Genomic DNA, 57,671 nt, shown 5'->3' with positions numbered 1-57,671 from the left:
TCTATTGTGTAGCTGAGCGTTTGAAAGGTGTAAAATGATATACCTATAGGAAGAATCAAATTCAGCTGTGTTGGAGAATCAGACACCCCTGGCCACCCAATCAAGAGGTGGATGTTTTCTAGAATAAAGTCAGTGTATTTGAAGAAAAATAGTAAGCCAAGATTAATGCATAGGCTAAGAAGAAGAAATTTCTTTTTTCGCGAGTGGTCTCTCGATTGGTAGATTTGAAGCCCTGCATAATAATCCACCAATGTAGAGGCAATGATTAGTAGAACATATTCTACCTTCCAATACATATAGAAAAAATAGCTTGCTAGAAGTAATAGAATCCATCGCCTTTTGTGGGGGATCAAATAAAATAAGGCAATGACAAATGGGAAAAAGAGGAAATATTCAATAGAGTTAAAAAGCATTAGTCAATGTTGTATAATTTCCTCGCGATTATATAATTTACATGCTTATTCCAACCGGCATTCTAAGCGAAATAAAAGCAACTAACAAGTTTTAAAGGCAATTTTTAAGATGATTTTCGACTTCCGCCGAAACAAAAAAATATACACTTCATTATTCATTCTTGTCTTAATCGCTGGCATTTTTTGGTCTGGATCCAGGTATCCTCAGCTCAATGAAAAAGCTCTAATGGGAGGAGAAGCGCCTACCTCTGGGCTAAGCTTTGATATGCCCTTTAGCATAGAAGGAACAGATTCCAATTTGGTGAGAATCCTCTACAATACATTGAACTGGATTGATACCAATAAGAAGGGAATGGCGTTTGGGATTCTTTTTGCCTCTGCATTAATGCTGATATTTTCACTTATCGATCAATCCAAGGTCAAAAGCAGAATGGGGAATTCAATTTTGGGTTTATTGATTGGGGCTCCTCTTGGAGTTTGTACTAACTGTGCGGCACCCATCGCTAAGGGTTTGTTTGATGCTGGAGGAAGACGAGAAACCGCTTTGGCAACAATGACAAGTTCGCCCACTCTCAATCTTGTTGTTCTGGGTATGCTATTTTCACTATTCCCATTGTATATGGTGGTGATAAAGATTGTTTTTAGCCTTGTATTTATAATTTTCGGTATTCCACTGCTTACTTATTTTATCAAACCTAACGAGTCGGCAGAATTGGATTGTCCCATTGAGAAGCCTGCAGCCTTCAACAACAACCTGTTTGAAGAACATCAAGTATTGGATAGTCATGAATCATGGTTATCCGCCGGCTTATGGTCACTTAGAAATTTCGTCAAGTCACTATGGCATATTGTAAAAACAACCGTACCATTGATGCTATTGGCAGGTTTTCTCGGAAGCGTTTTTATTACTATTATCCCTTGGGATAAGTTTTATACCTTGTTTCCAATTGGTGGAGTGATTACCACACTTTCAATAATGGTTATCCTGGCAATAATCGGAACCTTTCTTCCCGTCCCAATTGCGTTTGATGTCATAATAGTCGCAGTATTGCTTAACGGTGGTTTTCCAATTACTTATGCAATGGTTTTACTATTTACACTTGGTATATACAGCGTGTATTCTTTTTTTATAACCAGACAAACCATGGGACTAAAATTGGCACTTGGTGCATACTCCATGATTGCCATATTGGGTATATGCGCAGGGGTAGTAAGCCATAAGCTGAAGATTCAGAACGATAAAGAATTGATGTTGGCTTTTCAAAACTTTAGAGTTGGAGACTCTCGACCGTTTCAAATGACATTCCAGGCTTCAGTAGAAACAAAAAATAATAATGAGACAAAAGCGGTTGTTTCAAACTATTCCGCAGCTGAACAAACCCCATTAGGGGGCGACCTGTCGATTATTCAGCATCCATTTATTAAGAAAGACCAATTGTCGTCTGAAACACTCTTTCAAACCATAGAAGGAAGAGAGATGGGCTTTGAAAACACATACCATATTCAATCAAGAAAACTGCTTGAGCCATTTGTACATGGAAATGCAATATCCAGCGGAGATTTCAACAAGGATGGCTGGCAAGATGTAGCGTTTACCTCAGACATGAAAGTAGCCTTATATAGCAATATGCAAGGCTCGCATTTCAAAAATGAATATTTGAATATCTTCGAAGACTTCAATGTGTACGAAGTGGCCTTGATTGATTTGAATAATGATACCTGGCTCGATCTTGTGGTGACAACCTATAACGAGGGCAACTATGTAGCGTATAACGAGCAGGGTACCTATTCGTCTCAAAGGATCAAGAAATTACCGCAGCCAGAAGGAATGGTACTGACTACCGCTATAGCTTTTGCTGATGTAGATAGAGATGGTGATCTCGATATATACTTAGGCAACTGGTCGTCTGGTTGGTTTACAAAATTTGTTCTACCGACGAAAAACACCACTCATTTATACTCAAAGAATTATTTATTGATCAATGAAGAAGGAGAATTTAAAGGACAGTTTCTTTCTCACAGTATTGAAGGAGAGACTTTATCTTCCTTAATGACAGATATCGACAACGATGGCCATGTGGATATTGTCTCCGGGAATGACTTTGAGGTCTCGGATCAATACTTCCTTGGCAATGGTAAGGGTCAGTTTAAGCCCGTCAAGAAAAATGAAAAAATTGTTCCGGAGACAACGTTCAGTACTATGAATGTATCTCTGTCTGATGTAAATAACGATTTGATTCCGGAAATTTTTTTGAGTGCCTCCTTTTCCAGGGACAATTATTTAACGCAGACTAAAGAGGAAATTTGTTCTTGCATGACCGACGATGAGGAGAGAGATTTTTGCATGGAATATATTCAAATACAACAATTATTGCATAATGTTAGATTCAAAGGAGATTTTCGTGAATGCCCGGATTCTCTCTTAGCTGATTGTATCGCATACAAATTAGTATTTGAAGATGGTAAAGCTTCTGAAAACGAAACTTTACACGAGGAGAGATGTGATTTTATACCAGACTTATGGGATGATCATAATCTAATCTGTAATATTTCAGCTAAGGATTATTTGTCTGTTCCCACAGAGGAAAATTGGAACCTTCAGATAGATCAGGTTAAAGGAAGCGTACTATTGACTCATCAACAGAATGGAGAATTTATTAACCAAGTGGAGGACTACGGGCTCAAGGATGTAGGATGGTCTTGGAATGCGAAGTTCATGGACATGGATAATGATGGATGGCAGGATTTGTTTGTAGCCAATGGCTTTTTATGGAAAAAAAGCCAGGAGTCTAATTTCTTTTTTAAAAATATCGAGGGATCTCATTTTGAGAATATTACTGAGCGCGCGGGAGTTACGAATTATTTACCGAGTCATGCTTATACCTATCTGGATTTTGATAATGATGGAGATCAAGATATACTTATGATCCCCGCTTTCGGTCCTCTTTTTCTTTATGAAAATAGGAACCCCTCTGGGCAGTCTATTCAATTTAAAGTCGAAGACGAAATCGGAAACTATTCAGGTATAGGAAGTAGAATTACTATTCACTATGGGCCAAATGGTGAAGAACATCAAATGCGGGAGATTATGGCTAGCGGAGGGTTTAAATCCTTCGATACGCAGGAAGTTCACTTTGGATTGGGTGACTATAAGAAAATTCAAAGAATTGAAATACATTGGTCTACCGGAGAAAAGGACAAGTTTGATATTGAATTGAACGCCGGGTTCAAATACACAATCAAAAGAAGCAACCAAAAAGGGATAGTTTCTAACATAGCATATGGTACCTGATTTCTTATGTATTGGAGCTCAAAAAGCAGGTACAAGTTGGCTGCAGTATCATTTACGAGAGCATCCACAAATTTGGCTGCCACCATTCAAGGAGATTCATTATTTCGATGACTTGGATCGAAGTTCTCACTTAAGAAACCTGATCCTTAGACGAGGTCAATACCTTCGAAGTTTGCATAAATTAGGACAGATTCCATTAGAAAGAGGCCTAATTCGTGACCTGTTTTGGTTTATGAAATACTTTGTCATGCCCAGAACAAATCGGTGGTATCAATCATTGTTTCAACCTAAAGCGGGGCAAATAGCAGGAGAACTTACTCCGGCCTATGCGCGACTAACTCCTGAGTTGATTAGTGAAGTTTATAAATTCAACCCCGAACTCAAACTCATATACGTTCTTCGCAACCCAATTGACCGAACCATCTCTCAATTAAAGATGCAAATGAGCCGAAAATCTGTATTTGATGAGGATAGGGATTTGCCTGATAAAGAAAGGTTGGAAGCGTATATGAAAATACCTCAGTTATTTGCTAACGGTGATTATTTGACAAATTTGAGCAATTGGCAAACAGTATTTCCTGAAAACCAGATATTGGTTTTGTTTTTTGAAGAAATGAGTGCTTCGCCTACTGAATACCTTAAGAAGATTCTCGATTTTTTGGAAGTCAATTCATCATTTCGATTTGATGGATCTGATCTATCGACAAAAATGAATGGTTATGATTATTTAATACCGGATGAAGTTGTGCGCAGAGTCAATATTCACTGGCATGATAAGATTATTGAAATGCATACACAATTCAATAATAAGTACACCGCACAATGGTTAGAGGACGTAAATATGTCCCTTGCTAATACCAGTCAAAATAATAATGAAAGATAAAAGCAAGTTTATCATACTGGCGTTGCCCAGAACCGGATCGACACATCTGGTCGAATTGCTGGACTCTCATCCAGAGATCTCTTGCTTTAGAGAAATCTTCAAACCTCATCCAAATGGTACTAATGTTTTTGCGCCAGAGACCTATCAATACTATTTGCACCAATCGTGGAAGAGACTAGTGAGAAGTAAAGTGGGAGGCCAATCTTCCATTCGCAATTACCTAGATTCATTGACTCTGAAAGTATCAGGTTCATTTGGATTCAAAATAATGGCAAGACATCTGGAAGCTAATCGTCACCTTAGAAAGTATTTGCGACATCAAAAATACAAAGTGATCTTACTTCGGAGGAAAAATCTATTAAAGCAAGTGGTGTCTCTGAAGCACTCGATGACTTACGATATTTGGAATTCTGAAAATGAACTTGAAGCTAATCGGATCAGGTTAGAAAAGGAAGATCTACTTTGGCACCTGAAGGACTTTACTCAGTATAGCCAAAAAATGATTAATTACTTTCCGGAAGCAAAATGTCTGGAAGTTTATTATGAAGACATAGTTGGTTTCAAGAAAAATGATGTCTTAGTGCAAATTTGTGAATTTTTGGGCGTTGATTCAGATCAAGAATTAAGCAGTGCTTTGCAGAAGATTCTTGGAGAAAGCATTGAACAATCCGTGGTCAATTATGGTGAAGTATGCGAGTATCTGGCCAATACTGAATATGAGAAATTTCTGGACTAAGCAGCATAGAGGAAAGAATAATTCATTACGCTCAGTAAGTGAACTATGAATAAACTAAGCAGAATTTTGCATAGCATCACTCAAAAGAATTTGTTTCAGAAGCAAATAGATTCTAAGAAGACCCCCTTGCACTTTCTGCACATTGGCAAGACTGGTGGGTCAGCGATCAAATATGCCTTGCAAGAACCAGGTCTGTCAAATACATACGATATTATTCTCCATAACCATGAAATCGCACTTAGTGATATTCCGTTAGGAGAGAAATTCTTTTTCTCAGTAAGAAATCCAATTGACCGTTTTGTGAGTGGTTTTTATTCGAGGCTCAGACAAGGCAGCCCAAAATACAAATCTCCATGGTCAGCCGATGAAAAGAAGGCCTTCAATTTGTTTTCAATCCCAAATGAGCTGGCAGAAGCATTGAGCCATGCCGATACGGATTTAAAGTCTGAAGCCCAAATGGCTATGAAAGCAATTGGACATGTAAATAGCTCATACTGGCAATGGTTTAAAGAAGAGGCCTACTTTATGAGCAGAAGGGAAGATGTTTTTTTTGTGTGCCATCAGAACAATTTAACCAAAGACTTCCATGAGTTTAAGAAGTTGCTGGATCTAAAAAAGGACATAGCGTTACCGGAGTTGGATTCTATCCACGCACATAGTAATCCCGCCGGACTTGATTGTTTTTTATCAGATCAGGCACGACGAAATCTTTCAGAATGGTACAAAATGGACTTACGGTTTTGTGAATTGGTCGATGGTTACTAAGTTATTTTTGGATGGGGCTTTTTTTGTATTTGAGGTTGACCAATTCATTATCACATTATCAAAACTGGCATTTAGTCTATAATTTTTCTCTCCCATCATCATCGATGTATTCAGATTCAAATTTTTTCAGATAAAGATTTTTGTTCTTTTTGTTATAATAAGCCAAAACATAATAGTCTTTAACGTTCATGATTTTGTAAAAAGGAATTACCCTCCCAAAGGATACATTCAACCTTTCATTTTCTTCCTCCATAAAATCTATCATGTCGAAAAAAACACCTTTTTCTTTAAAATTACCATGTACATGTTTGAATTTCTTATCGAATTGCGATTTGAAATAGATGACCTGCTTGGGGCTTGCTACAACATTTGCTGATAGGGAGACGAATACGGCTCCTGCTAGGCCTCCTATTCCTGGAAATGAACCCAGTATTTCTTCTTTAAATGCACCTGTGGTAACCGTAATCGTATCTCTATAAACAGTTGCATACAAACTAAGTGTTGATTCATAAAAACTGTAAAAGGCAGATTTTGTATCAATGACATTACTTTTAGCTCTGTCATACATCGAAGCGTCAGAGGACTCAACAATTGGAGTGTTTCTAAACAGTATTTCACTTCCATTGTTGGTCTTATAAGAGGTCATGGAGTCGGTTTCCATGTTATGTTTAGTGAGCATCATTCCATTCGTACAAACTTTTGCCTGGTAAAGAGAATTCATGAAAATATAAGAGTTTGTCTGATATTTATTGTCTCTACCATATTTCCCGCAATAGAGATTGTCATATTTGTAGAGCTTGACTCCACTTTTATAATTATTCAAGTTAAATGAGATAACCTTGGTTTCATCGGTCTCTGTATCCAATGAAAGATAGAGGTAATCGTTTTCAACATAGACCTTATTTTTCGGGCTTGAATTAGCTAGTGACGGTTGCAATTTTTTATTTATGAAACGAGGTTCATTTTTCGATCCTCTCCTAATTAAGATTTCAAAAAGAGTTACATTATTGCCTGACTTTGAAAAATTTATGTGGTCTAAAAATATATTTTGAATTGTATAGGAGGAATCGTTTTCAAATATCGTGACCTTAAGTTGTGAGGTTTTTTTCTTGACTGAAACTACATAGAACTTATTCTTGTATCCAGAAGCGTGTAGAACATAGTCATCATCATTTAAGTACTTAATTTCTTTCTGAACTGATTTAAAGGTTGAAAAATCTAAAGTCATCACTAGAAGACTAGATTCTTGAGAGCTTCTAATGTTTGATTCATACGCGGGATCTAAGAAGAAAAGAGTTAATTTTTTCTGGTTCAGAATTCCACCCATAAGATTCTCATAGGGATACTTTTCTTTAGGAAACTTTACATTATCGATGGACTGAATATTATCATTCATCAAATGCGCGTAGACAGTATCTTTTCCTATCATTAAATAAGCCCAGTTTGGTCCATTTAAACCTTCTATTATTTGCGTATCGTAGATTTTGTGAACACTTAATGAATCTGCAATTGAAGCCTTTTGGTCATTTTGACCAAAAGCATGTAGGCTGTAAATAATTAATAATATAAGTGATAATTTGAATTTCATGTTGTTAACATTTGTGTTCGCGCAAATCTATTGTTTAAGTCAGTTATTAAGAAATTTCATCAGTCATGTTGGTAAATATATTGACTTGCCCAACTTGATAATGCCTAACTTTGCCCTAATGAAGTACGAAGACTATCACATCAGCGACGAGTTAAAAAAGAATCTGGATACGCAGGGATTCAAAAGACCAACAGATATTCAGTTCAAATCCATTCCAGCCATACTGAAAGGCGAGGATGTGTTGGCCATAGCCCAAACCGGTACAGGTAAGACAGCAGCATTCGCCATACCCGTGATAGATCGACTTCAACGTGCGAAAAAAACCGGTAGAGGTGATGCCATTAGATGCGTTGTGATGGTTCCGACAAGAGAATTGGCCATTCAGATTACCAGATCATTTGAAGAATTGGGCAAGGGTACCAAGGTGCGTACCATGAGTATTTTTGGAGGAGTGGATCAAGACCCTCAAATAGCCAAGCTGGCCAAAGGAGTGGATGTAATTGTGACCACTCCCGGCCGAATGTTTGACCTGGTTAGTCAGGGCCATATTTTATTGGATAAAGTGGAGACTGTGGTACTGGATGAAGCTGATCACATGCTCAATCTTGGTTTTATCAAAGACATAAAAGATCTGGTGAAATTTCTACCGAAGAAAAGACAGACACTATTCTTTTCAGCTACTATCGATGACACCATCAAGAAAATAGCGTATTCGCTCGTGCACAAACCCATCCGCATACAGGTATCTCCTAAGGACCCGGTTTCTAAAAATGTTGAGCACGGAGTTGCCTATATCAAAATGGACGACAAGAGATTTTTTCTTGAGCGACTGATCAATGAAAACCCTGATAAGAAAATATTGATTTTTGTGCGGACTAAAGTTCGAGCAGAAAGAGTGCTGGCTGCTATGCAAAGAGTGAAAATTGAGACTCAGACCATTCATGGAGACAAGGATCAAAGCGAGCGTAATCAAGTCATGAGTGCTTTTCGTTCTGGAAAAAACAAAATTTTGATTGCCACTGACGTGAGTGCCAGGGGTATCGATATCCCGAATGTCGACTTTGTGGTGAACTATGATCTGCCAGACGAACCCGAAAACTATGTGCACCGCGTCGGACGTACGGGTAGAGGTAAGCAAAAAGGGCAAGCCATTTCGTTTTGTAGCCCAGAAGAACGACCACTGCAGTCAGCTATTGAAAAATATACTCAAACACCTATCCAGGTAATGGATATTGAGTGGAACGCTTATCAGGACACTTTAGATTTTACCGAAGACACCACTGACAATTGGAAGCAGCTGATCAATGAAGCTGAAGCCAATCCCATAAAACCGTCGAAAGGAAAAAAACCAAAAAAGAAAAAGCGTTAGTCTATTTCAACCTGATGGTATAATTAAACCATGGGAATGGAAAACCTTCGATTTCGCTATTAGACAGAAATCCAAAATCGAATGAAGATGACCTTCCAATATATCTGGCACCAAGTCCGTATATGCCAACATCACTATCGACTGATGGAATGTTGATATCGAGAAGCAAAGCAAACTTATTGCCTGTTCTATACACGGCTCCTATATTATACAAAGCCGCCTCAAAGGCTATATCATCTCCATCCGCGAAAACCGGAGTCGTATACCCAAAGGATATGTGCCGATCTCTACTGCCATATGCGGCAGAAAATGACATCAAGGAAGTGTTGTCGATGTCTTGATGGAAGATCTGTGCGTACTGTACGGAGACATTGATTTTTGGGGTGACTGGAAAGTTGAATTTTGGGATCAGATAAAACAATTGATTGTTGAATTCGACTCCGGGAAGAATCGATAAACCTCCACCCACGGAGAAGTACTTATTCAGTCCAAACCAGGCTGACATTAGAAATATCTCTGAATTTTGAAGGTTGATTTCTCCCTTTTCTAAGCCATAGGGAGTACTTGGAGCGATCAGATAGTGATTGGCACCCACCATATATCGTTCGCCATCATTTTCTTCCATTGGATTGTAAACGGTGAATGTGCTTACATTAGACAGAGGAAAATCCATTTGCCCAAGGTCGGCATTTGATAGGGTGAGGCTGTCCGAGCTTACCTTAACTACCTCACCAATGATTTTATTTCCACTTTTCGTAACTACTTTATAGAGGAATTTCTCGGTGGTACTGTCATTTTTGATTTTCACCTTGTCTGGGTCAATTCTTGTTTGAGCCGCAGATAGAAAGGAAATAAGACAAAATAGAGATATAAACAGTGCTGGTTTTGAGTAGGACAGTTTCATAGGATTGTGGTTGTTTCCTAATTTGACAAGACAATTGCAGCCATCCCCCAGAAGATAGAAAAATAAATGCGTCACAACCGATTGATAGAAGGGTCATGACGCAAATAAAATATAGGTAATTGATTGTTTGTGATTACTCTAATAGTGCCCAGCTAACTGATCCATTAAAATAATAGAAGGCCGAGAAGGCAAATATCATGGCCATATAGACCATGTCTTTTATTGATAATATTTTCATAGCTGTTGAATTTATTATTAAATATATAAAAAATCTAATAAAAATTTGCACTTATAGAGTAATATTTCAGGTTAAACGAAGTAGGCCAGGATCAATGTGAACACGAAGCCTGAAACGCCAAGTAGTGTTGTCATTACCGTCCATGATTTGAAAGTCTGCTTTACCGAAAGCCCCAAATACCGATTGATCAGCCAGAAACCACTGTCATTGACATGTGATAATACAGTAGCTCCAGAAGCAATTGCAATGACAAGTAAGGCTAGTTGAGCTGGAGAAAGCGAAGCGGAGGAAATTAAGGCCGCTGTCATTCCTGCCGATGTTATCATGGCGACGGTAGCCGATCCTTGTGCCACTCGCATCAAGGCCGCCATGATAAAAGCAAAAATAAAAGGAGAAGAAAGATTTTCTGCAAATGCATCAGCCAGCATTTTCCCAGCTCCAGTATCCATCAGTATTTGCTTGAATACTCCTCCAGCACCGGTCAGTAAGATAATTATTCCTGCAGGAGCGAGCGATTTTGTACTCATTTCGGCAAGCGACTCTTTTGTAAAACCACTTCTGATTCCTAAGAAATACCAAGCCATTAGATTGGCTATTATCAATGATGAAAAGGGGTGGCCAAAAAACTGAAGCCAACTTTTGATCAGCCCATCGTCAAGCCAGGTTTGGGAGAGTGTATTAAGTACAATCAGGACTATGGGTGTAGCAATAATAAAGAGCACAAGAAGGAGATTAGGTTTTAATTTTACCTCTTCCGCATTGTCTTTTAAAGGAGGGGCGGCAATAAACGTCTCCTTCGCCAACCTTTTGGCTAAAAGCGGTCCACTGATGATTACGGCTGGTAGTCCTACAATAAAACCAAACAAAATCACCATTCCCAGATCGGCACCCAGTATATCTGCCACCGCTACAGGTCCCGGAGTGGGAGGAATGAAGCTATGCGTAGCTGCCAAGCCTGCCAGAAGGGGTATGGCGAATAAGTACAAAGACTTGCCTGATTTTCTCTGTAAAGAGTAAATGAGAGGAATAAGTATGATAAATGCCACGTCGAAAAATACTGGGATAGCGATGACGAAGCCTGTCAACGTCATGGCCCATGGTGCTCTTTTCTCTCCCATTTTGGAAAGTAAGACTGTAGCCAAAGATCCTGCTGCACCCGAATGCTCTAAAATAGTCCCAAAAATAGCTCCCAACCCCACTACCGTGGCCACAAATCCTAAGGTATTGCCCATCCCGTTTTTCATGGAATCCATGATCGATACTGGTTCCATACCTGACATCAATCCCACAGCGATACTGGCAATGAGTAAAGCCAGAAAGGCTTGAATTTTGAAATAAAGAATCAAAAACAAGAGGATTGCGATCCCCACCAGTACAGCAGACAGGAGTTGAACGTCAATCATGAGGATATCCATTCAGTGTGAAATGATTCAGATTGAGGTTGATCTACTCTCTTGTAAGTATGCGCCCCGAAGTAGTCTCTCTGGGCCTGTAGTAGATTGGCTGATGAGCGGCCATTCACGTAGCCAAGAAAAAAGGATGCCGCCGATGAAAAAACCGGAGTAGGGTATCCATGGGCTAGCGCCTGACCCACTACCATCGCCAATTGGCTCTGTTGTAGCTTCAGAGTATCCACTATTTTGGGATGAAGCAGCAGGCGATTACACTTCCCAAAGTACGATACGGCATCACTCATCAATTCTGATCGAATGATGCAGCCGTTTGTCCATATTCTTGCAATTTCACTAAGATTTAGTGACCAGTTGTACTGATCTGAGGCTTCGTTGATCATATCAAATCCGATGGCATGGTTGATCACACGTGCCGCGTGATAAGCCTCCTCTAGCGCATTGATAAAATCGTCCGGATCAGTTTCGATTCTTTTTTTGATTTCGCCGTAGCTCTTGTTTGCTGATACCCTCAACGTCTTTTGTGCAGAAAGATTTCTGGCCATTACCGCATCAGCAATAGTATTCAGCGGAGAGCCTAATTTAATAGCAGCCTCGGTTGACCAGCCACCGGTGCCTTTTTGAGAAGCCGCATCCAGAATTTTATCCAACAGCAGCTCACCATCCTCCTGTTTTCTGAGGATATTGATAGTGATCTCTAGTAAGTAGCTGTCGTGTCCCTGATTCTTCCATGATTCCAGTGTTTCAGCGATGGAGTTAGGAGCCATGCTTAGCCCGTTTCTCATGAGCTCGTAGACTTCAGCCAATAATTGCATCTCTGCGTATTCTATTCCATTGTGCACCATTTTGACAAAATGCCCCGAACCTTCAGGACCAACATAAGCGCAACAAGGATTGCCGTTGATGTCCTTGGCGGCTATGCCATCTAATATTGGTGCTATTCGCCGATATGCAGATCTGCTTCCACCGGGCATAATAGAGGGCCCTTTACGTGCGCCTTCTTCGCCACCAGAGATACCAGCTCCGATAAAATTAATATCATGTTTGGCCAGGTGCTGATCACGACGGTTTGTGTCCAGATAATTGCTATTTCCGCCGTCTATTATGAGATCATCCTTTCCCAAAAGAGGGATCAGTTCATCTATTGTGATGTCTACTGCCGACCCAGCTTGTATCATCAGTAGGATATTGCGCGGTGTTGCGATAGAATCAACAAATGCCTTCAGCGCGTCATAGCCCTGAATCGAGAGATGTGATTGTGCGTTGGCAAAATCTGCAGCAATGTTTTCCTCCTTACCGGGAACATGCCTGTTATATACAGAAAGCCTTGTGCCATTACCAGCCATATTTATAGCTAAGTTTTGCCCCATGACTCCCATTCCAATTATTCCAAATGATGTTTTTTGATTCATCTTATTTAGTATTTCTTGTATTATTTCTTCTTGTGATTGATTTACTGAAATCTGGATAGCCAATGTCGGGTCTTCCAAATCTCTATACTGGCTTTTCAATAGCGAAGGATCAAAGAAGTGACTCGTTCTAGCTGCCAGTCTTCCTTTGATCAGCTCAAAATCACCCTTTAAGTGCACGAAGGTAATTTGATCCCCAGGAATGGTGGTGAGCAGCTTGCGATAGCTCTCCTTTAGTGCTGAGCAGGCCAGTACTCCGCCACCTTTAGCCTGCCATTTGATAATATTTGTACCTAACTTTTTTAGCCACGGCTGTCGGTCAAAGTCAGTCAATGCGACACCCTTGCTCAATTTATCTATGTTGCCTGGAGGATGAAAATCATCCGCATCATAGAAGGATAAATCAAGTCTATCTGCCAAAAGTTTCCCAATGGTAGATTTACCTGTCCCCGATACACCCATTAATATTATCACACTTCAAAGGTGCCTACATCTGAGATATTTTCGCCATGTCAATTATTTCAAATGAGAAGGTGAAATATTGCAAGGAGGGAATAAAAAGGTTAGCCCGTTATATTCACAAGAGTTCAGAAATATCGTTTGTAAACGATGAATGGACAAAAGAATTAACCAGGATTGTAAATTACAAATGAATGTGAAGTGGTAACCTTTCCTTAGTTTTAACCAACGGCTTCAGAGCGAAGCCTCAGATAAAGCTGGCTGGATTAAAGCGAAAGAGACGCTTACAGAAAAATTACAGATTATGAAAAGAAACAAAACATTACTCAAATTGACTACCGTATTGCTTATTACACTTGGTTTGACACAGTGTGACTCTGACGAAGACACCGGTGGCACTACAGGGGGGGATGATACCAGCATTTTCGTAGAAGTATTGGCCACCCAGCAAGGCACAGAAGACGGTGATGCCGTCATTTTCACTATCAACCTAATCGATGACAGTGGTGATGCTGTAACTAATGAGACGGGTAGTGCCGTATCTGCCGACGTGACCTTCTCAGGGACATCAGATGCAGATGATTTTGATACAGACTTTGTGTCCACCGTAAGCATTGACGATGGAGAATCCAGCACCACCATTGAGCTGGATGTCACTGACGATGATGAAATAGAAGAGGATGAAACGCTTATTATAACTCTGAGCGATCCTTCGGAAGGCACACTGGAGACTGCTTCAGCATCGGCAACGATCACGGACAACGACGAACTTGCAATTGATATTTCTACGGTGACTACCCAAAACGGAGCTGAAGGCGGTGATGACATCATTTTTACTATCTCGCTTTTGGATCCTGATGGAAATGACTACACCAACGATACTGGTGATGATATTACTGTAGATATTGAGTTCAGCGGTACCGCTACCTATTCCAAAGATATTTATGATGATATGGCCTCGAGTGTTTCTATTGCAGATGGAGCATCTAATACTACGCTTACTCTTTCCGTTCAGGAAGATGGCTTGGTAGAATCTACAGAAGATTTGGTTCTGACGTTGAGCAATCCTAGTGCGGGTTCATTGAAGGATGATGAAGCCACAGCTACGATTACCGATAATGACGAATCAGCGCCGGATATGAGCGTTTTATCAAGTAAATTTTACCATTCCGATGCCATTACCTTCTCCTTTAATGAGACGACGATCACCATCAATTCTGACGGTTTGCCAGATCACAAAAGCATGTACTACAATTCTGATGATGACCTGTATGAAGCGTATGATGAACCCGACAATGACGATTTTAAGAAAAATCCTGGAGAAATTGAATCTCAAGATTTGGTATTTGAAATACCAAGATATCCTGCGGAAGCTTCATCTCATGCAAGTACTCCCATGGGACCGATGGGTGTATCCGTCAATAGTGTGGTGCTTTTCAATCAAAATGCAGCTGGAGACGACGACATCTTTGAGGAACTAAACACTTTCGATCAGTATGAAGGCCACCCAGCCGGTGCTTTGTATCATTATCACATCGACCCGGTATGGCTCACGCAAAGTGAAGACAATGAGGACGCTGATCCCGAAAGATTTATTGGGTTTCTTCTCGACGGATTTCCTGTATATGGGCCAGAGGAAGATGGAATTGTACTCACCAACGACGACCTTGATGACTATCATGGACACAATGGAGCGACGGCCGATTTCCCTAATGGCGTCTATCACTATCATGTTACCGATGATTATCCTTGGATAAATGGAGACGGGTTCTATGGGACGTCAGGTACGGTCTCGCAGTAGTATATGAATAGAACATCAATTTTATTATTAATAATTCTATCAGCTTGTGATTGGTTTGATTCAGATCAATCGCAAGCTGATCTTGTTAAAGACATCCCGGAGCTAACTAAAAATACTCACGATAGCCTTTTTTCTAATACCACTGACGGTAGACTGCTCTATGATAGTGTAGTATTTTCTGGATATGTGATAGCTTATTACACTGATGGGTCTATCAGATCTAAGAAAGGCTATCTGGAAGGTAGGCAGGAGGGGGACGCCCTTATTTATTATTCTGACGGGGCATTACACAGTAGACGCCCTTACTTGAATGGAGCGAAGCACGGGGAGCATATGGGATATTACCCTGATGGACAAGTGAAATTTCAATACTATTTTGAAAATGGATTAAGTCAGGGAGTACATAGAGCCTGGTTTAAAAATGGTGAGCCGAGAAAAGAGATGAATTATAAGGACGGCTTTGAATTTGGTACGCAAAAAGTGTGGAGACCCGATGGTAAGTTACGATCCAACTATGTGATCAGAGAAAATGGCCGACGATATGGGATGCTTGGATTGAAGCGTTGTAGCAAGATTGACAGTGATTCCGGAAATATTGATCCATACACAGGCGAGAATGAAAGGTAAATCCAACGTGAAAATCATGCAATTAGTTTTCATCCGGCTCAAAGATTTTTCCAACTGGTCCAATGATACGATTAATATTATTCAAGACATGAAAAGAAAAACCAGCAATAATTTACTTGTCTTGGCAAGCCTGTTGATTTTGGTCAATTGCCAGCAGAAGCCAAAAGAAAGAATGAATCCTGAGATCGGGCTTCCCTTTTATAGTGAGGTGACCTATACTCCTGAATGGCTCGACGAAGACGATGAAAACTATGCCGATATTCATCAAATAGCTGACTTTAGTTTTGTCAATCAAATGGGCCAGACGGTGGATAATGGGACTTTTAACGGTAAAATTTATGTAGCCAATTTCTTTTTTACCATGTGTCCAGGCGTATGCCCAAAAATGGAAAAGAATCTCTCCCTAGTACAAGAAACTTTTGCGGGCGATGATGAGATAGGCATAATTTCACATACTGTGATGCCTTGGGCAGACTCGGTACAAACTCTGCACGCATATGCCCAACGAAATGATATAGACGCTGAGAAATGGCATCTGGTGACCGGCGATAAGAAGGATATCTACAATCTAGCCCGAAACTCCTATTTTGCGGATGAAGGATTTGGAAAGACCGTGACTGCCGATGAGGACTTCTTACACACAGAGAAAGTAATTCTGATTGATAAAAAAAGACGAATCCGCGGTGTATATAATGGAACCCTTCCCTTGGAAATGAAGAGAATGATTGAAGACATACACACCTTAAAAAAGGAATAATTTACTCCTGCATTAATTTAATTCTTATAGCCTTTTCAGGTGTTGGACTCTACATTCTGTGATGCACCCTCATCCCGAATAAAGAATTCTACTTTATATATTTATAATCGTGACCCTCCTTGAGCTGTAGCAGGTACTGATAGATCAGCTCTATTACATGATTGATATCGTCATAATGAGCTGTTTCTACTGTAGTATGCATATACTTCAATGGTAGCGAAATCAATGCAGAGGCCACACCTTCATTGGAATAGGCAAAAGCATCAGTGTCAGTCCCTGTGGCACGTGAAGTGGCGGCTCTTTGATAAGGAATTTTGTTTTTTTCAGCTGTTTTTATGATATCAGCTAGTAGGTTGTTTTGCACAGCAGGCCCAAAAGTGAGTACCGGCCCTTTTCCAGCTTTTTGGTCACCACTTATTTTTTTGTCGTACATCGGCGAGTGTGTGTCATGGCATACATCGGTCACAACCGCCACATTGGGTTTAATTCGGGCAGCCATCATCTCGGCTCCGCGTAAGCCAATCTCCTCCTGCACAGCATTCACGATATAGAGTCCAAATGGAAGCTCCGTTTTGCTTTCTTTCAGCTTTCTTGCCACCTCAGCAATCATAAAGCCCCCAACGCGATTGTCAAGTGCACGACCACATACAAATTTCTTATTGAGGTCCATTAGCTCGTCATCAAATGTGATCACACATCCAACTTTGACCCCTAACTTCTCTACTTCCTTCTTCGACTCACAGCCCACATCTATAAAGATGTTGTCAATGGCCGGAGCCTTTTCATTGCTATCCTTGCGTACATGAATAGCAGGCCAGCCAAAAATTCCCTTTACGATTCCGTTTTCAGTAAAAATATTGACTCGTTTTGATGGAGCAATTTGATGATCAGATCCGCCATTTCGAATGACATAGATGTACCCATCGTCTGAGATATAGTTCACAAACCAGGAGATTTCGTCAGCGTGAGCTTCTATCACCACTTTGTACTTAGCCTTTGGATTGATAATCGCAGCCACCGAGCCGTAGGTGTCGGTAATGTAATCATCTGTATATGGCTTGACATAATCAAGCCATATCTTTTGTCCGGAAGATTCAAATCCGGTAGGAGAGGCATTGTTTAGATATTGGTATAGAAACTTTTCGCTTTTTTTGTTCATGTTTGATCGATGACTAATCGGTTAGTGAATTTCAATTCTACAGCTTGTTGGGTGCAAGATTCAAAACATTAAATTAGATGGAAATGTAGAATTACAATGGGATATTACCATGCTTTTTTCGTGGCATATAGCCTACTTTATTCTCAAGCATATTAAAAGCTCCTATAAGTTTCGCTCTTGTATTGTGAGGTAGAATAACTTCGTCTACAAAACCACGTGCCGCCGCAATATACGGGTTGGCAAATTTCTCGGTGTATTCCAGCACCTTTTCGTCCAGTTTTGCCTGAGGGTCATCTGCGGCCTTTATTTCACCCTTGAAGATTATTTCGGCGGCACCTTTAGCACCCATTACGGCAATTTCGGCTGTAGGCCACGCATAATTCATGTCTGCCCCGATATGTTTTGAATTCATTACATCATATGCTCCACCATAAGCCTTTCTTGTGATTACCGTGATTCTCGGTACGGTCGCCTCACTAAATGCGTAGAGCAATTTTGCACCATTCATGATGATGGCATTCCATTCCTGGTCGGTGCCCGGCAGGAAGCCAGGCACATCTTCCAATACTAACAGTGGAATATTGAAGCAGTCACAAAATCTTACAAATCGAGCTCCCTTCACACTGGCATCATTATCAAGGACTCCAGCTAAGCTCGCTGGCTGATTCGCTACGATGCCAATACTACGTCCACCTAGTCTGGCGAATCCTACTACAATATTTTCCGCGAAGTTTTTATGCACTTCGAAAAAGTCTCCGCCGTCTACTATGTTTTCTATGACCTCCTTAATATCATAAGGTTGGTTGGGATTGGTAGGGATGATTTCATCCAATTGCTTTCTGATTTCATCACCGCTGTCATACGGTAACATCGCTGGAGATTCTTCACAATTTTGAGGGATGAAGCTTAATAGTCGTTTGATATTTTTGATACATTCCACCTCATTAGCACAAGAGAAATGAGTTACACCACTTTTTGTGCTATGTGTGCTGGCTCCACCAAGCTCCTCCGCAGTGACATCTTCCTGAGTTACCGTTTTGACCACATTAGGGCCCGTCACAAACATGTACGAGGTGTTTTCCACCATCATAATAAAATCGGTAATCGCCGGAGAGTATACTGCGCCGCCAGCACATGGACCCATGATAGCCGACAGCTGTGGTATCACGCCAGAAGCAAGAGTATTTTTGTAAAAAATATCTGCATAGCCACCCAATGACACTACTCCTTCTTGAATTCTCGCTCCTCCCGAATCGTTGAGCCCAATGATAGGCGCCCCATTCTGCATGGCCAGATCCATGATTTTAACAATTTTTTCTGCGTACGTTTCAGACAATGATCCTCCAAATACGGTAAAGTCCTGACTGAAGACATACGTCAAACGGCCGTTGACCTGTCCATATCCTGTCACAACACCATCCCCCAAAATTTTTTGCTTGTCTAGCCCGAAGTCAGTAGCTCGATGAGTCACAAATTTGCCAATCTCCTGAAATGTACCCTCATCTATCAATAGCTCGATTCGTTCTCTGGCCGTCAGTTTGCCTTTTTTATGCTGCGACTCGATTCTTTTTTCTCCACCACCTAATAGTGCTTCTTTGTTGAGTTTTTCGAGGTGTTGAATTTTTTCTTCGGAGGATTTTAGGTTCATCTTGACACGGGTTATTATTTTGGCTCAAATATAGGGACTTGCAGAAATATCCGGCACGTTTTTTTGATCAAGTTCAATTGTCATTTTTATTCATAAATTAGCGGAATTTTTAAAATCAATATGAGAGTAGGTATAATAGACATTGGGACGAATACATTTCACCTGCTAATCGCCGACCGTGCCAGAGATATGAAGATCCTTCATAAAGAAAAGGTCGCCGTACGATTAGGCAAAGGAGGTATTAGCAACAATACTATTTTGCCGGATGCCATGAACAGAGCTGTATCTACGCTGATGGACTTCAAGAGCAAGCTCCAAAGTGAGGTAGTAGATGAAGTCATTGTAACCGCTACCAGCGCAGTGAGAAATGCAGACAATCAAGCTGAGTTTATTGAACTGATCAAAGATAAAGTGGAACTGGATATTCGTGTCTTGTCAGGCGAAGAAGAGGCTGGTCTTATCCATCAAGGGGTTAGTCAGTTCATCGATTTTGAGGATGGCACAGGCTTGATTATGGATATAGGCGGAGGAAGTATAGAATTTATCATTGCTGATAAAGCAGAAGTCAAATGGCTGAAAAGTTATGAACTGGGCGGCCAGCGTTTGATAGATCTGTTTCATCATACAGATCCTATTTCAGCAGACGAAAGATCCAATCTTGCTTCTTTTTTGAAAGAGAATCTGCACGAGGTATTTGAAAAATGCAAGCAACATAATGCAGGGTATTTAATTGGTTCGTCCGGTTCATTCGATACGCTATGGGACATTCATGCTCGTCGTCCGGGTGTGCTACCCATGCAAAAGCCAGTGCTGTACAAAGAATACTTCGACGCCATTCATGAGCAACTCCTAAATAACACCAGAGAAGAAAGACTGGCCATGGCTGGAATGATACCGATGCGCGTGGATATGATAGTTTCTGCCTCAGTGGCTATACAAGTGATCATGGATAATTGTCATTTCAATCAAATCAAAGTATCACCTTATGCTCTAAAAGAAGGGCTTTTATACCACGGTTTGCCAAAAAGAAAATAAATTCGCGACATGCATAGCTATCAGAAATTATTTGAGTTTGCGAAGAAGGTTTTTATGTCCATAGGACATACTGAAAAAATGGCGGATACTGCGGCCACTGTATTGGTGAGTGCAGATATGCGCGGAGTGGATTCACATGGAATAGCCAGACTCAAAGGCTATGTAAGACTTTGGGAGGCAAAAAGAATCAATGCCAAACCTATTTTTCAAATCGAACATGAAACTCCTTCTACAGCTGTACTCAATGCAGATGAATCACTCGGACTGATTTCTGGCCCAGAAGCAATGAAAATTGCCATGATCAAAGCTAAGAGCGTGGGTACAGGATGGGTATCAGTAAAAAACTCTAATCACTACGGAATAGCAGGATACCATGCCATGATGGCTCTGGATCAGGACATGATTGGTATTTCTATGACCAACGCCAGCCCACTTGTAGCCCCTACTTTTTCAAAAGAACGACTGCTAGGTACAAATCCAATAGCAGTTGCTATTCCTGCCGGAAAGCAACCTCCGTTTGTGGCAGATATGGCCACCACTACAGCGGCCAATGGTAAGCTGGAAATACTGCAGCGAAAAAATGAAGATGCTCCACTAGGCTGGGTACAGGATCAGGAAGGCAGCCCCACCACCAATGCCAACGGAGTAAAAGATGGCGGAGCACTCTTGCCTTTGGGTGGCGATAGAGTGCACGCTTCACATAAAGGCTATATCCTGGGATCGATAGTTGACATCTTTTCAGCCGTCTTATCAGGAGCCAATTATGGACCCTGGGTGCCTCCATTCGTCAGCTTTATCGACCCGGTTTCAGATCCGGTAGGTGAAGGACTTGGGCACTTTTTTGGAGCTATGCGAATAGATGCCTTTAGGAAAAAAGAAGATTTTAAGGAGCATATGGATATCTGGATTAATCGATTCCGATCCTCTACACCGGTAGATGCGAAAAATCCTGTGCAGATTCCGGGTGACTACGAACGCAAGATGGAGGCTATTAGATCGAAGGATGGGATACCTCTACTCGACCCTGTCGTACAGGATCTCAACGAGCTGGCCGAAAAATTTGAGCTTAGTTTCTAAAACCCAAGGCCAATATTGGCGCCTATCACCCAAGGACTGGCATATAGATTTTCAACAGGGTCTATAGAATGCAAAACATTGTATAAAGCATATAGGCTCATAAATCCTTTACCACCGATGGATTGATTGACCCCGCCGCCAAATAGCAGTGCATCGAGATTAGTTTTGAAATCATCTTGCCAGATGGTATAGATATCGTATCTGGCCATCAAAAAGAAGGGTTCGTATACGGTGTACTGAGTGAAAAAATTCCAACCTAAACCCTTTCTCGTAAACTCAATAAAGCCGTCATCATAGTCTTGATAGATATAGTTCACGGCGACTCCTGAATTCAGTCGTTCTGTAAATCTATAGCCCGCCATCACGCTCAGGTTTACATAAGTCTGATTGGAAGAGAAGCTTATTCCACCAATACCACCACCAACATAAACCTTATCAAGCCATGCCGGCCGATCTCCTCCAAGTGGATTATATTCTGATTGAGCGTAGGTGAGTGGTCCAATTAGGACACAAAGGAGTAATAGGAAAAATGAATTTTTTGTCATTTGCCGAAAGTTTAATCAACGAAGTTTGATCTATGCTATTCTTCAACAACAACGAACAAATCTTCCCCATCTTTTTTCATGTAATACTTCTCACGAGCAAATCTCTCCAAAAGTTCCATATCTGAAGTTAAGGCTTCGCGATCTGCATTTACTTCTTCTATTTTTTGTAGATAGTACGTTTCCTGGCTTTCCAATTCCCTTACTTTTTGACGAAGCTGATATTGAGAATAGAGGTCATTGGTATCGAAAAAGAGCATCCACACCAAAAAAGCTAGGCCAGCAATGAAGTAGAAATTTTTTGTGATATGAAGAGATTTCTTGAGCATGCCTGATTTAATATCATGTAAAATAAAAAATGATAGTTCCAAATGCCAAATAAATGGATCAAACAATGATAAATATTTTGGAGCTAAGCCGATCAAAGCAGCTTTATACAAACTATGAAATGTGCAATTGTCGGCTATCGACATTTGCCCAAGTTACAGCGAGGGTTGTTTGATTAGCCTTGACAACACTATAATTTTGAATAGCACCTTATACAAACAATGTTTCAACATATATTGTTTGTAACAATCTGGAAGGAATTTTCTTCTTTTTCGGAAGAGTAAAGGCGCCAAAGGTCATAAGTATATGCCTTCAATGTACGAATGTAACCGCTAAAATCAGCTATTGCGAATATTCATAAAATGTCGGCCAGATTACAATCATTCTGTTTAACCTTGCTCGTTTTTTTACCACAACTTAAGCCAACTGCTTTCATGAGATCAATTAAGTTAGGATTATTTTTTTGTGCCTTTCTCATATCTTCAATTGGGTATGGACAAGGGTCAGTTCAACTGCAAAAATCCTATTTGGGATTAGATCTTGCTGTCGCGGTTGACTCCATTCAAAAGAAATACAACTTCAAAGCCTATTACAATCCGGAATGGTTCGATGGGAAAAAAGTAACCAAATCGGCTGCCGGGTTAACAATTGAAGAATTTTTTAACAGGAATGTAGAAGAGCAGGGACTCAAATCTGTAGAGTATCACGGTACAATTATTTTTCTTGCCAACAACCCTGAGCTTTATCAGGTCGAAAATAGTGCAGATCAAGATCTGATAATTATTGGAGATAAAAGCTCTAAGCTAAATGAGGTGGTGAGCGTGTCAGGGACTATTACCGATGGAGCTAATGATGATCCACTCATCGGTGCCCGGGTTTACATCAGCTCGCTCAATATCGGTACGATTACGGACTTCAATGGAAACTATAGCCTCAGAGTACCTGTTGGGAAATATACCTTGGAGTATAGCTCGATCAGTTACGAGGAAAAATCTGTTGAAGTTTTTATTAAATCTGCTGGTGTACTAGATGTGAATCTTTTTTCCGGCTCGTTACAATTGGACGAATTGGTCATCACCGCTGAAGGCCAAGACGCAAACGTACAGCAGCGAGTTTCAGGTTTGGAAAATATGAACATTGAAACGATAAAGCAGCTACCTACCTTTATGGGAGAAGTTGATCCGGTGAAAAGTTTGACAACTATGCCCGGTATCTCGACGACAGGTGAGCTTTCGTCAGGTTTCAATGTACGTGGTGGAGAGACCGGTCAGAATCTGATCCTGCAAGACGGAGCTATTATATATAACCCTACGCACTTGTTTGGATTCTATAGTGCATTTAATTCAGATATGGTCAGTGATGTCAATCTATACAAGGGTGGTGGACCAGCCAACTTTGGCGGCAGGATATCTTCTGTACTGGATATCAAACTCCGACATGGAGACGATGAAAACTATAAAGTTTCTGGAGGGGTGGGACTAGTATCCAGTAGATTGACTGCAGAAGGCCCGATCCTCAAAAACAAAGCATCATTCCTAATAGGTGGTAGAACTTCATATACCAACTGGCTACTTCACTCGCTCAACAATATTGACCTCAATAGTAGTGCAGCAGCATTTTATGATATGAATGCGAAGCTCTTGTATCGTATCAGTGACAAGGACTACGTGACAGGATCATTCTATATCAGTCACGATGATTTCAACCTATCCGGTGATTCGCAGTACGACTGGGGTACTACCAACTTTAGTCTTGAATGGAATCACGTCTACGGTGAAAAAACGCTATCTACGCTTACACTTACAAGTAGTGACTATGAGGTACAAACCTCGACGTCAGAGAATGAGCAGGAAGCATTCGAATTTGACAATGGCATAAAAAACGTCTCGGCCAAGTTTGAATTTTTGTACAAGATGCATACGAAAAATTCGATAACAGCAGGTGTGGAGTTTAATAAAACAGAGTCTGAGCCTGGAGATTTGAAACCACTCGGGGAGTTTTCGATTATAGAAAATGTAAATATTTTTAATCAGCATGGTAATGAATTTGCAGTGTTTCTACAAGATGATTGGGATCTGGGAGCAAGACTAGCCTTGTCCGGAGGTATCCGATATTCTATGTTTAGAAGAGTGGGAGCAGATAAAGTATACACTTTCGAACAAGGGGCTGATGTACTCAGAAAGCCAGAAGTTTTAGACTCTACCTTCTACGACAGTGGGGATTTGATTCAATCGTTTAGCGGGCTGGAGCCAAGGTTCTCGCTGAGATACTTGTTGACATCTAACTCATCCGTGAAAATGAGTTACTACCGTACGTATCAATATATGCATTTGATCTCTAATACTGTTTCAGCAACTCCGCAAGATTATTATATAGCAAGTGGACCCAATCTGGAACCACAATATGCAGACCAGTATTCGGTAGGCTACTTCAAAAACATACGCGAAAACCTGTATCAATTTTCTGGCGAGTTCTATTATAAAAATATATACAACACCATCGATTTTATTGAAGGAGCGGAGATTCTGGGCAACGAAGAACTTGAGGGTAGTTTGATTCAGGGGAAAGGCGTAGCCTATGGATTGGAACTTCAGGTAAAAAAGAACGATGGGCGACTCAACGGTTGGATCTCCTATACCTATTCACGAAGTCTAAGAAGATATCAAAGCCAGTTTGACTACCAGACCGTCAATGGTGGAGATTACTACAGCTCCAACAACGACAAGCCTCATGACTTGTCACTTGTATTGAACTATAAGCTGGGTGCAAGACTCGTACTGTCTGCCAACTTCAGCTATAGTACTGGTAGACCCATTACCGTTCCAATATCTAAGTTTAGTTATGACAAAACTTTGGCCGCACTGCGTTATTCAGAAAGAAACGCCTACAGAATACCAGACTACCACAGATTGGATCTGTCTTTGACACTGAAGCAAGGGCTACGAAAGGATCGTTTGCTTAGAGGCGAATGGGTCTTCTCTGTATTCAATGTATACGGTAGAAAAAATGCCTATTCAGTCTATTTTATCGACTCAGGACAAGCCAGAAAACTCTCCATCCTGGGATCTATCTTCCCGTCTATCTCATATAATTTCAAGCTGGCAAAATGAGACAATTTCCGCTTGTACCAGGGGAATGCCTGCTGCCAATCGCATCGGGCTGTATCGAGTCATTTGATTTCGATACCGCAGTAGCGGAGTGTCAAGCTATGATGATTGATCTTAATATAAATTTTTCAATAACAACGAATACAGAACCTAAATGGTGGAAAGAATGATGAATAGAGGAGGAGTCATATTTAGTATCTTGGTATTACTAGGGTTGGTATTAATCAACGCTTGTGTTGAGAATTTTAAGTTTGAAACAAAAAGCGAGGCATCTGTACTAGTGATCGAAAGTTTTATTTCCGATCAATCTTATAATGACCTCCTCACGCAGCCGCTTGACCCAAGATATTTTCAGGTAAAGCTTAGTTCTACGAGCCGAGTGACTAACATACTGGATCAGGCAGTGACTGATGCGGAGGTGTCATTGATCGATGAGAGCAATGAGCACTGGGATTATTCCGAGGACGAGGACGGCATATATAGATTATATTTTGAAACTTTTAGAGCAGAGACCGACAAACAATATAAGTTGAGAATTGTCTTGTCAGACGGCAAAGTATACGAATCAACCTATGAAGGACTACCTGCAGATGTCTCCAGTGGAGGTATTGTGTTAGAAGAGAAGACAATCAGAGACTACCGTGTAGTAAGTGGCGAATCCAGAATTGTGGATGTGGATGGGCTGGCAATAAAGCTAAAGACAGCTCGAAATAACACAGATCAGGAACTAATTTACAATCGCTGGGATTTCGAAACTACCTATGGTTTCGTGGCCAGACTATTACCTACTCAAACCGACCCAAACTACAAATGTTGGGTTACAGAAGAACTGTATTACAATGATTTTGTGATCGCAAAGGAGACTCTGGGAGATGCTGAGCATGAAATGTTCTTTTTTGATAGTAAAGATGAAAACTTGCATGAAGGATTTTCGGTCCTGATCAGGCATCAGATGATGAATGAGCTGAATTATCAGTTTTGGGAAGATTTGGACAATCAAAAAAAGCAGGCAGATGTATTCGCACCCCCGCCATACAACCTGATCTCCAACCTTAGCGCTGTGGATCATGATGGAGAGGTATATGGCTACTTTGGTGTAGTGAGGGAGAAGTACTATCGTTGGACCTTTTCTCCGGATATGCTTTCCTATCCTGTGGTATACCCTGAAGATTTAAAAAACTCATGCAATATTCCTCGACCACCATTTTCCTGCTACGATTGTAGATATGTGAATCTGGTTTCAAGATCGAGGGTAACTAATAATAAACCAATATGGTGGGATAAATGATAAAAAATAATCCATTCATATTGTCGATTACATGGGTTGTTTTCACCCTATTTGCTTCATGCATTGAGCAATTCAGTTTCAATAGTGATAGCGAGCAGGATGTATTGGTTGTGGACGGATTTGTATCTAATGTTTCTTTCAATGATATCGCTGATAAAAGATATTTCGATATAAGATTGCTGACGACTGGGAAGGTTATTAATAGCAGAGATGAGCCGGTGATTAATGCTGATATTCAAATTAGTAATGATTTGTCGGAATATTGGGATTACACGGAAGTGGAACCCGGCCTCTATCGCTTGTATTACGATGATTTTAAAGCTGAATCTGGCAGGACCTATCAATTACACATTGAGTTGGCCAATGGCGAAACATATGAGTCTGATCCGGGCGAACTGCCGGTGGATCATATTGAATCAGAGTTAATATGGGAAGAAACGACCTGGCCGGAATATAGAATAGTGGCTGGTGAGCCAAAAATCAGAGAGGCGCGAGGCTTGCTTTTTAAAGCGGATATGCCGGAATTTGAAAGTAATTCATTGGTTTACAATAGGTGGGATTTTTTAACAACTTATACTTTTACTGCCCTCAGGGCACCAGAAGATGATCCTAACAGGGTTTGTTGGATACATGACCAATTCTTTGTAAATGAGGTGGTAATTAATAGGGAAAGTAAAGGAGGAACAGTTCATAATCTTTTCTACTTTAACATAGACACAAGACTAGTAAAAGGAGGCATTTCGATCTTGGCGAGACAACAATCGATGACAGAGGTTAATTATCAGTTTTGGTTGGATCTAAAGAATCAGGAAAATCAGGCTGATTTGTTTGCCCCTCCACCATACAACCTCGTAAGCAATTTAAAACCAGTAGGCCATGACGGAGATGTTTTGGGATATTTTGGTGTAGTTCGTGAGAGTTTTAATAGATGGGTTTTTGACCCTTCGGAGTTAAGTTATTTTGGGTTGAAACCAGGTGTATCAACGGATCCTGAATGTCGTTTTCCGTCACCGGAATGCTTGAATTGCTGGGAAGGGCCTTTTCCTCCAAAATCTGTTGTTACTAATATTCAACCAGTATGGTGGTTAGGATGGTAAGGATATTGACCATAGCTTTGTTAGCCCTGACGGCTTGTGTTGAAATTTTCGAATTCAACACAAGTTCGGAAGACCGAGCAGTAATTATCGAAGGTGTCTTCACCGATGTGTCGGCCCAGGAGTATCTAAATGACTTTGATGAGTTTCGTTGGTTTAAGGTGGAATTGAACTGGGCTAGTACGGTTTCGAATATCCGGGACGAACCGATATCAGGCGCGGAAATAGAACTGGCTTCAGATGCCAACGAATTTTGGGATTATACAGAGGGCGAACCGGGTGTGTACCAATTATTCTATCCTGATCTCAAAGCCATGCCTGGGGTACAATATAGATTGATAGTGAGACTCCCTGATGGGAATGTGATAGAGTCTGCCCTGGAGCAACTTCCAGAAGAAAGTCAAGAAGGCACTATATCATTCAAAGAGAAAGACGAACCACAGTACGTAGTGGAAGCCGAAGAAACAGTAATAAAAGCAGTAGACGGAGTAGAGGTCAATATTGAAATGCCACATACTAATCCCAATGCTACGTCCTATTATCGATGGGACTTTTATACCACATGGCTTTTAAAGGCCGCTAGAATTCCGGCAAGCAGCCCTGTAGGTATTTGTTGGGTATCAGAGCAGTATTATCTGGATGAGTATCGATTGTTAGAAGTATCGCAGGATCAATCTGTAAGTGACCTTTTCTTTTTGCCCATAGAGGGCAACTTGCAAGTGGAAAATGGCTTTTCTGTTAGAGTCAGACAGTTGTCGATCTCCACAGACTATTTTCAGTTTTGGAAAGATCTTGAAAATCAACAACGGCAATCAGAATTGTTTGCCCCGCCACCGTACAATTTGCCAACTAATCTGACCATCACCGACGAAGACATTGATGTGTATGGCTATTTTGGGGTGGGGAAAGAAACCAACTATACCTGGTACATGAACTTGAGAGATTTGTCCTACGTACCAAAATTTAGTGCTCAATGTTTTCTGCCATACGCCCTTGATCGCCCGGCCTATTGCAGCAATTGTCTAAACTATGAGTCAATAAAATTTGGAGATAAGATTACCAATATTCAACCCAACTGGTGGAGACCATAAAATTATCTGAAAAATGAAATTTACGCTAACAACATTCGTATTTGCTTTTATTCTGACACTGTCGTCTAAGGCTCAGGACCATCAATATATCACCACCAACAAAGTAAACTATGTGGTAGGACATCAAGTCCTATTTGATGTTTTTAGATTTGATCAAACAGGGGTTTCTAAGGAAGAAGAAGAAGAGGTGTTGATAGCCATGGACCTGGTAGCCCCGACCGGAGATATTGTACAAACCAAAAGCTTCATAAAATCAGAGGAGGGATGTTATTTCTTTTCGCTGTCCGATTCTTTGGAGACTGGAATCTACCGACTAGTGGCCAACAGTGCGGGGGCTTTCCAAGCGATTAAACGGGTTCATGTGTTTGGATTGGAGTTGGAAGAGCAATTGCCACGTAGTGCCAAGCAAATAGATCATATAATAGAAGGAGGTACGCTAGGGTTGAATATGTCGGCCAAAGTCGCAGTGAGAGTTACAGACTCCAATGGTGCCGGTCTGTTAACGAAAGGCACGCTAGTGAATAGTGTAGATTCATTGGTGACCTATATTGATACGGATGCTAACGGTCTTGCTTCCTTTGATTTCACTCCGTCAGATTCCTTGTACAAAGTGCGTTTTGGGACGCAAACGTTGGAATTGGCAATAAGCAACCAACCAATAACTACCCAGCTGGAAAGAAAGGACGGACAGATGAATTTCAAAATCGGAAATACCACTGGTAGTCCGGCAGTAATATCGATTGCTATTGATGGCAATAAATCAGTGGAATTTGCTATGGAAGCTCAAATGGACAGTACAATACAGATCGCTACCTCTGCACTTACCTATGGCCTGCACAAGGTAGATTTGACCCTGGGAGCAGCATTGAGATCCTATTACACATTTGTAAAGCCCAACGATACTCCGGACATCAATCTTCAGAAAATGGAGTTGGCTGCTAATGAGCAGAGTGAGTTTGCCATAGAAGATGCTGAAGATGCCATAGACAGAGTCAGCGTGACTATCATCGACGATCTGGATTATGTAGAGCTCAATTTTTATGAGGAGTATTATCTGGATCAACTTGATTTAGACCTGCAAGTAGTTGGAAACCGAGATCTTGATGCCTATGTATTATTTTACGCAAATACAGAAGAAAAAGTCAATCAAGAACGAATGGACGCTGTCAAAACAGGAGGAGTGTTGAGTTACAAATTTGAATACCCCTTTGATGAAGTATCTATGCTGAATCTATCCACCATGAAGGCGGTAGATATGAGAAGTGAAAATATTCGTGGAATTCATGATTTTGAGAAGTCTGTGGGAGAAAAATCTCAAATTTATCCTTATCACTTTACGACTTATCTGCAACCCATCAAGCCTGCTGATTTCAGAGAGAAAGTGTTGTATAGCTATCCTGCATTGAAATCAATCATCACTATTGGAGAACGCGAAGTGAACTTGATCAAAGCTTACGACTTGCAGAAGAACATTCTACTTTCCTATCAGACCAACGAAAAGGAAGACCAAAAGCTACCTGCTCCTGACTACGTCTACAATTTGACCGACTATGATGTGCCCAATACCATGATCGATATGATCAACTATGTAGTCAAATTTGTTTCTGTCCTGAAAAACAATGACGGGACTGCTGAGCTATCTATGTATCGATACATGAGTACGTATAAGTACAGAGGGAATCCATTGATCTTTCTCAATGACCTTCCGATTTATGATGCCAGAACGATACTCAATCTAAACCCTAAGGATTTTGAGCGAGTGGAAGTGCGAAACTCTTACCAGTCCAATGGTCATCTTGGTAACTTTAGCCTCAACGGATCGGTTTCTTTCTTTTTGAAAGAAGGCGTGGATAATCCACTAGAAGACGCCTATTCTGACCTGCCCATAATCGAATCTTGTACCAACTTCAACAAGAAATCTACAGGAAGTGAATATGCGCCAGACTTTAGACATCAACTTTATTGGAATTCAGATCTTAGAAAGACCAAGGATTCGTTTTGGGTAGACATGAAGTCTTCTGATTTGAATACAACTTATAAAATACAAGTCACTGCTTTTATGAAAGACGGAACCGTCGTTCAGGAAAAATCAACATTGGCTGTGAAGTAAAAACATTCAAACAAACCTGACTGCTACCAGTCAGGTTTGTCACTATCTTTTCTTTTGGTAGGCTTTCTTCGATTCTGCTGAATGTATTGAATCTCACTATTTTTTAGTGCCTCTAATATCATCTTGGCTTTCTCCTCAGAGATATTCATTTCTTGCATTTTATCTGACGGACTAGGCTGTGGAGCCTCTTTTTTGTCTTTCTCTTCCCCTTCCTCACCTTCTTCGCCTTCCTGTGGTTTGGGTTGCTCTTCTTCTTTACCCTCTTTGCCTTCGTCGTTTTGTTGCTGCTCTTCTTCCTTTTGCTCGTCTGACTGCTCTTCTTCCTGCTGATCTTTATTCTGTTGCTCCTGATCTTGCTGATCCTGACCTTCCTGATCCTGGTTTTGTTGATCCTGCTGGTCCTGATCCTGTTGCTCTTGATCCTGCTGGTCTTGGTCCTGCTGATCCTTGTTTTCTTGATCTTGCTCTTGGTCTTGATCCTTATTCTGATCTTGATTGTCTTGATTTTGATCCTGCTGCTCCTTCAGTTTCTTTTTCACCAGCTCATAGTTGTAGCGAGCATCCTGGTTGCCAGGGTCAGACTTTATGGATTCTTTGAAATAAGATAGGGCCTTTTGGAGAGTTTTCGGGTCATTGGATAGGGCACCTAGTTGCTGGTAGGCAATTGATTTTAAGCTCTCGTCCTTAGACAAAACTAGTTTTTGATATTGTGCTTGGGCCAAATCTTTTTTGTCCAATTGATAATAAGCGTGACCTAGATTCATAACTACACGTTCGTCATCTATAAGCAACGAATCAATGAGATATGAATACTGAGCGGCAGCCTCTTCATAGTTGCCAGCCTGGAAGGCCGCTGCGGCATTTTTCTTTAGTGTATTCACACGTGATATGTCATTGGCACTAGCCGAAAAACACACCATGAAAAATAGCAGTATAGTATATTTAATTCTCATATATTAACCGTTCTCACTTTGATAGCAGCATCAAAAAATATTAGTAGTAGTGCCAAGGCCAGGAAGTAATAGTATTTATTAGCTGACACATCCATAGTTTTAGTATCCCTCAGCTCGCCTTCAATATCTCCAATCGTATTAATAAGTTTTTCTACGTCATTCTGAGTACCATTGATTTCAAAATATTTACCGCTAGTTGCAGTAGCCAGCTTTTTGAGCGATACAGAGTTCAACCGTGAAACTACATCCTGGCCATTCCGATCTTTTTTGAACCCACTTTGCATTCCTCTCTGGATGAGTATTTTGCTTCCTTTTGCTGTGCCTATACCAAGTGTGAAGAGTTTTATGCCCTCATCTTCGATCTTCTTCGCAATTCCGGCTGTGTTTTCACCAAAATCTTCACCGTCGCTGATCAGGATAATAATTTTTGATTTTTGACGAGTGACTATCTCCTGGTCACCTTTGATTTTTTCTAGAGCCATTTCCAGCGGAGGGCCAAAATCTGTCCCCGTATTTGGAACCAAATTCGTATTCAAAGTTTCGATAAATAGATTCAACGCACTCTTATCATAAGTGAGTGGACATTGAACATAAGCCTCATTCGAAAACATGATTAAGCCGATTCTGTCAGAAGAGAAGGCATCTACAATTTGCTTCAGTTCGAATTTTATTTTTTCAAGCCGAGTTGGAGCGATATCAAAGGAATTCATTGATTCGGATAGGTCTATCGCCACGAATATGTCCTTTCCAATGGATTTAATCTCTTTAGTAGACTCACCGAAAGACGGGCCTAGCAGCGCAACAATAAATAGAGCGAAATACCCAGCTCTGAGCGCGATCTTATAAAAGACCCTGCGAAAGCCTGTGCCCAGAGAACGCGCCGCACGGGCGGTTCTGAATATATATAGAACATAAAAAAAGGCAAATAGAATAATAAAGAACCATTCCAGATTGCCAATCTCACCACTCCAAACCATAGAATATCAGATTCAAATCAAACAAATATACGCATCCTCAGCTCCGGCTAAAAGTGGATTATTCTGATTTAACATTTTTTAGCATTTGGACTGAATCCAACGCTTAACTAATCAATCAAGAAATGAGTTACCATAGGGTATAGGCTGCAGAATAGTGCTAGTGAGATAGTATGGAGCCAGGTTTAACTTTGAATTGAAAGTTGATTGTTTCAATTAGCAATATTTGAAAACTTATGGATTAGATAGAGATTACACTCGCCGCCGTCCTATTACTATTTAGCTTTGTAATCATTTACCGGAAAGGTTTCCTGTAATTTGTCGAGCTACACTAGTTGATCAATGTTTTGAAACGATGCACTTTTGTAAACCAAAGTCCACCGGATATAAGATATCAATACAACTCCCCTTGACTATGGAGGTAAAATTCGATAATTTAGATAAATGAATAAAATATATAAATATTGTATTTATCTGCTGTTTGTCTCCCTGTACGCAAGTAGCACATTTGCTCAGTCTGCACTCACCGAATTGCCTTTTGGGATAATCATCGGAAAAACGACAAACGAAGAGATAGAGGATCGAGGAACATGCATTCGAAAAGTGGAGGAAAATGAAGGCAATGTCCGATGCGAGCAGTATGATATAGCTGGAAATTTCTCTGTATTATCCAGTCAAAATGAAGTGGTAAACAAGGTACTGTTCGATGGAGCGATTGGCAACCAACTACCGAGAAAATGGCAAGAATTAGGACTTGCCTTTGGCAGCCAAAATAGCCCGGGTACGCTGGAGATAGATTTCAGAAACATTATCAAGGCAAATGAGGCAGCATACATCAATACCGCCGTAATCACCGCCGGAAACGAGGAAGACGGTATCCGATTCAAGTTTGAAATAGGAGGCCTTAGGTACGAGGCCACAGTCATTACCAACAAAGCCAAACCAAACCAATTAGGGCTACGGAGTATTACAATTACTGAAGCTTATTAGAAAATTATTTAGATTTTAATAACTTCAAGGCATGAATAAAAATGCTGTTTGGATATTTCTCATTTTACTCTACTCTGGTGGGAAAGCGCAATCTCAAAATCTTACTTTGGATCAAACGATGGACTACTTGCAGACCAAAGTAGGGCAGTTTGGTACGTTTGACAAAATCACTAAAGGTAATCATGAGCTCAGTGAGTTGACTTTCTGGGCAGACACCTCCAAAACCTGCTATGTGAGAATGACCGAAGTGGTGAGCTTCAAACCTGTTGGCAAAACTAAATTTCAAGACGTGCAGACCTGGGAATACGAAGTGGATCTTCATCACCTGGATCGAGAATCCATGGATGTCTATGGCTCAGACGGTTTTGTCAATCCTGTTACACTTACCTGGAGATGCAAAAAATCAGCATCGAACATTCGACGTTATAACCTTTCCGGAAAATCAGGATTTGACTTCAAGAAAACATTTAAATTCCGAGCGAATGTTAAAGATGTAGATCGAATCAGCAAGGCTTTTGCCCATGCCATTAAACTATGTGAGGAAATGGATGTCGATCCATTTGATTGATATTACCACAACTAATTGGTCGTTTATCAAGTATTCATCCAGCGCCAAAATCTTTGCATCATATTGCCAGATTTCTGCTCCTCTTTCTGTTTCTTTTTAACGGCTGCTTTCTTAGGTTTCTTTTTCTGACTGACAGGTTTTGCCAACGGGGTCGCTATTTTTTTGTAGTGTTTCTCTTTAGCCTTCTTCTTCCGTTTTTCTTCCTGCTCTAATCTTTTTTTCTCCTCCCACTCCTTCTTCCTTCTAGCCGCCTCGACCGGATTGTAGTCTTTTTCATATTTCTTGCCCTTGTAGTTTTTCGGTTTTCTTTTACGATCTCTTCTAGGTCCGGTAGTAGTTATTATCTCATCAGGATTATGAGGCTTCTTCACCTCTTCCTTAGGCTCTTCGCTTGTGTCGCTTGGAGCTTTTGGTTCCGGCAGCTCGATTTTGCCTTTGACCTTGAGTCCAGGCAGTACCACTTTTGGCGGCTTGATCACCTCAATCGAATCATCGTATGCTGCACGCTCGACATCAGATTCTATATCCGGATCGATTTCTATCGGAGTCTTTGATTCCTTTTTGGGTTGGCTTTCTTCAGCCTGAGGTTCTACATCAGAGGTCTCCTCTGTAGCTGATTTTTTTTCAATTTCCTTTATTTCGTCTGTAACTCCGGGCGGGGGTATCTGATCATCAAGTTCGTGAGGAAGCGCAATCTCAGCAAATGACTCTGAGATGTGAGGAGTAAAGACTGAAGTTTCTTCTTTCTCGTCCTCTTCTTCTATCGAGTCTTGCTCTTCGGTGGAGACCTGCTCCTGGATACTATCTTCTTTCAATTCAGGGATTTCGGATGGCTCGACAGTTTCTTCTTCTACATCCACTACGGGTTCTTGTTCGACTTCAACCTCCGCCGTAGGAAGTTCGATTTCCCGAACGGGCTCAACAACCTCAACAGGCTCTTCCACCAGTGTCGCCTGAAAATGCTCCAGTATCAGTTCGATTTGATCCTCCGTCAGTTTGGTGTTAGTACCACTGGCTAACGTGATAGATTGCGACTCAAGGTACGACGTTAATTTTGATGGGGTAATGCTAATTTTTCTTGCTAAAGTTCCTAGCCTCATTCTTGTAATCATTCTTAATAGAATACAAATATAATTGTACCCGGAGATTCTTAGATACCAAAACGGTTAAACCGTAGTTTTTTATAACACGAACGGTTATTTATATGTTCTGTTTGCGGTAATAGCCTGAAAAGTATACTTTTTTTATTAGTACTCCAATGTAGTCGTCAAATTCAAAGCCTTGAATCTAGTACTCTATCACTACTGCTATAGCAAGAAAGATTGCAGAAATGGCCATTAGCCAGCCAAATAATGGCAATATGAAACGCAACCAATCTCGATAGGGAATCCCTGCTATACCGAGCATAGCCATCAGTATCCCCGAGGTAGGGATGATCGAATTGGCAAACCCGTCTCCACAGGTAAATGCAAAAATGGCTGTGTTTCTCGTGATACCCAGCAAATCGGCTAATGGCACCATGATAGGAATGGTAGTCGCCGCCTGTCCTGAGCCAGAAGGGATGAAAAAATTGAGTACTGTTTGGAAAACAAGCATCCCCTCTGCTGCGATAATTTTTGGTAGGTACTGCAAAGTGCCAGAAGCATAGTAAATAATAGAATCCATGATTTGCCCTTCGACCAGTGCGACCTGAATGCCTTTCGCAAACCCAACCACTAATGCTCCGACCAGCATTTCTTCCATGCCTAATATGAAAGCCTTAGTGGCCTCATTTAGAGATAACTTGCCAAGTAGGGCTGCCATCATACCGATCAACAAAAACCCAGCACCCATTTCGGCCATCCACCAGCCCTGGGTCTGTACTGCCCATAAAATACCAACGAAGATGATTGCGCTGACCGCCACTATTCTAAGGTGACGGGCATTCAACTCAAACTGTGCGAGATTCTCATCCTCTTTATACACATTGTCTGGAGCTAGCAATGAATTGGAAAAATCCTCTTTGAGTTTTTTGCCATATCTCAGCATGTAGAGGATGGCAACGATCAGAATGACTATATAGAACAACAGTCTGAATCCAAGCCCACTGCCAAGGGGTACTTCAGCTATGCCCTGCGCTATTTGTACGTTGAATGGATTAGTAGTGGCTGAGGCAAATCCAATTTCCGCAGATACAAAAACCAGAGCCAGTCCATACAATTTGTCGTAGCCCAGCTTATGGGATACATACAAAAAAACAGGGACCAGTGGGATAAATTCCTCACCCATGCCCAAGGTAGAGCCCGCAGCAGAAATGCAAAGCATAAGCACGATGGTCAGTGCCGTTCCAGAATTACTGAATTTGTTGATAAGTGCCTGAATAACCGCAGTGATGGTGCCCGTACGTTTTACCATGCCAAACGCTCCGCCTATTATAAAAATGAAAAATATGATATCAGCACTTTCCTCAAGGCCTTTTGGAATGGCTCGCAAAAACCCAAAAATACTTACCGGTGTGGATTTCCCTTCGACTTCCTCCCCGACAAAAAAACCTTTGATAGAGTAGTGCTTAGGAATCTGCTTAAAAGAATCAGGAACCACCACCGTCCGTGTCAAATGCCCCACTTGTACCTCCTTGCGATCGTACATGCCAGATGGAATCAGATAACTCATCACGGAGGCCACCAATATGATAATAGTAAGTAGGGCAAAGACATGAGGAATTTTTATGGAACTGAGCATATTGTTGTTTTATTGGAGCACCAAATTACACGGAAATTATGAATTCGAAAATTACGATTCTGCTTAATCATTTTTTTAATGAAGTCAATTGTTTGATCAGATAGTTTTCTATTCGTTATCTTTAATCTTATGGAAATCGAACAATTCAATCGAGACACAAAAGGCTTTTTTAGAGCGACGGATGACGGTACAGAAGCCGGCCGGATGACTTATTCTTGGGCTGGAGAGGATCGGATCATTATTGACCATACCGAGGTGCAGACTGCCTTCAATGGAAAGGGAGTAGGCAAGAAGATGGTACATGCTGCAGTAGATTTTGCCAGAGAGAAAAAGATCAGTATCATTCCCTTATGTCCGTTTGCTAAAAGCGTTTTTGACAAGGAGGGAGAGCTCAGGGACGTTTTGTAAAACAGCTTTCAGAAATCAGAGCGGTTTGTACATGATATAGGTATCTACCAGACCAAGAGTTTGGTGCCGAAAGGCGTTAGGAGTAGTCCCAATTATATTAAAGCCATATTTTTCCCATAGTTTTATCGCCCCTTTGTTGGCGCTCACCACGATATTGAACTGTATGGCTAAAAATCCACTTTGCCTGGCAAATTCTATGGAATGCTCGCAGAGCTTTTTGCCTAATCCCTGGCCTTGAGCATCCGGGTGGATCATATAACTAGCATTGGCAATATGATTTCCGAGTCCGATTTGATTGGGTTTCATGATGTAAGTACCAAGAATTTTCTCATCCTGCTCTGCCACAAAAGTATTCATGTATTCGGCAAACCAATGTCTCTTTAAGTCCGCCTTAGGCGTATTAGGATCAAATACATAGGTGTCGCCCGTCTTGATGACCTCAGAGAATATTTTCCAGACTTGATCAATGTCCTTTTCTGTTGCTGGCCTAATCTGCATAGGGGTGAAGACTGATTTTGAAATTAAAATATATTCCTTTTTTCGATTATATCTTGCACTGAGTGTACCAATTATGAATCTCTTGCTCTAAGCTCTGGGTATAAAAAAACCTTTGATGCAGTCCATATTTCTTATACAAATCTGGATGTGTGTTTTCTTCTGAATAGCCGCACCAGGAAAGGCGGGCCCACCTTCTATAAAAACACCTCTTGTGGTATCAAATTCATTTAGTAATGATTTTGTGTCTCGATTGATCTCCTCCTTGATTTCTTGATGCATATATTCGATAACTGCACAGTCCAGCTCTCGAATTAGCAGATCCTTGTATTGATCAGCACTAACATCTTTGTTTTTGGGGAGCTCCTTGCCAATAATTTGCATGTCTTTTCTCATCAAATCATAATAGTAGGTGAGTATTTGAATGAATTCGCTATCAATAAGATCAAGACAATAATCTAGCGTACATATTACGCCAATGACAGATGCTTTTTTGATTTTGCCTTTTGCTTCCTTATCCAATGCCCATTGCAATGCCCTGTCATAGTTATTTTCCCAGAGATAAAAACCATGCCCCAGCCAATCAAATGGCTTCTCACTTATTTTGACTTTTTTAGGAAAATTGAGAAGTTGATGTGCAATAGATTCATCGCATCCATGAAATCCGATGATAAGGCTAGTTCTTGAACTATACAATTACTTTGATTCAATTAGGACTCGTTTCAAGTTAGGAAATGCTTTTGTGATTTTTCCATCTTTAGTAACGATACCAGCAGAGCTCAAAGATTTAAGCGCTAAGGCTTTCGTCCTTCTTTTCTTCTCTAGCTTTTGTGCTAGAGCCAACAGTAGGGAAGTTTGTGTTTTGCTCATGATTCCGAATAGCTCATCCCAAATATACCATAACAATTCTCAAACCATATGGTATGGAGAATTATTCTCTGGTTTGAAGATCCAATAATTCTTTGCTTACCAGTATCCCATCCTCATCGGTATACAAATAATCCCCTGGCTCAAATATGGTAGAAGCAAATTTAACCGGAAGGTCAGACTCGCCCTGATTTCGCTTTATACTTTTCACCGGACAGGTATTCAGTGCGCGAATTCCTATGTCCATTTGATTGATTACAGTGGAATCTCTGATGCATCCGTTGATGATTAGGCCGGCCCAGCCATTTTCAATCGCAAGTGCAGCCAGCTGATCTCCGACTAGCGCACATTTGAGAGAGGCTCCGCCATCTATCACAAGTACATGACCCAGGCCGGGAGTGGATAGCTGTGTTCTAACAAAGCTGTTGTCCTCAAAACATCTGATCGTAGAAATCGGGCCAAAGAATGATTTCTTCTTTCCAAAAACACGAAATATGGGATCAACACAGTGTAATGCTTCACCGTGCGAATCCCATAAATCTGCGGTAGCGACCTTAAACATCTACCGTTTTTGACTGCGACTCTTTGCGAATTATTTTGGTAATGCGTCCTTCAATATTTACGTAGGCTCGCACGTCATCAGTAGCTATATCTGCGACTATGATCTGTCCGATCTCATCGGTATATGCAGCATACAGCCCCATTTTAAGCATGGCCTCACATTGCTTGGCGTTGTCCTTTGTAGGCGTGAGGTAATGCACCGTATCACATTGATATCTGTTGATGATGAACAAATGCATGAGTGTCATAAGTCGTTTTTTCCTCAGATCATCTCTGAACATGTTTTGATCTCTGACCGATAGAATCTGTCTTTTGTTTCGATCAGTTACCGAGGTAAATACCATATTGGCCACCTTATCCTCTCCCGAAGTCAGCGCGAGTTCCATCACCGTCGAGCCGGGTAAGTGTGGCTTCAAGACCACTTTCAGGTTTTCCTTGACAGAATAGAATTCAGACCATTCTTCCACCCACTGATTGAGCAAAGCAGTGGGCAGTTCGGTGTGCTTCAGATGCTGAAATTGCGTCGAACCTTTGCCCATCGCCTTTGTAGTGGCTGTTCGGCCTGAGCAGGCCGCCAGGGCGCTGTCCAATCGAGGCCCGCCTACGTGAGATTGAGGCGTTTTGTACGGAGATTCAAGCAATCTCAACTTCCGTTGAACTCTTGCGAGTGCCAGCATACCTTCGGACTGGAGTGAGTTGGCAAACTCATCAGAAGCCAGGCCATCGATTTGATGCCCACCGTAAGTGATAAAATTGAATACAAAACCCATTTTACCCAATTCCTCAGGAAATTTGGACATCTCTTCTTCAGTCATACCAGTAGTATCCCAGTTGAACGATGGAGAAAGGTTGTAGGCTAACATTTTGTCAGGGTATACTTCATGAATAGCCTCAGCAAATTTTTTGGCATCTTCCAGTTCTGCAGTCTTCGTTTCCATCCATAAAATATCTGCATATGGGGCTACTGCAAGTGATTTTGCTATTGCAAATGGTATTCCTCCTTTGGCTTGATAGTAACCCTCAGGAGTTCTAGCCTGATCACAGTCCCAAGTCACGTTGATGCCTAGTTCGTCCGCTTTTTTTCTGGCTTGCTTCAAAGACGCCTTTGCGGCAAATTGTAACCACTCCTGGTGGCACATCGCTAGCTCTTCGCCCTCTTTGTTGCACTCCTCGATAAGGGAAGCCACCGCACTTCCGAAGGTCATGACTCCTGCATCCTGTTCCCAATATTGAACAAATGCAGCTGATATTTTGTCGTAGGCAGGCTCAAACTGGCTGGCCTCATCACTGATGAGCTCTTCCTTCAATTCTGCTATCATTGGCGCGAATGGTGCATTGAGTATCCATTGTTTGGCTGCTGCCTGATCCTCGTCAGCCACCTGATAGAGCTCATGACCTTTGATCTGTGTTGCCCCCAATTCGCTAATGCTTCTCTGCAATGCAAGAAAGGCATTTTTATACGATGGGATGTTCAAGTTTGTAGCTCCCAGGACAAAAGGTTGATCCCGCTCGTCTGAAATATTTTCGAGTAGTGACGCCGCTTCGGCATCCGTCCGAGCGACTATAATCCCCGGTACACCCATGATATCCAGCTGTAGGCGAGCCGTGTTGATTCTTTTTATTTGCTCATCGCTAGACACCAACACCTTGCCCCCCTGATGACCACATTTTTTTGTCCCAGGCTTTTGGTCTTCAATATGGTAGCCAGTCACACCAGCTTCTACAAATCTCCTGATCAGATTTCGTACGTGTGCATCTCCTCCATGTCCGGTATCTGCATCTGCGATGATGAACGGACGAAAATCGAAAGCAGGGCTTTGTTGTCGCTGCTCTTCGGACATTTTCATACGTTGAAAATGTTGGTTGCGATCAGCTGCTAAAAGCGCTCTGACAATGCCAGCGGCTTCATTGGGGACCTGGCTTAGTGGATAGCTGGCCAGATCGGCGCCAGGATCTTCACCTGCAGAACCTTTAGCTGAGGTAGCCCACCCTCCCAGGTAGATGCCTTCGATGCCTGCTCTTTTCATCATCACTGCCTGACTAGGGGTATAGGGTCCAAAAGTGGTGATTTGTTTCTGCTCCTTATGGAGCTCACGAAGTCGCTTGAAAAAAGCTTCTGCAGATTTTCTTGCGACGGTATAGTCGGTAGGGATGGTGCCTTGCTGTTCGACTACCTGTCGGGGGGAATACAGCCGTTTGATGCCGTCAAATCTTTTCTCGTTGAAATAGGCTTTCATTGAGGCTATTCTTTCTGAATTGAATTGGGTTTCATTTTTCATCTTGCGTAGTGTTTATAAGTGGTTTATCTGTGATTGGGATTCGAAATCAAGGTTTTCTGAAATACGCTGACCAGTATTGATCAGTCGATTATAGTATCTGGAGATGCGCTCTCTGCTTAGTTCCAGATCATCATTATTTAGATTTAGATTGAGCAAATCAATGTACCAAGGTGCCTTTGTGTCAGACAAAACATAGGTTTTCACAATTTCCCGGGCGATGGGAAGCGTGGTGGTTTTCGATCCGTCATGTACATCTTTGTGATTGGCGCTGAGGAGCTTTTGATATTCTTCTATGAGCAGCTGGTCAAAGATTTCAGCACTAAAAAGGTCTCCTTTGGAAAGCCCCAGGTCTTCATCTGACTCGGTCAGACGTGCACCTTTGTGTAGCCATTCCCAGAGCACGCTGAGTCTGATTTCTCCTGTGGCCATATCTTCCATCAAATAGAGAATATTCTCGTCCGCGAAGAAATCTGCCGGTTTTAGTGCTGCTGCCTGAAATCCTTGCAGGAATGCATTTCCATATTGTAGTGCTACGCTTAGTAGATTGCGTCCACCGCGAATGGTGATCGGCGCTGGCTCTAATCTGATAAGTGCTTGTCGATCCTCTTCGGTATAAGTGAGCGGAGGAAATTTTCTTCCCAGTTGATTCAATTGGTTGGCTTCTTCCCAAACTGGTCGAATGATGTGTACCATTTTCCAATGGGCTACCCATTTGCCAGATGCACCAGCCGCTTGTTCTCTTTTGGCCCCAGCTATGGCTTTTTCCATGCTGGCTTTTACTCCTGCTTCCGAACCGACCGGAATATTGGGTTCCATCCCGCCTTGCCATAAACTGAAATTTCGATTTTGATCAGGCGTATTTACTGCTCGTCGCACTCGATCTTCATAAGCAGCCATATAGGCATAGGTCATAGTGATCGATTCTATGTTTGGATTGATGAAATCGTCCTGACCACAAAGCGCATCAGCGACACTGTTGATATAATCCCATCTTCCGGTATTAAATCCTACAAAGTGAAGGCCCAGCGCTGCTCGGATTTCCAAAAGCTGGTAAGTGGCCTCAAGTTGTTCTACCAGGACATATACTTTTATGGTTCCTTTATCCAGATCGAGATAGTTTTCGAGTGTAGACAACATTTTTTTCCAAAAGGTGGCCTCTTCTGCGGTTTGGATTTTGGGTAAGTACAAAACGATGGATGAGCCTTTGGCTTGAAGAGCTCGGTAGTTGTTTACCACAAAAAGAGTGAGGTCTGTGATAGAAGCGGAAAAGGAGGATCCATCTTCCGTCACGATATGACGGTCGTCGAGGTGGAGGCCTCTGGCTCTAAATATGAGGGTGGTAAAATCAAGTTGCTCTGTTAGATCAGAAATGATTTGGCGACCTAAGAAACCTTCAGCCCATTTATTCATGGCGACAGACACCTGCTCAGCGACCTGCAAAAAAAGCGAGTCACGATGGATCGCCAGCTTTAGATTTCGCTGATTGTCCAGCGACATCGCATTGATCTGGCCTAGTGCATCTTCGCCGTCAAACATCCATCCGTCGGCTCCGGAAAGTAGCGCATATGCCACGTTTCGCAGGCTGAACTCTATGGATCCATCGGGTTTGGCGGCTGGGCCCGTGCCTTGCACCCATTGACGTTTGAGGTCATCAGGAATGATACTGGACTCGAATTTTCCAGCTCTGATATCGGCGACCAATAGTTCGTCAGTACCTACGCGATCATTAGGAGTAAGGAAGTTTGGGATTTCTTGATTTGAAATTCGATGGGCTCTTCGCTGGTTTCTTTTTTCCATCAAAGCTTTCTGCTTTTCATTGAGCGGAGCCATGATTTCTAGTGCTCTCAATACCTCATCGGTGTATATGTCCGGGTAGGTTAGGAGTCTTTCTGGTGTAATGTGAAGCAGAGACATGGTTTGTGTATTTTTCTTCAAATATATAGAAATATTCTAAAAGCGGAAATTCCGCTAATTAATTTATTTCCTTTTTTTAATCTATTTTAGCTTAAGTATTGAATTCTTCTACACATGATTAGCGACAACGACATAGTAAAACTTATCCTGGGCTTCAAAATCAAGCACTTGCGCTTGCAGCACAAAATCTCCTATCAGGAGCTGGCTAAGGCCACAGGTATGTCGGTCTCATATCTCAATGACATTGAAAAGGGAAAAAAGTACCCTAAGCCTGATAAGATTGGTGCATTGGCGCAAGCCTTTCAGCTTGAATATGACGAATTAGTCAGCACTCGTGCCGATAAAAAACTACGTCCTGTGATTGAATTACTCAATTCAGGATTCTTCAAATTTTTCCCTTTGGATGAATTTGGCATCAGCCCGGACAAACTGATAGATGTGTTTAGCAGTTCGCCAGATCGAATCAGCGCCTTCATCAGTACCATCCTCAAAATGGTGCGGAGCTATCAAATCGAGAAGGAGCATTTTTATCGGATAGCGCTCCGATCGTATCAGGACATGCATGACAACTATTTTCCTGATCTCGAGGAGGCGGTACAGTCGTTTAAAAAACAAATGAAACTGAAGAGCAGGGTGCCCTATACCTATGATCAACTGGTGGATGTACTCCGCCAGCAATACGATATTACGATTGATCGGGTAGGACTGAGCAAGAATAAAAAATTGCGGGTATTTCGTTCTTATTTTCAACCTGAGAAGAAAGTGCTTTATCTCAATGAGGGATTGTCAGAGGGACAGGAGAATTTCATTTTGGCGAAAGAATTGGGATTTCAGTACCTCAAAATGGAGGAACGATCTTATGAAACTCAACTAAATAAGGAGGCTTCTTTTGAAAAGCTATTAAGCAATTTTAGGGCTTCTTACTTTGCTGCCGCTTTACTGATGGATGCCGATGAAATGGTAAAGGATATAGAGCTGATCGCTCGATCTACCACCTGGAAACCCACGCTGATTAGCAAATTGTTGCAAAAATATCAAGTCAGCCCGGAGACACTTTTACAGCGATTCACCAATCTATTGCCTCATTATTTTAACATTCGTGATCTGTTCTTCATTCGATTGAAAAGCACGAACGACTTGATCAAGTATGGGATTTCAAAGGAGCTGCATTTGTCACAATTGCACAAGCCCTACCACAACGAGTTGGACGAACATCTCTGTCATCGTTGGGTTTCTATTAGCTCAATAAAGAATATCAGAAGCCAGAAAGCAGATTTTTTCATCGATGCACAAGTGTCTGAATATTGGGAGACCAATAGCTCCTATTTTTGTATTTCGGTGTCCGAGCCTAACAATTATCGGGGAGATGGAGCGAGCAGTATTACTCTTGGTTTGTTAATGACAGATGCGCTAAAGGGCACATTTAATTTCATTAAAGATACGGGTTTGAGAAGAAAGACTGTTCATACTACGTGTGAGCGCTGCTCTATTTCAGATTGTGACAATCGTGTCGCTCCGCCTTCTTTTTCTGACAAGAAAAACTTGGAGGTGGAATTAGAACAGGAGCTGAAGGCGTTGTAGAGCTCGTCAGAAAAACTGATCTATTGATCGATGTGTTTATCCATTTTTAAATGTGAGATTTATCTTGGCTCAATAGTGTAAAAGGCAAGTATCATGAAAAATCTAACCATTTATCTGATTTTCTTTTTGTCCGTAGCGACCAATTCTACCTTGGCACAGCAATTCACCAAATTGACTATCGATGAGTCGCACGGGGTGTACAATGGTCAATCCAAGTGGCTGGACTACGACAATGACAATGATCTGGATTTTATCATCACCGGCCAGTTCGATACCAATACGCTCACCACTGAAGTATATGAAAATATAGGTGATGATAAGTTTGAGCTTGCATTTACACTCCTTGGGTATTCTGAATCAAGCCTGGGCTTGATGAATTTGGACAACAACAACTATGTCGACCTCCTGATCACTGGTAGGGCTATTGGTATTGACAATGATCTAAGTATTTATCATAACCTGACCGGAGAGTTTGCGCTTCAGGGACCCATCATCTCTGAGTATTTATCAAGTGGAGGCTATGGGGCTTTGGTTAGTGGAGATTTTAACAATGACCTCAACCAGGACTTTTTTATCACCGGGGTCAATGGATATATAGATGGAGAAGTCAATCTGGAGGGACGACTGTATTTGAAAGGTAGTGATCAAAATTTTGCCTATTCCTCTTCAATCGACCATGCCGTTTACTTATCGGATGCGGTGGCATTTGATGCGGATAACGACCAGGATCTGGATCTTTTCATTTCTGGTAGTGACAATGATTTTCCCTACCAACGGACCGAACTCTATCTCAATGAGGGCGGAAAATTCACCTTGGATGAAGACAATACCTTCGATCAGGTACAAAATGCGGCTATTGCACAAGGAGACTATGACAATGACGGAGATTATGATTTGTTTGTCATGGGACTAGACGCAAATCTCGATCCCATGATCCGATTGTATAGCAATGAGGGAGGGCAATTCACTAAAGTAGAGGATACGGGATTGGACAATCATAGCGGCTCTGCAGGTGCTGTAGACTGGGGAGATTATGATGGGGATGGAGATTTGGATTTGCTGCTTGGGGGAGACTCTGCGGGAAGTTTTGATTTTGAAATAATGATCAATAATGGAGATGGCACCTTTGAGCATCTCGATGAAATTAATTTTGAGAATTTGTCTTACGGTAGTGTAGCCTGGGGGGATTATGACGGTGACGGTGATCTCGATATACTGGCCACTGGATATGAGGAGCTGGAAAGCCCAAAGATATTGGTTTACAGAAATAATAATTCTGTAGATCTTAGCGCGCCTAACACACCCTCAGGGTTGGAAGTTTCGTACGCAGAAGATTCCGTGTTTTTATCGTGGAGTTCAGGTCTGGCCGCTAAAATATCCTCTGATGGAGTGACTTACAATTTGAATGTCCGAAAGGGCGACCTTGATCAGGTATTTTTCTCATTCTCAGATGTGTCGACGGGATTCAGAAAAGTCGTTGGTACGGGCAATATGGGCTTTTCTACCGAATCTTACTTCCATAATTTGGAGGATGGACGATATTTTTGGCAAGTGCAGTCCATCAATAGTGCCTTTCAAAGTTCTCCTTTTTCGGATGGAGCTTATTTTTATGTAGGCGAGCCGGGTGATGCTCCATCAGATCTTGTATCCAATCTCGCACAAGGTGAGTTGAAACTTGGCTGGAGAGACAATTCTTCTAACGAACAATATTTTATTTTAGAAAGAAAAGTACAGGGTGAAAATGAATTTACGGTGATCGATTCGTTGGAGATGGAATCAAATGCCGCGATGGATGTAGGGGTTGGGTTACCATTTAATTCGGTTGCCTTCTATCGGGTAAAAGCAATCAATCCGCATGGTGAGTCCGACTATAGCGAAGAAACATTCGTGGCCTACAACGGCAAACCCGAGGATCTGGTACTCGGGAAGGGCAAGACTGGCATCCATCTCCATTGGGAAGATGGCTCCATGAACGAGACCTATTTTATCATTGAGCGAATGGAAGAAGGTGAAGAAGAGTTTAGTATTATAGACTCAGTAAAAACGGATGTGGTGACTTATGTCGACCAGCAAAGTGAAGCGGGATACACGGCCTCTTATCGAGTGTTTGCAGCCAATGAAAATGGTGTGACAGACTACTCCAACACCGAAACTATCACGCTACTGGATGCCGGGCGTTCTGTCAAAAAAGCATACAGTATCTTTCCTAACCCTGTACAAGACAGCTTTACCCTCAATAATCAGCGATCAATCCTTGTCGGAAAAGAAATTAGAATATTGAATGCAGTAGGGCAGACCATATTGCAGACTAAAATAGAGTACCCCAATCAGAGAATCTCTGTTGCTGGACTTTCTGCAGGGTTGTATTACCTGTCTGTGCCAGGAGAAGCAGTTCAGAAGTTTATCAAGAGATAACCCTTCACACGTATCATCTTTTACGTTCAAAGCCCAAGTTGCCTCACCTCCTAGGCCATCAAATCGACTTAATTCAGGCACTGAGAGATAAATGTAAAACAAGGGAAATCGCAGTTGGGCACGTAGGTGATAAAATAGAGTTGGTTGTCTTGTATTTGAGAGCTGTTATCGCCGGGAGTCAGCTCGATCTATTCAATGAAATATCATTGAGAAACCAAAAGGATTATAGTTCAGTTACATACTGATATGCCATACAAAGCAATAGGGTGAAAGATAAATTTTATTTGTTGGTCATAATGCTGTCAATCACACGAGTGATGATGGCTCAGGAGCTGCTTTCCGTAGTAGGGCATGTGCAAGATTTCGAAACGGGCAACCCACTGCCTTTTTGTACAGTGAAATTGGATGGAAGCGCCTCTGTTGTTCGCACAGATGACAACGGTAGATTCAATCTACGAACTCCCCCTAAAAAAGTAGAACTGATATTTGCTTATATCGGGTATACCAGTAAAGTGCTCGATTTGGACATCAAAGCAGATACCACTTTGACGATCAAATTGCCGGCCTCTGTGACCACGCTGGACAACGTGGTAGTAAGTGATGAGCGATTTTATGGTGAAAATCAGATAGAAGACCTTCGCTCAAGTACGATCCAGGTAGAAGCCAAAGATGTGCTAATGATTCCAGGCTTGGCAGGCGAACCCGATTTGATTCGTACCATGCAGCTACTGCCGGGGGTAACCAAAGGAGTGGAGGGAAGTGTTGATTTCTTTGTTCGCGGCGGTGATGCTGATCAAAACCTTGTGCTTTTGGACGATGCTATAGTGTACAATTCAGGACATCTATTCGGTTTTATGTCTGTATTCAATCCAGACATGCTGGGAGATGTACAAATGATAAAAGGAGGTTTTCCGGCCTACTATGGAGGCCGGCTCTCTTCAGTCATTGACATCAAAACTAACGCTACCATGCCCGAAAAGACCACTTTTAATGGAAGTGTCGGTGTAATATCCTCCAATCTAACTATTGCCCAACCTATAATCAAAGACAAATTGGCTGTGAAAATAGCAGGCAGGAGAACTTATATAGATCAGCTACTCAAGCTTACTGGTGATCCAGATCTTCAGCTACCCTATTATTTTTATGATTTTAATGGTCGGATTGATTTCAAACCATCACCCCGGCACTCATTCTATTTTTCCAATTATTTTGGTGCCGATATTTTAGATATTGAATCAGATAACCCTGACAACAATGGACGCAGCGAATTTGATATTGAAAATGCCAACCTATCCTTTGGTTGGAAATACCTGACACCTACTGACAACTTGATTAGCCTCATCGGGACGAGTTCCAGGTTTTCATACCTTGTGGACAATTCTTTTGAAGAGAGTACCCTGGCCGTATCCAACTCGATTACTGACTATGGCTTGAAAGCGAGATATGATATATTCAATCTGGATGTCGACAAGCTTTCCATAGGACTAGATGTCATTAGGCATGCTATGGATCCATTAGAAATCAATGCTTCGGGTATTGTTGAGGATATCTTTCCGTCGGCCCGAAGCGCAGCCATTACCTCATTTGAAGGAGGCCTCTACGTGGACGTGGAAAAAAGTCTGACCGAAAAATTGAGTGCCAGTTTGGGCTATAGACAAAGTTTTGCCACGGTGGACGGAAAAATGTATTTGGGTTTTGAACCTCGCCTCTTGGCTCGATACAAGCTCAATGATCTGAGCTCCATAAAATTCAATTTTACTGTCATCAGCCAATATCAACACAGAGTGTCAAGTGCCAGTCTCTCACTACCGGTCGACCTTTGGTATTCTGTGACCCGCGACATCAAACCCCAGAGGGCCACACAGTTTGGATTAGGATACGTCAAAAGTTTCAGCAATTCAGGGTTGCTGTTTGAATCTGAGGTGTATTACAAATTCGCCAACAACATCATTGAATATGAAGAAGGCACCAATTTATTTTTAAATACAGATTTTGAACAATCCATTGTACAGGGTACAGCCGAATCCTATGGGTGGGAAGTGCTGTTGAGAAAAAAAGGTGAGCGGTTGAATGGCTGGGCTAGTTATACACTGTCGTGGGCCAATCGCCAAGTAGATGGGTTGAACGGGGATGCTGCATTTCCTGCCCGCTATGATCGTAGGCACAATATTTCCATTGTAGCTAACTACAAGGTCTTTGATCGTTGGGAAATATCAGCGGTCTGGGAATACCTGTCAGGGTCTCGCTTCACCCCCGTCGTCGCGCAGTATGCCATCACCAATCCACTCAATACCGGGGTCACGGTAGAAAATATATATCCAGATAGAAATTCTGTGTCCTTGTCTAACACACACAGATTGGATTTGAGCCTGGTTAGAAAATCAAAGCCGGGTAAAAAACTATATAGCGAGTGGCGATTGGGTGTCTACAATGTTTATAATCGAGCGGCTCCAGTCAGTATCCAAATCGAGCAGGATGCAGAAACTGGTTTGTTCAACTATCAACAACCCGGATTATTTGGCACGTTGCCTTTCATTTCCTATCGGTTCAAATTTTGAAAGCTATGATTATGATAAGAAATCGTTTAAAAGTATGCTTAATAGCCACCCTTGCGTTGATCGCTTGCGAGCCGGAGCCGCTGCCTATTCACATAGAGCTGCCTGACGAACAATTGGTGGTTTCTAGTTTGCTGATACCAGGACAAGGAGTTACGATTGCATTGACTCGTAGTTTTTCTGCCTTGAACGGTGGGGTAACATCGGACTCTAGCTTGCTCGCTTCTTTGCTGGTCCGGGAGGCCGAAGTCCTCATTATCGAAAACGGTAAGGACACTTTCAACTTACAAATGGTGCAGGTTGGGATTTTTGCATCGGTTGACGTCAATCCTATACCGGGCAATGTCTACGACTTGATAGCTACAGACCTTCAAACTGGTACGCGCATTGAGGCGCAGAGTGTCGTGACAGAACAGGTACAGTTTACCGATACAAAGGGCACTTTGATACCCGCCGGAGATGATTCCCTTGTCAATGTAGGCTATAGCTTCGACCCGCATCCAGATGAAGAATTTTATATGGTCAATGTTCAGAAATTTTCTATAGACCTCAATCAGGGTAATTTGGGAATTGACCTGGATGCGGTGGTACCGCGAACTTTTACCCACTTGGTGACCAAAACGGATCCGGGAAGTCAGGAGATTTCTGATGAGTTTATTTTTATCGTCAATGAAGATTTTTTTACAGGCGACACCTTGCTCATATCGCTGGCCAGCATAGGCCCGACCTACTATGAGTACCTGGAGAAGCGCAACGATACGCGATTTGGACCAAGCTTTGTATCCGAACCCTACAATGCTCCCAGCAATGTAGAAAATGGCCTAGGTTTTTTCAACTTACATGCCTCCGACAATCAAATCATTATTGTAGAATAGGTACATGACCATTTCTGGTTTTAAACTAAAGTTTGAGCAACGTTCTATCCTTCTCTAAATTTCTCCTGAGGGTTGTTGGCCCAATAACCGGCGATAGTGAGCACTAAAAATATTGCGAAACAAAACCAACCGGCAGAGTCATAAGAGTGTGTGATGGATAGGGACTCACTAAATGCGATGGGCCCGAGAGAGCTGCCTAGTACCACAAAGGTGATGGCTCTACCTGAGATCGCACCAAGATGCAGAATGCCATAAAACCTGGGCCATACGACGGACAGGATCACGCCGTATAGTCCGAGCATGATACCGTTGCCGACGATTAATACATAAATCATCCAACTCCATTCATCCAGAAAATTCATTCCTACGGTGGCAATCATGGATCCTGTGCCCATTACATAGAGAAGGTATTTTAGCTTGATAAAATCGCTAAGGCTGCTGACCGAAAGTGTCACGACAATCGCGATCACAGAGGAGGGAAGGAAGATCGAAATGGCTGTACTTCTCAAATAACCGCTGGTCTCGAATAGGGACACGATATTGAAGGTGAAACCTGTCCAATAAAAGGCTTGCATCGCCAGCATCAGAGCAAAGACCCAAAAAGAAAGATTCTTCATGGTTTCTTTCAGTTCAAATTGCTTAACCACCGGAAACCGATTCGTTTTAGTTTTACTTTCTATGTAATCACCATCGGGCTTTAAACCACTTTTTTCAGGATTGTCTCTAAAGAAAAACAGGACGATCAATGGAAAGCCTAAGCCAGCAATGATTGCTAGAATAACCCATGCATCTTTCCATCCAAAATCCATAATTAGCATTTCGAAAAATACAGGAGCAGAAGAAAATGTAAGCGCGGTAATCACATTAGAAAACCCCATAGCAAATCCCCTCCTTTTTTCAAACCATTTCATCATCATGTTGCGAGAGACAAGGGTCAATGCCCCTTGCCCAAAAAAGCGAAGGGAGGCAAACCCTACATACATGATCAGGAAGTTTCCCGTGCGACCTACAAGAAAGCCAGGCAGAAATGATTGTAGTACATCTGTTTGACTCAGATACAGCAGGGTAATACCTATGCCAACTGACGCTATGATTGCAATTGGCCTTACGCCATGCTGATCGTATTTAATTCCTACCCAGGTGAGAAGTGATGCGCTGGTGATGGTGCCGCACATGTAGGCAAACCCGAGCTCACTTCTGCTCATGCCCAGAGCCTCGATGAGGCTGTCAGTAAAGGTAGCTACACCCATGGTCTGACCAGGGATACTCATGCTAATCCCCAAGGTTCCTAGCGCAATAATGACCCACCCATAGTAAAAAGGAAGTTTACCGGGGTGAAAGGGCCAATTAGCGAAAGGAGTTTTTTTGAACATGATCGATCAGTAAGATTTCTAATGATGGGTTTGAGGGCAATAAAAAAAGCTCAGTAAAATACTGAGCTTTTCGTCTTTCAATATTTTGTGATATTTACAAATGCACGGCTTCACCGTAAGCATCCTCTACGGCGTCTTTGATAGCTTCGGACATAGTCGGGTGCGGGTGTACAGCCTTCATGATTTCGTGTCCAGTGGTTTCCAACTTACGGGCAACTACTGCTTCTGCGATCATTTCGGTTACATTGGCACCGATTAGGTGACAGCCCAGCCATTCGCCATATTTGGCGTCGAAGATCACTTTTACAAATCCTTCAGAATTGCCACCAGCCTGCGCTTTACCGGAAGCGGAGAAGGGGAATTTACCTACTTTGATTTCGTATCCAGCTTCCTTGGCTGCCTTTTCGGTCATACCTACAGATGCGATTTCTGGTGAGCAATAAGTACAGCCCGGGATGTTGTTGTAATCTAGTGGCTCTGGAGATTCTCCGCAGATTTTCTCTGCACAAATAATTGCTTCAGCAGAAGCCACGTGCGCAAGTGCAGGCCCGTGTACAATATCACCAATGGCGTAGATGCCAGGGATATTGGTTTTGTAGTAGTCGTCGACAAGAATCTTACCCTTGTCAGTCATCACGCCTACGTCTTCCAGACCCATACCTTCTATGTTGGACGATACGCCAACGGCCGAAAGTACGATGTCGCATTCAATATTTTCTTCTCCTTTTTTTGTTTTTACAGACACCTTGCAAGTTTTGCCCTTGGTGTCTACCGAAGTGACCTCTGAGTCGGTCATGATCTTCATGCCGGATTTTTTGAAAGATCTGGCTAGTTGCTTAGAGATGTCTTCATCTTCTACTGGCACAATATTGGGCAGGTATTCCACCACTGTGACTTCGGTGCCAATTGAGTTGTAGAAGTACGCAAACTCAACCCCTATGGCTCCTGAACCAACTATTACCATTTTCTTTGGTTGCTTCGGAAGGCACATAGCTTCACGATAGCCTATGATTTTTTTGCCATCTATAGGCAAGTTAGGAAGCTCTCTTGATCGTCCACCTGTGGCCACGACTATATGATCTGCCGTGTAGTTTTCAGACTTGCCTTTGTCGTCAGTCACGACAACGGTTTTGTTGGCTGCCAGCTTGCCAAATCCAAGGAGTTGGTCGATCTTATTTTTCTTGAAAAGAAATTGAATCCCTTTACTCATCCCGTCAGCGACACCACGGCTTCTTTTAACCATTCCGGTAAAATCAACTTTCGGATCTTTTACTGAGACGCCATAGTCTTGAGCATGAGACAGATAGTCAAATACTTGAGCACTTTTCAACAAAGCTTTGGTAGGGATACATCCCCAGTTGAGGCAAATACCTCCAATTTCAGCTTTTTCTACTACTGCTACTTTTTTCCCTAATTGAGACGCTCTGATCGCTGCTACGTAACCCCCTGGTCCGCTTCCGATAACTATAAGATCATATTTATTTGCCATAATATTTACTTTGTGGATAATAAGTAGGCTGGCCCGTCAGCCTCTAAAAACTAGCGCAAATTTAATCTTTTGGCTTAGAGAAAAAAACTTATTTGAAGTAGTCAGGGTAATTCCGCCACGACGGGGAAGGAGGAAGAAGTAAGCCGCTCTTCTCCTGTGCATTGCATGGATGAGTGAATTTGATCACGCATCATTATTATGACTTCATATTGCTTGCCAGGGTTGCTCGAGTTTTATTCAATCCACTCAAATGCGCTATGATAGGCTTCTATTTCGTTGACATAATCCAGGAAGCTTTGATAAAATTCGTGCTGTCCGATCGTAGCGCTATCGCCAATGACGACCAATTTTTTTCTGGCTCTGGTTAGTGCGACATTCATTCTACGTGTATCAGACAGAAAGCCAATTTCACCATTCTCATTGGATCGAACAAGGCTTATGTAAATAACATCTCGCTCCTGTCCCTGAAAGGAGTCAATCGTATTCACAACAATTTTACGAGCTAAAGATTCTTCTAGCTCCATATCGGCCAGTCGGTCCTGCATGGATATTACCTGTGCTTTATAAGGCGAAATAATGCCAATACTATTCAGCTCAGGAGATGGACTCATGGTGTCCAGGTTTGTGAGATAGCTCATCAGATGCTTGAATAGCAAATCGCTCTCTTCCTTATTAAATAAGCTCCTAGTCTCTGGATCCACTTCTTCAAAATATCCACACCCTGCGGTATCAATAAACTCAATGGTCTGATCTTCATCAAACACTTTCCAATTCTTTACCATTCCATTAGCAATCAGCTGATCGTTGTAAAATAGGCGACTGCTGAAGTTCATGATTTGCTCGTTCATTCGGTACTGCTCCCAGAGCATAGTATCTGCATGGTTTCGTTCTATGGCCTTTTCAAATAGTGTAATTTCCAAGCCACCGCGAGCTGCCTCGAATGATTTGATCGTGGGAGGGAGCTGGCAGTGGTCTCCGGCAAAAATTACTCGATTGGATTTCAGAATCGGAATCCAGGCAGCAGGTTCCAGCGCCTGAGCAGCTTCATCTATAAATACAGTTTCAAAGGTCATTCCCTTGATCATTTGATTATTGGCACCTACAAGGGTGCATGCAATCACTTGCGTCTTTGAAATGATATCATTTACGATGTAGTAGTTGAGGTTTTCGGCTTGTGCCTTCAGCCCCTGAGCTTCATCGCGCAAAGCTTTACGCTGTTTTTTCTCGGCATGTCCGAAATTTCGTTTGAATTTTCCGGCCATCACAAAGTACTCCTCGGCTTGTTTTCTAAGTGCTTTTAGATCCTTGTAATCTTTGTGATTTGCAATCTTTGCATCCAATGTCTTGCTCAGTATTTCCTCAGTTACCCGTGCAGGATGTCCTATTCTAAGCACTTCGATTTTCTGCTCTCCAAGTTTTTCAGCCAGCAGGTCAACGGCTGCATTACTAGGAGCACACACGAGTACTTGCATTTCAGACTTTAGTGTCTCAAGTATTGCTTGTACTACGGTCGTGGTTTTCCCCGTCCCAGGGGGACCATGTACGATGGCCAGGTCCTTTGCATTATGTATTTGATGTAAGGCATCATTTTGACTGTCATTCATCCCTAGGTCGCGGATCGTTTCGTGATCGGTGAATTGTGCGGAGCTGTCTCCTAGTAGAATATTTTTAAATGCGTTGATACGATCAATTTTGGTATTGAGGAGGGTATTTAGCGTACGCTCCATCTCTCGATAGGCATTTTCATCGAAGAGGAGCTGTAGACCCAGTTGACCATGATGTATCCATTCAGGCAGGTTGTCTACATTCATGGTGATGTGCATGCTTGATTTGGTCACGTTGTTGACCACTCCATTGACCGCATCCTCCTGTCCTCCAGTATTGGAAAACAAACTGATGAGTTTGCCTGATTGAAATAAATGGGCGTCTGTATGCTCGGGAGTTCTTGAAATCTTAACTATCAATCTTTCTCCAGCATCGTATTTCGTTTTTTCCAGCTGGATGGGATACCAACAGACACCTTGTTTCCTGCGCTCTTTGAGTGAGGTACCCGCCATTTTTTGACGGTATTGCTGCAAGTCAGCATCTTTCTCCTTTTTGAGAAGAGTCAGCAGGTTTTTAATCTCTTCTTGAATGTCTTTCTTCGGCATCTTATCTGTATAAACAGCGAAGATAGGACAATACTATTTTGTCAGGCTCTTTGAATAGAATGATTAAAGGTGATTCAGAAAATTTGGATCAAATACATCCCTCAAATGTTACATCGAGATAGTCGCTTAGCCCTGAACCATCGTTGGAAGTTGCAGTGACACGGACAGTCCCAGGTCCACTGAAATCGAGAGTCCCATTGCTATCTATTGTAGCTTGCATTTCATCATCGACACTCCAGGTCACCGTGCCATCAGTTACATCATCAGGTTCCACGGCTATATAAAGAGAGACGGAAACACTACATCCAGAGTCAAATACCGTCAGTTCTTTGTCTGGATATGGATCGTCACTGCTATCTACTATTTCTACACTTGTAGCCAAAATCGGGTTTACAGTGAAATTAGAAGTTGTGGACACACCAGCCCCAGATTCTGAGGCTGCCACTACATTGATACCAGAACAGGCTTCAAACGAAGCATTGGCGGTCACTATGCCGTCTTCCGAAATACTGGCAAAATTCTCAATCGGTGGTACATCACATAAATTACCTGCATACGATAGTGACCAATCTACTTCCTGATCGGTAGCATTGGTTGGTAATATGGTGGCTGTCATCTGTTGTGTCTCACCGGGATCGAGTGTAAAAGACGATGGACTTAGAGTAATACTGGTCACCGAGACATATTCGATAAACAAATCTGCATAAGTCGTGAATCCTCCATCTTCTGTGGTCACCACAAGTGCCAACCCGCAGGCATCGCATTCACTGATTCCAGTGACCACACCTGTTTCAGGATCGACCGTTGCATAGGTTTCGGGGCTACTATCATCCTCCGTGAGGGACCAGGTTACGGTTTGGTTGGTGGCATTTTCTGGCAATATAGTTGCCGTGAGCTGACCTGTCTCACCAATGTTGACCGAAAGCGTCTCCATTATTGATACACTGGTAACAGCTACATTTGATACTGTGACGTCCAGGCTTGCCGCTACAGATCCGTTACTGGATTGTGCAGTGACCACCACTTCGCCAGCAGATACCGCAGTGATGAGTCCTTCTTCATCTACCGTAGCGGTCTCTTCAGGTGTGGATTCTTGATTTTTTCCGGCTGAGGGAAAATCTACAGACCAGGTAATACTCTGATCGGTGGCATCCTCAGGAACGATGGTCGTGGTTAATTGTAGCGTTTCTCCAACATTTAGTTCAGCTGTTTCCTGATCTATTGACACCTCCGTAACCATGATACCAGTCACTTCTACCTCAGCACTAGCTGAAAACTCGCTATCTTCAGATGTAACTATGGCGACCACCTCGCCAAGCGACACGGCGGTGACTAGACCTTCATCACTTATGGTAGCAATAGAAGTGGGGTCATC

Annotated in this window: 44 protein-coding genes (1 of these 44 running past the window's edge); 22 read left to right on the top strand and 22 right to left on the bottom strand. The window is 42.0% G+C overall.

Annotation, left to right across the window (positions count from 1 at the left end; translation table 11 throughout):
- Nucleotides 1–296 carry the 5' end (the start) of an MBOAT family O-acyltransferase gene (locus ABJF11_RS00805; RefSeq protein ID WP_348117233.1) on the bottom strand. 1,030 nt of this gene lie to the left of the window's left edge, so the window shows 296 of its 1,326 coding nt (coding positions 1–296); the start codon lies at nucleotides 294–296; its stop codon lies beyond the left edge, outside the window.
- 226 nt (nucleotides 297–522) lie between these two features.
- On the opposite strand from ABJF11_RS00805, the gene ABJF11_RS00800 reads away from it, so the two are divergent.
- From ABJF11_RS00800 to ABJF11_RS00785, 4 genes are read left to right on the top strand one after another with little or no spacing between them, the layout of a single operon-like run.
- Complete coding sequence (locus tag ABJF11_RS00800; protein ID WP_348117231.1) at nucleotides 523–3,705, top strand: FG-GAP-like repeat-containing protein; 3,183 nt, start codon at nucleotides 523–525, stop codon at nucleotides 3,703–3,705.
- Nucleotides 3,695–4,588: a sulfotransferase gene (locus ABJF11_RS00795; RefSeq protein WP_348117230.1), complete on the top strand. Its 894-nt coding sequence runs from the start codon at nucleotides 3,695–3,697 to the stop codon at nucleotides 4,586–4,588. Before ABJF11_RS00800 ends, ABJF11_RS00795 begins: the two co-directional genes overlap by 11 nt.
- Nucleotides 4,578–5,324, top strand: a complete 747-nt coding sequence (locus ABJF11_RS00790) for a sulfotransferase (RefSeq protein WP_348117229.1) — start codon at nucleotides 4,578–4,580, stop codon at nucleotides 5,322–5,324. Before ABJF11_RS00795 ends, ABJF11_RS00790 begins: the two co-directional genes overlap by 11 nt.
- A gap of 45 nt (nucleotides 5,325–5,369) precedes the next feature.
- The gene (locus ABJF11_RS00785; RefSeq protein ID WP_348117228.1) at nucleotides 5,370–6,089 is read left to right on the top strand and encodes a sulfotransferase family 2 domain-containing protein; all 720 of its coding nucleotides are present in this window, start codon (nucleotides 5,370–5,372) and stop codon (nucleotides 6,087–6,089) included.
- Between the two features lie 76 nt (nucleotides 6,090–6,165).
- Here the strand turns inward: ABJF11_RS00785 and ABJF11_RS00780 are convergent, their stop codons facing one another.
- Nucleotides 6,166–7,677 (bottom strand): hypothetical protein, encoded by a 1,512-nt coding sequence (locus tag ABJF11_RS00780; protein ID WP_348117226.1) that lies wholly within the window; start codon nucleotides 7,675–7,677, stop codon nucleotides 6,166–6,168.
- Nucleotides 7,678–7,795: 118 nt separating this feature from the next.
- On the opposite strand from ABJF11_RS00780, the gene ABJF11_RS00775 reads away from it, so the two are divergent.
- Nucleotides 7,796–9,046, top strand: a complete 1,251-nt coding sequence (locus tag ABJF11_RS00775) for a DEAD/DEAH box helicase (RefSeq protein ID WP_348117225.1) — start codon at nucleotides 7,796–7,798, stop codon at nucleotides 9,044–9,046.
- Between the two features lies 1 nt (nucleotide 9,047).
- Here ABJF11_RS00775 and ABJF11_RS00770 read toward each other — a convergent pair whose 3' ends face one another.
- The 3 genes from ABJF11_RS00770 to gndA all read right to left on the bottom strand — a co-directional run bounded on the left by ABJF11_RS00770 (nucleotide 9,048) and on the right by gndA (nucleotide 13,480).
- Entirely contained in the window at nucleotides 9,048–9,950 is a 903-nt protein-coding gene (locus ABJF11_RS00770; RefSeq protein WP_348117223.1) for a hypothetical protein, read from the bottom strand.
- A gap of 309 nt (nucleotides 9,951–10,259) precedes the next feature.
- Nucleotides 10,260–11,603, bottom strand: coding sequence for a gluconate:H+ symporter (locus ABJF11_RS00765; RefSeq protein ID WP_348117222.1), 1,344 nt, complete (start codon nucleotides 11,601–11,603; stop codon nucleotides 10,260–10,262).
- A complete protein-coding gene (gndA, locus tag ABJF11_RS00760) occupies nucleotides 11,588–13,480 on the bottom strand; it encodes an NADP-dependent phosphogluconate dehydrogenase (RefSeq protein ID WP_348117221.1) in 1,893 nt (630 codons plus the stop codon). Before gndA ends, ABJF11_RS00765 begins: the two co-directional genes overlap by 16 nt.
- Before the next feature lie 289 nt (nucleotides 13,481–13,769).
- Here gndA and ABJF11_RS00755 point away from each other — a divergent pair, with 289 nt between their 5' ends.
- Genes ABJF11_RS00755 through ABJF11_RS00745 form a run of 3 tightly spaced genes read left to right on the top strand, consistent with a single transcriptional unit; the run spans nucleotide 13,770 to nucleotide 16,650 of the window.
- Nucleotides 13,770–15,266, top strand: a complete 1,497-nt coding sequence (locus ABJF11_RS00755) for a YHYH protein (protein WP_348117219.1) — start codon at nucleotides 13,770–13,772, stop codon at nucleotides 15,264–15,266.
- A 3-nt stretch (nucleotides 15,267–15,269) separates the two neighbouring features.
- On the top strand, nucleotides 15,270–15,893 hold the full coding sequence (locus ABJF11_RS00750) for a toxin-antitoxin system YwqK family antitoxin (RefSeq protein ID WP_348117218.1): 624 nt from the start codon (nucleotides 15,270–15,272) through the stop codon (nucleotides 15,891–15,893).
- Complete coding sequence (locus ABJF11_RS00745) at nucleotides 15,883–16,650, top strand: SCO family protein (protein ID WP_348117217.1); 768 nt, start codon at nucleotides 15,883–15,885, stop codon at nucleotides 16,648–16,650. The genes ABJF11_RS00750 and ABJF11_RS00745 overlap by 11 nt, the downstream gene beginning before the upstream one ends.
- Before the next feature lie 88 nt (nucleotides 16,651–16,738).
- On the opposite strand, the gene ABJF11_RS00740 is transcribed toward ABJF11_RS00745, so the two are convergent.
- Both ABJF11_RS00740 and ABJF11_RS00735 read right to left on the bottom strand, forming a co-directional pair.
- Nucleotides 16,739–17,809 (bottom strand): M42 family metallopeptidase, encoded by a 1,071-nt coding sequence (locus ABJF11_RS00740; RefSeq protein WP_348117215.1) that lies wholly within the window; start codon nucleotides 17,807–17,809, stop codon nucleotides 16,739–16,741.
- Nucleotides 17,810–17,900: 91 nt separating this feature from the next.
- Nucleotides 17,901–19,457 carry an acyl-CoA carboxylase subunit beta gene (locus ABJF11_RS00735; protein ID WP_348117213.1) on the bottom strand — a complete coding sequence of 519 codons (1,557 nt, stop codon included), beginning with the start codon at nucleotides 19,455–19,457 and terminating at the stop codon, nucleotides 17,901–17,903.
- A gap of 120 nt (nucleotides 19,458–19,577) precedes the next feature.
- Here ABJF11_RS00735 and ABJF11_RS00730 point away from each other — a divergent pair, with 120 nt between their 5' ends.
- Both ABJF11_RS00730 and ABJF11_RS00725 read left to right on the top strand, forming a co-directional pair.
- On the top strand, nucleotides 19,578–20,492 hold the full coding sequence (locus ABJF11_RS00730) for an exopolyphosphatase (protein WP_348117211.1): 915 nt from the start codon (nucleotides 19,578–19,580) through the stop codon (nucleotides 20,490–20,492).
- 9 nt (nucleotides 20,493–20,501) lie between these two features.
- Nucleotides 20,502–21,569: an Ldh family oxidoreductase gene (locus ABJF11_RS00725; protein WP_348117210.1), complete on the top strand. Its 1,068-nt coding sequence runs from the start codon at nucleotides 20,502–20,504 to the stop codon at nucleotides 21,567–21,569.
- Here ABJF11_RS00725 and ABJF11_RS00720 read toward each other — a convergent pair.
- Both ABJF11_RS00720 and ABJF11_RS00715 read right to left on the bottom strand, forming a co-directional pair.
- A complete protein-coding gene (locus ABJF11_RS00720; protein WP_348117208.1) occupies nucleotides 21,566–22,114 on the bottom strand; it encodes a hypothetical protein in 549 nt (182 codons plus the stop codon). The two genes, ABJF11_RS00725 and ABJF11_RS00720, sit on opposite strands and share 4 nt — an antisense overlap.
- 35 nt (nucleotides 22,115–22,149) lie before the next feature.
- Nucleotides 22,150–22,551 carry a septum formation initiator family protein gene (locus tag ABJF11_RS00715; RefSeq protein ID WP_348117206.1) on the bottom strand — a complete coding sequence of 134 codons (402 nt, stop codon included), beginning with the start codon at nucleotides 22,549–22,551 and terminating at the stop codon, nucleotides 22,150–22,152.
- A gap of 321 nt (nucleotides 22,552–22,872) precedes the next feature.
- On the opposite strand from ABJF11_RS00715, the gene ABJF11_RS00710 reads away from it, so the two are divergent.
- The 5 genes from ABJF11_RS00710 to ABJF11_RS00690 all read left to right on the top strand — a co-directional run bounded on the left by ABJF11_RS00710 (nucleotide 22,873) and on the right by ABJF11_RS00690 (nucleotide 31,128).
- Nucleotides 22,873–25,548 (top strand): TonB-dependent receptor, encoded by a 2,676-nt coding sequence (locus ABJF11_RS00710; protein ID WP_348117204.1) that lies wholly within the window; start codon nucleotides 22,873–22,875, stop codon nucleotides 25,546–25,548.
- A 163-nt stretch (nucleotides 25,549–25,711) separates the two neighbouring features.
- Complete coding sequence (locus ABJF11_RS00705; protein WP_348117202.1) at nucleotides 25,712–26,833, top strand: DUF4249 family protein; 1,122 nt, start codon at nucleotides 25,712–25,714, stop codon at nucleotides 26,831–26,833.
- Nucleotides 26,830–27,930 (top strand): DUF4249 domain-containing protein, encoded by a 1,101-nt coding sequence (locus ABJF11_RS00700; protein ID WP_348117201.1) that lies wholly within the window; start codon nucleotides 26,830–26,832, stop codon nucleotides 27,928–27,930. The genes ABJF11_RS00705 and ABJF11_RS00700 overlap by 4 nt, the downstream gene beginning before the upstream one ends.
- Entirely contained in the window at nucleotides 27,912–29,018 is a 1,107-nt protein-coding gene (locus ABJF11_RS00695) for a DUF4249 domain-containing protein (protein ID WP_348117199.1), read from the top strand. The genes ABJF11_RS00700 and ABJF11_RS00695 overlap by 19 nt, the downstream gene beginning before the upstream one ends.
- A gap of 13 nt (nucleotides 29,019–29,031) precedes the next feature.
- Complete coding sequence (locus tag ABJF11_RS00690) at nucleotides 29,032–31,128, top strand: hypothetical protein (RefSeq protein WP_348117198.1); 2,097 nt, start codon at nucleotides 29,032–29,034, stop codon at nucleotides 31,126–31,128.
- Nucleotides 31,129–31,151: 23 nt separating this feature from the next.
- Here the strand turns inward: ABJF11_RS00690 and ABJF11_RS00685 are convergent, their stop codons facing one another.
- On the bottom strand, nucleotides 31,152–32,081 hold the full coding sequence (locus ABJF11_RS00685; RefSeq protein ID WP_348117197.1) for a hypothetical protein: 930 nt from the start codon (nucleotides 32,079–32,081) through the stop codon (nucleotides 31,152–31,154).
- On the bottom strand, nucleotides 32,078–33,058 hold the full coding sequence (locus ABJF11_RS00680; RefSeq protein ID WP_348117195.1) for a VWA domain-containing protein: 981 nt from the start codon (nucleotides 33,056–33,058) through the stop codon (nucleotides 32,078–32,080). The genes ABJF11_RS00685 and ABJF11_RS00680 overlap by 4 nt, the downstream gene beginning before the upstream one ends.
- Nucleotides 33,059–33,499: 441 nt before the next feature.
- On the opposite strand from ABJF11_RS00680, the gene ABJF11_RS00675 reads away from it, so the two are divergent.
- Together ABJF11_RS00675 and ABJF11_RS00670 are read left to right on the top strand one after the other, a co-directional pair.
- A complete protein-coding gene (locus ABJF11_RS00675) occupies nucleotides 33,500–34,045 on the top strand; it encodes a hypothetical protein (protein ID WP_348117193.1) in 546 nt (181 codons plus the stop codon).
- Nucleotides 34,046–34,076: 31 nt separating this feature from the next.
- Nucleotides 34,077–34,613 (top strand): hypothetical protein, encoded by a 537-nt coding sequence (locus tag ABJF11_RS00670; protein ID WP_348117191.1) that lies wholly within the window; start codon nucleotides 34,077–34,079, stop codon nucleotides 34,611–34,613.
- 26 nt (nucleotides 34,614–34,639) lie between these two features.
- Here the strand turns inward: ABJF11_RS00670 and ABJF11_RS00665 are convergent, their stop codons facing one another.
- Nucleotides 34,640–35,713 carry a hypothetical protein gene (locus ABJF11_RS00665; protein WP_348117189.1) on the bottom strand — a complete coding sequence of 358 codons (1,074 nt, stop codon included), beginning with the start codon at nucleotides 35,711–35,713 and terminating at the stop codon, nucleotides 34,640–34,642.
- A 187-nt stretch (nucleotides 35,714–35,900) separates the two neighbouring features.
- Nucleotides 35,901–37,334, bottom strand: a complete 1,434-nt coding sequence (locus ABJF11_RS00660) for a hypothetical protein (protein WP_348117188.1) — start codon at nucleotides 37,332–37,334, stop codon at nucleotides 35,901–35,903.
- Between the two features lie 129 nt (nucleotides 37,335–37,463).
- Here ABJF11_RS00660 and ABJF11_RS00655 point away from each other — a divergent pair, with 129 nt between their 5' ends.
- Nucleotides 37,464–37,742 carry a GNAT family N-acetyltransferase gene (locus tag ABJF11_RS00655; protein ID WP_348117187.1) on the top strand — a complete coding sequence of 93 codons (279 nt, stop codon included), beginning with the start codon at nucleotides 37,464–37,466 and terminating at the stop codon, nucleotides 37,740–37,742.
- A gap of 15 nt (nucleotides 37,743–37,757) precedes the next feature.
- On the opposite strand, the gene ABJF11_RS00650 is transcribed toward ABJF11_RS00655, so the two are convergent.
- The 5 genes from ABJF11_RS00650 to ABJF11_RS00630 form a co-directional block, all read right to left on the bottom strand.
- Nucleotides 37,758–38,240, bottom strand: a complete 483-nt coding sequence (locus ABJF11_RS00650; protein ID WP_348117186.1) for a GNAT family N-acetyltransferase — start codon at nucleotides 38,238–38,240, stop codon at nucleotides 37,758–37,760.
- A gap of 87 nt (nucleotides 38,241–38,327) precedes the next feature.
- On the bottom strand, nucleotides 38,328–38,933 hold the full coding sequence (locus ABJF11_RS00645; RefSeq protein WP_348117185.1) for a hypothetical protein: 606 nt from the start codon (nucleotides 38,931–38,933) through the stop codon (nucleotides 38,328–38,330).
- A 235-nt stretch (nucleotides 38,934–39,168) separates the two neighbouring features.
- Nucleotides 39,169–39,666, bottom strand: a complete 498-nt coding sequence (rraA, locus tag ABJF11_RS00640) for a ribonuclease E activity regulator RraA (protein WP_348117184.1) — start codon at nucleotides 39,664–39,666, stop codon at nucleotides 39,169–39,171.
- Nucleotides 39,659–41,944: an isocitrate lyase family protein gene (locus ABJF11_RS00635; protein WP_348117183.1), complete on the bottom strand. Its 2,286-nt coding sequence runs from the start codon at nucleotides 41,942–41,944 to the stop codon at nucleotides 39,659–39,661. The genes rraA and ABJF11_RS00635 overlap by 8 nt, the downstream gene beginning before the upstream one ends.
- A gap of 12 nt (nucleotides 41,945–41,956) precedes the next feature.
- Entirely contained in the window at nucleotides 41,957–43,879 is a 1,923-nt protein-coding gene (locus ABJF11_RS00630) for a malate synthase (RefSeq protein ID WP_348117182.1), read from the bottom strand.
- Nucleotides 43,880–43,972: 93 nt separating this feature from the next.
- Here ABJF11_RS00630 and ABJF11_RS00625 point away from each other — a divergent pair, with 93 nt between their 5' ends.
- The 4 genes from ABJF11_RS00625 to ABJF11_RS00610 all read left to right on the top strand — a co-directional run bounded on the left by ABJF11_RS00625 (nucleotide 43,973) and on the right by ABJF11_RS00610 (nucleotide 51,284).
- A complete protein-coding gene (locus ABJF11_RS00625) occupies nucleotides 43,973–45,439 on the top strand; it encodes a helix-turn-helix domain-containing protein (RefSeq protein WP_348117181.1) in 1,467 nt (488 codons plus the stop codon).
- A gap of 93 nt (nucleotides 45,440–45,532) precedes the next feature.
- Entirely contained in the window at nucleotides 45,533–47,854 is a 2,322-nt protein-coding gene (locus tag ABJF11_RS00620) for an FG-GAP-like repeat-containing protein (protein WP_348117180.1), read from the top strand.
- Nucleotides 47,855–48,150: 296 nt separating this feature from the next.
- Nucleotides 48,151–50,412 carry a carboxypeptidase-like regulatory domain-containing protein gene (locus ABJF11_RS00615; RefSeq protein WP_348117179.1) on the top strand — a complete coding sequence of 754 codons (2,262 nt, stop codon included), beginning with the start codon at nucleotides 48,151–48,153 and terminating at the stop codon, nucleotides 50,410–50,412.
- An 11-nt stretch (nucleotides 50,413–50,423) separates the two neighbouring features.
- Nucleotides 50,424–51,284 carry a DUF4249 family protein gene (locus ABJF11_RS00610; RefSeq protein WP_348117178.1) on the top strand — a complete coding sequence of 287 codons (861 nt, stop codon included), beginning with the start codon at nucleotides 50,424–50,426 and terminating at the stop codon, nucleotides 51,282–51,284.
- A 44-nt stretch (nucleotides 51,285–51,328) separates the two neighbouring features.
- Here ABJF11_RS00610 and ABJF11_RS00605 read toward each other — a convergent pair whose 3' ends face one another.
- The 4 genes from ABJF11_RS00605 to ABJF11_RS00590 form a co-directional block, all read right to left on the bottom strand.
- A complete protein-coding gene (locus ABJF11_RS00605; protein WP_348117177.1) occupies nucleotides 51,329–52,657 on the bottom strand; it encodes an MFS transporter in 1,329 nt (442 codons plus the stop codon).
- 94 nt (nucleotides 52,658–52,751) lie between these two features.
- Nucleotides 52,752–54,146 (bottom strand): dihydrolipoyl dehydrogenase, encoded by a 1,395-nt coding sequence (gene lpdA, locus ABJF11_RS00600; RefSeq protein WP_348117175.1) that lies wholly within the window; start codon nucleotides 54,144–54,146, stop codon nucleotides 52,752–52,754.
- A gap of 233 nt (nucleotides 54,147–54,379) precedes the next feature.
- Entirely contained in the window at nucleotides 54,380–56,296 is a 1,917-nt protein-coding gene (locus ABJF11_RS00595; RefSeq protein ID WP_348117173.1) for an AAA domain-containing protein, read from the bottom strand.
- A gap of 88 nt (nucleotides 56,297–56,384) precedes the next feature.
- A partial coding sequence (locus ABJF11_RS00590; RefSeq protein WP_348117172.1) for an Ig-like domain-containing protein occupies nucleotides 56,385–57,671 on the bottom strand: 1,287 nt, incomplete at its 5' end.

Origin of the sequence: Reichenbachiella sp. (assembly GCF_039941815.1) — a bacterium.
In the GTDB taxonomy this organism is placed as follows: Bacteria; Bacteroidota; Bacteroidia; order Cytophagales; family Cyclobacteriaceae; genus Reichenbachiella.
Note: the sequence above shows the minus strand (reverse complement) of the source record. Positions and strands in the feature narration are given on the sequence as shown.

Coding starts and splice junctions, on each gene's coding strand:
- ABJF11_RS00800 (WP_348117231.1), top strand. CDS start 523: ATGATTTTCGACTTCCGCCGAAACAAAAAAATATACACTTCATTATTC.
- ABJF11_RS00795 (WP_348117230.1), top strand. CDS start 3,695: ATGGTACCTGATTTCTTATGTATTGGAGCTCAAAAAGCAGGTACAAGT.
- ABJF11_RS00790 (WP_348117229.1), top strand. CDS start 4,578: ATGAAAGATAAAAGCAAGTTTATCATACTGGCGTTGCCCAGAACCGGA.
- ABJF11_RS00785 (WP_348117228.1), top strand. CDS start 5,370: ATGAATAAACTAAGCAGAATTTTGCATAGCATCACTCAAAAGAATTTG.
- ABJF11_RS00780 (WP_348117226.1), bottom strand. CDS start 7,677: ATGAAATTCAAATTATCACTTATATTATTAATTATTTACAGCCTACAT.
- ABJF11_RS00775 (WP_348117225.1), top strand. CDS start 7,796: ATGAAGTACGAAGACTATCACATCAGCGACGAGTTAAAAAAGAATCTG.
- ABJF11_RS00770 (WP_348117223.1), bottom strand. CDS start 9,950: ATGAAACTGTCCTACTCAAAACCAGCACTGTTTATATCTCTATTTTGT.
- ABJF11_RS00765 (WP_348117222.1), bottom strand. CDS start 11,603: ATGGATATCCTCATGATTGACGTTCAACTCCTGTCTGCTGTACTGGTG.
- ABJF11_RS00755 (WP_348117219.1), top strand. CDS start 13,770: ATGAAAAGAAACAAAACATTACTCAAATTGACTACCGTATTGCTTATT.
- ABJF11_RS00750 (WP_348117218.1), top strand. CDS start 15,270: ATGAATAGAACATCAATTTTATTATTAATAATTCTATCAGCTTGTGAT.
- ABJF11_RS00745 (WP_348117217.1), top strand. CDS start 15,883: ATGAAAGGTAAATCCAACGTGAAAATCATGCAATTAGTTTTCATCCGG.
- ABJF11_RS00740 (WP_348117215.1), bottom strand. CDS start 17,809: ATGAACAAAAAAAGCGAAAAGTTTCTATACCAATATCTAAACAATGCC.
- ABJF11_RS00735 (WP_348117213.1), bottom strand. CDS start 19,457: ATGAACCTAAAATCCTCCGAAGAAAAAATTCAACACCTCGAAAAACTC.
- ABJF11_RS00730 (WP_348117211.1), top strand. CDS start 19,578: ATGAGAGTAGGTATAATAGACATTGGGACGAATACATTTCACCTGCTA.
- ABJF11_RS00725 (WP_348117210.1), top strand. CDS start 20,502: ATGCATAGCTATCAGAAATTATTTGAGTTTGCGAAGAAGGTTTTTATG.
- ABJF11_RS00720 (WP_348117208.1), bottom strand. CDS start 22,114: ATGACAAAAAATTCATTTTTCCTATTACTCCTTTGTGTCCTAATTGGA.
- ABJF11_RS00710 (WP_348117204.1), top strand. CDS start 22,873: ATGAGATCAATTAAGTTAGGATTATTTTTTTGTGCCTTTCTCATATCT.
- ABJF11_RS00705 (WP_348117202.1), top strand. CDS start 25,712: ATGATGAATAGAGGAGGAGTCATATTTAGTATCTTGGTATTACTAGGG.
- ABJF11_RS00700 (WP_348117201.1), top strand. CDS start 26,830: ATGATAAAAAATAATCCATTCATATTGTCGATTACATGGGTTGTTTTC.
- ABJF11_RS00695 (WP_348117199.1), top strand. CDS start 27,912: ATGGTGGTTAGGATGGTAAGGATATTGACCATAGCTTTGTTAGCCCTG.
- ABJF11_RS00690 (WP_348117198.1), top strand. CDS start 29,032: ATGAAATTTACGCTAACAACATTCGTATTTGCTTTTATTCTGACACTG.
- ABJF11_RS00685 (WP_348117197.1), bottom strand. CDS start 32,081: ATGAGAATTAAATATACTATACTGCTATTTTTCATGGTGTGTTTTTCG.
- ABJF11_RS00680 (WP_348117195.1), bottom strand. CDS start 33,058: ATGGTTTGGAGTGGTGAGATTGGCAATCTGGAATGGTTCTTTATTATT.
- ABJF11_RS00675 (WP_348117193.1), top strand. CDS start 33,500: ATGAATAAAATATATAAATATTGTATTTATCTGCTGTTTGTCTCCCTG.
- ABJF11_RS00670 (WP_348117191.1), top strand. CDS start 34,077: ATGAATAAAAATGCTGTTTGGATATTTCTCATTTTACTCTACTCTGGT.
- ABJF11_RS00665 (WP_348117189.1), bottom strand. CDS start 35,713: ATGAGGCTAGGAACTTTAGCAAGAAAAATTAGCATTACCCCATCAAAA.
- ABJF11_RS00660 (WP_348117188.1), bottom strand. CDS start 37,334: ATGCTCAGTTCCATAAAAATTCCTCATGTCTTTGCCCTACTTACTATT.
- ABJF11_RS00655 (WP_348117187.1), top strand. CDS start 37,464: ATGGAAATCGAACAATTCAATCGAGACACAAAAGGCTTTTTTAGAGCG.
- ABJF11_RS00650 (WP_348117186.1), bottom strand. CDS start 38,240: ATGCAGATTAGGCCAGCAACAGAAAAGGACATTGATCAAGTCTGGAAA.
- rraA (WP_348117184.1), bottom strand. CDS start 39,666: ATGTTTAAGGTCGCTACCGCAGATTTATGGGATTCGCACGGTGAAGCA.
- ABJF11_RS00635 (WP_348117183.1), bottom strand. CDS start 41,944: ATGAAAAATGAAACCCAATTCAATTCAGAAAGAATAGCCTCAATGAAA.
- ABJF11_RS00625 (WP_348117181.1), top strand. CDS start 43,973: ATGATTAGCGACAACGACATAGTAAAACTTATCCTGGGCTTCAAAATC.
- ABJF11_RS00620 (WP_348117180.1), top strand. CDS start 45,533: ATGAAAAATCTAACCATTTATCTGATTTTCTTTTTGTCCGTAGCGACC.
- ABJF11_RS00615 (WP_348117179.1), top strand. CDS start 48,151: ATGCTGTCAATCACACGAGTGATGATGGCTCAGGAGCTGCTTTCCGTA.
- ABJF11_RS00610 (WP_348117178.1), top strand. CDS start 50,424: ATGATAAGAAATCGTTTAAAAGTATGCTTAATAGCCACCCTTGCGTTG.
- ABJF11_RS00605 (WP_348117177.1), bottom strand. CDS start 52,657: ATGTTCAAAAAAACTCCTTTCGCTAATTGGCCCTTTCACCCCGGTAAA.
- lpdA (WP_348117175.1), bottom strand. CDS start 54,146: ATGGCAAATAAATATGATCTTATAGTTATCGGAAGCGGACCAGGGGGT.
- ABJF11_RS00595 (WP_348117173.1), bottom strand. CDS start 56,296: ATGCCGAAGAAAGACATTCAAGAAGAGATTAAAAACCTGCTGACTCTT.